This window comes from Leptolyngbya sp. BC1307, from assembly GCF_002286735.1.
Classification (GTDB): domain Bacteria; phylum Cyanobacteriota; class Cyanobacteriia; order Phormidesmidales; family Phormidesmidaceae; genus Phormidesmis.
In genome coordinates this window covers 1-56,856 of sequence record NZ_NRTA01000027.1, presented here as the reverse complement: position 1 = coordinate 56,856, position 56,856 = coordinate 1, and the positions used below count along the sequence as shown (strand labels likewise).

Here is a 56,856-nt window from a genome sequence, read left to right as displayed (position 1 = left end):
GTCATTGACCTAGACAATGGGCCTGCCGTCAAAAGCCAGCGCACCCAGTTCATCAAGCGCATGGCGCAGTTTGCGCAGCGCGAGCAGATGAAGATCCGCCTGGTTTACTATCCGCCTTATCACAGCAAGTACAATCCGATAGAGCGCTGTTGGGCGGCGCTAGAAAACTACTGGCATGGCGCTATCCTCGATACCGTTGAAACAGCCTTACGATGGGCGGCAAACATGACTTGGAATGGCTTCGAGCCCATGGTTGAGCTAGTCGAGGCGACTTATCCGAAGGGTGTCAAGGTGACCAAAGATGAGTTAGAGCCGTTTGAGCAACAGTGGCAGCGCTCTGAGACGTTGCCTAAGTGGGATGTGACGATTGTTCCGATATGAACGGTAGATTATTTGTTTGCGAGTCCCTTATACAGCAGTCAGGATGCCGCCATCTAATTCACCTCGTCTGCTAGATCGGGTTCGAAAAGCAATCAGGCTCAGGCACTTTGGTCTGTCAGATGTCAGAACGACTATGATCTATGCCTATGTGCTTAATCGGGGAGGACAGGGGGCTCGTAGTCTACTGGATAGTGCTTTTTAAAAATTCAATGCTCATATGGCTTGACGAAAGCTGGAGATCGGCTTATGCTCTGTAGCTATTGGTTGTGATGCCTATCGCAGTCTCTCTTTGTCAGAACTCAATCGACTTAGCGCCATCGACGGGTGTTACAAGCACCACGCCGACGGCTAACTCCCAAACTGAACGAGGCAGTCTGGAAGCTGAGGTCACTTTACCTTAGCCACCCTGATTTGCACTAGCTTTTGTGGGGTGGCTAAGCTTTTGAGTTCTGGTTTTCTCGCTAATCCTATTCGCGGAGACCAGATCTCATGTTTGTCCCTTCTACTGCGGGCGTTTTTGCGTCCACTGCTTCTGATGCTGGCAGCTTACCGGCTGAACCCGTGCGGCATATGCTGTTTGGTACCCCTAGTGCGGTGCAGGTAACCATTCAGCAATTGCACCATCTGAACTATGCTGAGCCGAATGACTGGAGCCAATTACTGCCGACGGGTAGGCCCAATGAAGTGATGGCGATATTAACTAAGCGAGTGAGGGCAGCTTAGGGCGGCTCATGCTCAGTGAACTTTAGTTTGTAAGGGTGTTAGCTGCGATCGCCCACCAAACCCTTCCATCCAACGGCGCGATCGCTTCTTTCACCCCCCGCTTTCTTCCATCACTCAATACATAACTCAAATTGCATAGAGTAAATGCTTGATTTTACGCTGTGAAACTTCAGTTTGAAGGCGCGATCGCTTCTTAAAATAAGAGCTAGTAAAGCTTGCTGCTCCAGGATTGCACTTATGTCTACGGCTGAACACTACGATGTAATTATTATTGGCACGGGTGCCGGAGGAGGCACGCTGGCCCATCGACTTGCGTCTAGCGGCAAAAAGATTTTGATCTTAGAGCGCGGCGCTTTTTTGCCAAAAGAGAAGCCTAACTGGAGCACAGACGCCGTCTTTCGCGATGGGCGCTACCAAACTGACGAAGTATGGAGCGACCGGAAAGGAAACGACATTCATCCGGGCATTGGCTACTGGGTAGGCGGCAGTACAAAGGTATATGGCGGCGCGCTCTTTCGCCTGCGAGAAAAAGATTTTGACGAAGTGCAGCTATACGACGGTGTTTCACCGGCCTGGCCGCTAAAGTACGAAGACTTTGAACCGTATTACGACCAGGCCGAAAATCTCTATCAGGTACATGGTAAGCAGGGGCTAGATCCGACCGAGCCGCCGCGCCATCATGACTACTATTTTCCGCCCGTCAGCCACGAGCCGCGAATTGCACAGCTAGACAAGGCGTTTCAGCGCAAAGGACTGAAGCCGTTCTACCTGCCGCTGTCCATTAAGCTGAATGAAAAGGATGCTTTTTTGAGTGAATGCATTCGCTGCAACACTTGCGATGGCTTTCCCTGCTTTATCGATGCCAAGTCAGATGCTGATGTCAACTGCATTCGCCCGACCATGCGCAATACCAACGTGCGGCTCATCACCGAAGCCAAGGTAAACAAGCTGCATACCAGCGCTTCGGGTCGCGAAGTGACCGGCGTAGAAGCCGAGATTGCCGGAGAGACTCAGATGTTCTCGGGAGACGTAGTCGTGGTAGCCTGCGGCTCGGTCAACTCGGCGGCGCTGTTGCTTAAGTCTGCCAATGAACAACATCCTCAGGGGCTAGCCAACAGTTCTGACCAGGTGGGCCGCAATTTTATGAAGCATCTGGCAGCGGCGATTGTCGGTCTGTCGCTAAAAGAGAATACAACGGTGTTTCAAAAGACGCTGGCGATCAATGACTATTACTGGGGCGAACCAGGATTTGACTATCCGATGGGTCACATTCAGCTTTTGGGCAAAGTCAATTCAAAAATGCTGGCGCTAGATGTGCCCAAGATTGCCCCGGCCTTGGCGCTGAGAGTGGCTGCGAGGCGATCAGTCGATTGGTGGCTCACGGGAGAAGATCGCCCGGATAAAAACAACCGGGTAACGGTGAAAAATGGCCAAATTAGCCTGCTCTATCAGCCCAACAATGTGAAACCTTTTAAGCGGTTGATTGATCGGTGGAAAACAACAATGCGAGAAGTTGACAATGAAGGGCGTTTGCTGCCGCTGTCCTGGTACTTTAGTAAAATTTTGCCGATTGAGGCGATCGCTCATCAGGTCGGCACCTGTCGCTTTGGCACCGACCCGGCGACTTCTGTACTTGACCTCGACTGCAAGGCTCACGATTTAGACAATCTCTATGTCGTAGACGGTAGTTTCTTTCCTTCTAGCGCGGCTGTGAATCCATCGCTGACGATTATGGCAAATGCAATGCGGGTAGGCGATCGCCTGCTAGCGCGACTAGAGGCAACGGCCTGAGCCCGATAGAAAAGTGCTCAATGTAAACATTAATGGCTGAATGTAAACAAAGCTTGGACAGCGGCAGACCGGCACAAGAGGATGTTTATACTAAGTTCGTCCGCCAAATTGTCTAAACGCAGAAAATTGGGCGGAAAACTTCCCTCTAAAGTAACGGTTGGTCAAACGATTAGACCCGGTCGCTTGCCTTAGAGCTTTAGTCCAAAAGCAGAGCAAAATATGGCGCTACAGCCTTGTACCGAAACGCCTCCCGAAACAATCACTGCCGATTTGCCCGTTCTTAAAGAGCGCGGGCAGAGAGAAGTATTTTGCGGACTGACGGGGATCGTCTGGCTACACCGAAAGATGCAGGATGCGTTCTTTTTGGTGGTGGGCTCTCGTACCTGCGCGCACCTGATTCAGTCAGCCGCTGGCGTCATGATCTTCGCCGAACCCCGATTTGGCACAGCCATTTTAGGCGAGCGCGATCTAGCTGGTCTAGCCGATGCCAATGATGAACTAGAGCGCGTCGTCGAGCAGCTTCTCAGCCGTCGGCCCGACATTGGCACGCTATTTCTAGTCGGTTCCTGCCCTTCGGAAGTGATTAAGCTAGACCTTGCTAAAGCTGCCGAAAGGCTGAATCATCGCTACTTCCCCAAGGTGCGAATTCTCAACTATTCGGGTAGCGGCATCGAAACCACCTTTACGCAGGGCGAAGATGCCTGCCTGGGTTCGATGGTGCCAGTCTTGCCGAGCAAAAGCAATGATGAGCCTGCCCTACTGGTAGTCGGCAGTCTGGCCGATGTTGTAGAAGATCAGTTCAAGCGTCTTTTTGATCAGATGGGCATTGGCCCGGTCGCTTTCTTCCCGCCGCGTCGCGCTGCCGACTTGCCCAGCGTCGGTAAAGGGACAAAGCTTTTGGTGGCTCAGCCATTCTTGAGTGAGACGGTGCGGCTATTGATGAAGCGGGGCGCGGAACTGCTGCCATCGCCCTATCCTTTTGGCGTAGAAGGGACAACGGCCTGGCTAAGAACGGCGGCAGATGTTTGGAATATTGATCAAGAGCGCTTTGAAGGGGCGATCGCACCCGCCGTCAGCCGCGCTAAAACCGGACTAGAGCGCTATCAGAAGGTACTGAATGGCCGCAAAGCGTTCCTCTTTCCAGATTCGCAGTTAGAAATTCCATTAGCTCGGTTTCTCTCTAGAGAATGCGGCATGGAGCTGATCGAAGTCGGCACGCCTTACATCGACCGGCTATTGATGGACGCAGAAATTAGTCTGCTGCCTGCCGGAACTGCGCTGTCGGAAGGACAAGACGTAGAGAAACAGCTCGACCGCTGCCGCGAAGCCCGCCCGGATATTACCGTCTGTGGGTTAGGGCTGGCCAATCCGTTAGAAGCCGAAGGGCTGTCTACGAAATGGTCAATTGAGCTGGTCTTTTCGCCGCTGCATGGCTACGACCAGGCGGCTGACCTGGCCGAACTGTTTGTCCGTTCCTCAGAAAGACGCAGGCGGCTAACCGTTTGAAGTGAGCGCCGATTGCATTGAGCCTTTTAAGACGCCCCGCTAAAAAACTTTAACTATACGCTTTAACTATGGAATTGACCCTGTGGACTTACGAAGGCCCGCCCCATGTAGGAACGATGCGTATCGCTACCGCGATGGAAGGCGTACATTACGTGCTGCACGCGCCTCAAGGGGATACCTACGCCGACTTGCTGTTTACGATGATTGAAAGGCGCGATCGCCGTCCGCCCGTCACCTACACCACTTTCCAGGCAAGAGACTTGGGCGGAGATACCGCAGAGATGGTGAAAACCTCGGTGCGCGATGCCTACAATCGGTTCAAGCCGCAGGTGATGCTGGTGGGTGAAAGCTGCACCGCTGAGCTGATTCAAGATCAGCCGGGTTCACTGGCAAAAAGCATGGGCTTGCCGATCCCGGTAGTGAGTCTAGAGCTGCCCGCCTATTCTAAAAAAGAAAATTGGGGCGCTAGCGAAACGCTGTATCATCTGGTGCGATCGCTTCTCCTTTCGGCAGTGCTCCCCCCTGGCGCAAGTCGGCCCGAACGCGATCCGGCGATTCGCCCTAAGGCAAACATCATCGGCCCTACGGCTTTAGGCTTTCGCTGCCGCGATGACATTCAAGAAGTGCTTAAGCTGCTCGCAGAGATTGGCGTCGATGCCAACGTGATCGCTCCTTTGGGCGCAACGCCTGACGACTTGATGCGCATTCCCGACGCAGACTTTAATATCTGCCTCTATCCCGAAATCGCTTTGACCACCTGCAAGTGGCTAGAACGCAGCTTTAAGCAGCCGACAGTCAAAACCGTGCCGATTGGCGTCGGAGCCACTCGCGACTTTATCGCTGAAATTGGTGAAGTTGCCAATATTGATGTCAGTGCCGCGCTGAGGCGATCGCAGGCTGATACGCTAGGCAACTGGAGCGCAGACCGGCTGTCATCAATGGCTAACCCCGGCGCGTCTCGGCTGCCCTGGTATTCGCGCTCTGTAGACTCAACTTATCTGACGGGTAAGCGGGTGTTTATCTTTGGGGATGCGACTCATGCGATCGCCGCTGCCCGCATTGCCACTGAAGAACTGGGCTTTACCCTGGTCGGCATCGGCACCTACAGCCGAGAATTTGCCCGGCAAGTGCGCGAAGTCGCCAAGCAATACGGGTTAGAAGCTGTCATCAGCGACGATTACTTAGCGGTAGAAGAAGCTGTCGCCGAAGCCTCTCCCGAGCTGGTACTAGGCACCCAAATGGAGCGCCATATCGCCAAGCGTTTGGGCATTCCCTGTGCGGTCATTTCCACGCCGATTCACGTTCAAGACGTGCCCGCTCGCTACTCACCCCAAATAGGCTGGGAAGGGGCCAATGTGATCTTTGACGACTGGGTTCACCCGCTAATGATGGGCCTAGAAGAGCACTTGATCGGCATGTTCCGCGAAGACTTCGAGTTTGCCGAGGGGCATATGAGCCACTTGCATACGGCTCCTCATCCGACAGCGGGCACGAGCGGTGGCGGCGTTGCGGTCGCGGTGGCCGAACCAATGGCCATCACCGCTGATCTGCAGCCAACTGAGGGTGAGCCCAGCGATGCTGTTAGCCTCAGTTGGAGTGCAGATGGCGAAGCTGAGCTGAAGAAGATTCCCTTCTTCGTACGCGGCAAAGTGAAGCGAAATACAGAAAAGTTTGCGAGCGATCGCGGCATCACCTCGATTACGGTAGACACGCTCTATGAGGCCAAGGCAGCGATCGGCAAGTAACAGGCGAATACCTTAGACGCTTACTCATTCATTCAGAATTTAAACAGGAGATTTAATTGTGGTAGCTACAAACACTCGTCCCCCCGCTATCAAAAAAGGTGAAGACGGCGAAGGCAGCCTTCAGGTTCATCAAGATCCTTCCATGAACATCGAGACCGGCGCGCTGGTGATCGCCGTCTACGGCAAAGGCGGCATCGGCAAGTCCACCACCTCTTCTAACCTGTCAGCCGCGTTCTCTCATCTCGGCAAGCGTGTCCTGCAAATCGGCTGCGATCCCAAGCACGACAGCACCTTCACCCTCACCAAAAGAATGGTGCCCACGGTGATCGACATTCTCGAAACCGTTGACTTTCACTCAGAAGAGTTGCAAACCGAAGACTTCATGTTTGAAGGCTACAACGGCGTCATGTGCATTGAGTCGGGCGGCCCCCCGGCAGGCACCGGCTGCGGTGGCTATGTCACTGGGCAAACTGTCAAACTGCTAAAAGAGCATCATCTGCTCGAAGATACTGATGTGGTAATCTTCGACGTGTTAGGAGATGTCGTCTGCGGTGGCTTTGCCGCTCCCCTACAGCACGCCCACTATTGCCTGGTCGTGACTGCCAACGATTTTGACTCCATCTTTGCAATGAACCGGATTGTCGCCGCCATTCGCTCAAAAGCTAAAAACTACAAGGTTCGCTTAGGCGGCATCATTGCCAACCGCAGTGAGGGCACCGATCAAATTGACAAGTACAACGAGCGCGTCGGTCTTAAAACCCTGGCCCACTTTAAGACGGTAGATGCCATTCGCCGCAGCCGCCTGAAGAAATGCACCGTCTTCGAAATGGAAGACTCTGATCCTGAAATTCAAGAAGTTCGAGACGAGTATCTAAAGCTTGCCAAAGGCATGATCGAAGACGCCACGCCGCTTGAAATAGAGCCCCTCAAAGATAGAGATATTTTCGACCTGCTTGGGTTTGAGTAGAGTATTTGTGAAATGACAAAGAAATAACAAAATAAAGGATCTGTAGGCTCAGCTCGCAGATCCTTTACTTATCAAGATTTAGCAGAAGCCAGTTGTCTCGTCTCAATCCTTTTGCAGAGATGCGCTACCTCTCCGCTGCTTTTGAGAGAGACTCCGGCGATCGCGCATACCAGTAAGCCCAGGCAATAAGAACAAACTGAAGAGGCAAGCGAATGCCGTGAACCCACCAGCTATCTGGAATGCCAGCGAGCTTAATATGGTTGAACGCCATATTCAGATTAGCCGGATAGACCGCTATAAACAGAGCGACCAATCCCCAACCAGCCAGCTGACGAGTCGCAGGGAAGAACAACCCTGCCCCTAAGATAATTTCGATCACGCCACTGATATAAACCAGTGCCGCTGGATAGGGCAAAAAGCCAGGCACAATCTTGGTAAACGGCTGGGGAATAGCAAAGTGCAAAATTCCAGCGGCAATGATGAAGACAGCCAGCATATTGCGCAGCGTGTCTTTGTTTTTCTGAATGATTCTTAGCATAGGCTTGATGATAATACGGTTTGAGTCCTGCTTGAGCGCTATTGCCGGTAGTGGCCATAACCAGATTAAGTGGCTATATTTAAGTGGCTATATTTAAGTGGCTATAACCAGGTTAAGACGACCACACCAAGACTTGGGCCTCATATTCGGGCAAGTCCATCACTACTCGCCCGCCTTCTACCTGCACGTCATAGTCTTTTGTCCATTCGTGCCAAGTGCCTTCTTCAGGCAGGTCAGTCACCTCGTAGTCGGCGATGTAGCTGTCAGAGCAGTTGATCACCACAGCGACTCGCGGCCCAATCTCATGCCAGCGAATGTAGCCCAGCACGCGCTGATCTGGGTTTTCGTGAAAAACTGCGATATTGTCGGAGCACAGCGCCGGATTTTCCTTTCTCAAGGCAATTAGCCCTTGATAGTATTTCAACAGTCCTTCGTTGTTCTCACTGTCTAGTAAAGCCCAGTCTAGGGGCGCAGAGTCTAGGGTCTTAGCTTTGTATTCGCCCATTTCCTCTCCCATCCAAATCATCGGAATGCCCATTGCCGTCATTACGAGCGCTGCGCCAAACTTTGCACGTTTGAAGGCGGCCTCATCAAAAATGTCGGCGTTTGCTAGGTTAACAATTAGCCGATCCTGGTCGTGGCTAGTTAGGTAGTTAACGACGTTAGATGTGCTCTGAAAGCCAGCAGGGGTCGGGTCTACCAGTTCTTTCGCCAGCTCGACGCCCGAGTCCTCTTTGAGGAAGAGATCGAGCAAATTATAGTGAAAGCTGACTCGCCAGCTGCTGTCTACAGGGCCTCCATAACCAGATAGGCTAGGATCTTCAGGGATATGTTCGGCAATGGTGAACAGCGGCTTGGGCTTGGCCTCAAGTCCGGCTTCGTCAACTATCCATCTCAGAAATTCTGGATTATCTAGCTGCTTAACGGCGTCAAAGCGCAGACCGTCGAAGTGGTATTCTCCGATCCAAAAGTTAATCATGTCTCGCATGAAATCGCGAGCCGGATAGCAATCATAGTTTTCGTCGTAGTCGTTGTAATCAAATTCTGGCCCCCAGCTATTGTCAGGGTCTTTGGCTTCGCGGCGATACCAGTAGTCGAAGTCGATTTGAGTGAGCGGGCTTTCAGATTCTGAGTGGTTGAGCACCACATCGAGCAGCACTAGCATGTGGCGAGCGTGGCATTCGTCAATCAGCTGCTTGAGGTCGGCAGGCTCTCCATAAGCGTTTCTCAGCGCAAAGTAGTGACGAATGTTATATCCCCAACCTATGTCCATCGGGCAGGACTGTACAGGCATCAGTTCGAGCGCATTCACACCCAAGCTTTGCAGATAGTCGAGCTTTTCTATGACCGATTTGAAAGTACCGCCTTCAGCGGTGTCGCCGCTGTTAAAGTCTTGCACCAGCAGCTCGTAGATCACGAGTTCGTTCTGGTTGGGCAGTTCTGCGTCGTCGTGCTGCCAAACGTAGTCGTCTAGCGATCGCTGGCCGTCTTTGATGTGAGCGATCGCCCACTGCGCCGTTTCATCCACGCGAGTCGCATAAGGGTCTACTACCTCAGCCCACTCATCCGACTCTAAAAAAAAGCTTTTAGAGCGAACCTTAAATTTGTAGCGATAGTCACCGTCTTCTAGCTCAACCTGGGTACGAAAGTATCCGTCTTCTCCCTTCTTCATCTCGACTGTCTGGTCGTCTGAAAAGTCTCCTAGTAAAGTAGCTTCGGCGTTATAAGGAGCCCACAGTTCAAATTCAACAGGAGTAGCCATAGTGCTTTAACGACCAACATAGTCGGCTTGAATATTAAAAATTTGTAAATGAAAACAGATATAAAATGAACCCGGTGTAAATCCTCTTTCAAAAGATATGGGCCTTCGAGTTTGACTTTGAACCTCTATAGTAAAGGCAGACCTGATTAGCGCTAGCCTCTGCCCTTAGAAATAGCGTATAAAGCTTGCTATTGGCGTGACTCATCCTTTTGGCAGATAGCCGGTGATTCGCGTCTCTCAGGTTTGCCCAACCGCATCGAAATTTCTATAGGATCTCTTCATGCAATATCTATGCAGGCTTCTGTCTGCAGCTAGAGAGATTCTTTACGTGTGCTAACTATACTGGCAGGATAGTAATGCAACTTTATATTGCCACCTGCCGCTCGTATCCCTCTTTATAGACAAGACAGTGTAGACAAGACAGTTCAGGCGCTTAATAGCCACTGTTTGATTGAGGGCCTGCGGTACCTAAAGCCCATGACAATTCTTGACCGCCCAGAAATTTTAGCCGTTGACGATACGCCAGACAATCTGTTTTTACTGGAGGCCATCCTCGGTGAAGCAGAAGAATATCGATTGCGCTGCGCTGAGAGTGGTGAAGCCGCTATCGAAATGGTGAAAGCATTGCCCCCTAGCCTGATTCTGCTGGATGTGATGATGCCGGGCATGGATGGTTACGAAGTCACTCGTCGCATTCGACAGAACCAGGATTTACCCTACATTCCGATTTTGCTGATCACAGCTCACGATAAAGCCAGTGCTGACGAAGGCTTTCAAGCCGGTGCCGATGGCTTTGTGCGCAAACCTTTTGATATTCAAGATCTTTTGGATTCGGTCGAGAGCTACTGCTATGATCGCCCGCCTTACGCAGTCGGCGAAGTCGCAATCAGGTGAGGGTTCTGCCGCTTAACTTGAGGCGCGACGCCCGCCATCTCCAAGATTTCAGGAATCAAATCTTCTCTCCTGACCGCCATCATATGCACGCCCTGACAGAGCTGACGGGCTGACTTCACTTGCTCTGCAGCAATTTTTATCCCCTCTTGTAAGGGCTGATCGGCAGCGGCCAATCGGTCAATAATGTGTTGGGGAATGTCAACACCGGGCACACAGCGGTTGATAAACGCGGCGTTTTTGGCGGACTTGAGTAAAAATATACCGGCTAGAACAGGGCGATCGCTCTGCCCGGCCACCTGATCCATAAACTTTTCAAGCTTGTCAAAATCAGAAATGAGCTGACTCTGAAAAAACTGAGCGCCCGCCGCTAGCTTACGCTCAAACCGACGCTGCAAGCCCGACCAGCTCGGTGACTGCGGATCGACAGCCGCCCCCGGAAAAATATCTAGCGGGCCATCAGGCATAGACTTTTCGTTAAAATCTATGCCCTGGTTAAGGCCGCTAATTAGCTGCAAGAGACGGACAGATTCTACCTCATGCACCGATTTTGCCTTAGGATGGTCGCCTGCTTTGATCGGGTCGCCGGTCAGGGCGAGCACGTTGCGAATGCCCAGCGCGTGGGCTCCCATTAAGTCAGCTTGTAGAGCGATGGCATTGCGATCGCGTCCCGTCATTTGGCAAATCGGCTCAATGCCCGCCTGATGCAAGAGCACTGCGCAAGATAGGGACGACATGCGCAGTACCGCCCGGCTCCCGTCAGTCACATTGACGGCATGTACCCAGTCTTTGAGGTGATTGGCCATCTCTAGCATATGGCTAGGATCACCGCCCTTCGGCGGCATCACTTCAGCGGTGACTAAAAATTCGCCTGAGCGCACAGCCGACCGCAACCGACCCTGAACAGGGGGGCCAAATGCAGGCAGACCAGACCGGCCATTCGATACAACATCCATAAATAGGCTGACTCAGTGCTATGGGCTATTTTACCTAGTTTCTCTCTCAACTCTGGCCCGCGCCATGATTGAAACCGGTCGTATTCTATGAGCCGCACCGTTTTGCAGAAGTCTGGTGCAGGCTTATTGGGCAAATCCCATAGCGGTTTTGACTTTGGCAAGCGTGGGGGCAGCGATCGCCTGGGCCTTTTCTTTGCCCTCCACTAAGATTTGCTGGAGGTAGGCGCGATCGCTCATCAGCTCATCATATTTGGTTTGGATAGGCTGTAACGCCGCCACTGTCGTCTCCGCCAAGAGTGGCTTAAACTGGCCCCAGCCCATCGCTTCACACTCTGCCGCCACCGCCGCCTGAGTTTGGTCAGAGAGCAGCTGATAAAGGCTCAGCAAATTGTTGCACTCTGGCCGTTCCGGATTGTCAAATTCCAGGCCGCGCGCTGGATCGGTCTTGGCCCGCTTAATCTTTTTGGTAATCACAGCGGGCGGGTCAGTCAGGTCAATGCGGCTCTGGTCAGACGGGTCAGACTTAGACATTTTCTTGGTGCCGTCAGTTAGGCTCATCACCCGAGCCCCGGCTTTGCGAATCAGCGGTTCGGGCACTTTTAACACGGGCTTATCCTCACTGCCAAACTGAAAGTTAAGCCGGGCAGCAATGTCACGAGTTAGCTCCAAATGCTGTTTTTGGTCTTCGCCAACAGGCACCTTATCCGGCTCATACAGCAAAATATCTGCCGCTTGCAGCACCGGATAGTCCATCAGGCCAATGCTGACGTTTTCGCCCTGCTTGACCGATTTTTCCTTAAACTGGATCATCCGCTCTAGCCAGTTGAGCGGCGTAATACAGTTAAACAGCCAGGCTAGCTCACTGTGCTCCGGTAGCTGAGACTGCACAAAGATGGTTGACCGCGCTGGGTCAATGCCGCAGGCGATGTAGGTAGCTGCCACCTTAAGCGTGTTTTCAGCTAGAGCAGCCGGGTCGTGAGGCACGGTCACCGCGTGCAGATCCGCCATGAATAAGAAGCAGTCGTACTCCTCTTGCAGCGTCACCCAGTTGCGAATTGCGCCCAGATAGTTGCCCAGATGGAGATTACCGGTAGGCTGAATGCCTGAAAGAATGCGGGAGGGCATGGGTGTAGGAAAGAGAAGGTGACAGAGAAGTTTTAATTTTAGGGGAGCGCTTCGGTGGCGTCTAGCCACTCACTGAATTTCGGCTTGGAGCACAGACTTGTCTTGAGGCCCCAGTGTAAGTGCCAAGGGGCGCTCTTTTTCAAAAGCTTTCACCGCTTCTCTATAGACATCGTAATCGGTCGGTAGCGTCTTAGTTTCACCCGCCTGATTAAACGTGAGCTGGTAGTCGATGCCTTTAATCACTGCGGGTGGGCGAGCGGTTTCACCCTGGCGCTGGCGCGATTCGATATCGTCTACCGTGGGCTCAGGCGGTAGCACCGGCCACCACACCCCCTGACTGTCAGGGCCAGATCCCGCCGCGTCGGGGCGAATGCCATTGATATTGACCAGCGTGCTAGATTCAAACTGCTCCAGGCGGCGATCATTGGGTCGATCTTGCCCGGCGATTCTGGGCACATATTCTACCTGCCAGGTATATGTGGTCGCGGCTTTAGCCTCAAAGTCAGACGTTGCTTCGACTGCGTTGGTCGTTACCTGCGTACAGCCAGCGCTCACTAAGACCAGGAGGACAGCGGGAATGGTGGGATTGATCCAGGCGTTGATGGGGCTGCGCATTTATATACACCCTCAGATTCTGCGCTATTAGCTTAGCGCTCTGGGCCGTAAAATATGATGTGTGCTGAATCTTGAATAGCCATGCCGTCTACAAAATGGCAAAGGCGCTGTACTAGACCCGCAGGAGTTGATAGCCTGCTTTTATACCGACGCTGAGCGCTTTATCTATGCGAGATTTCCATTTGCCCGGTCGCTCCCCCGCCTATGGTACTGGTGGGATGGCAGCGACCTCTCATTCGCTGGCGACGCTGACGGCTGTAGACATTTTGCGGGCGGGCGGTAATGCGGTAGATGGGGCGATCGCCGCTGCTGCCGTTCTCTGCGTAGTAGAGCCTCAGGCGACTGGCATTGGTGGTGACTGTTTTGCCCTATATGCGCCTGCTGGTAAGGGTGAAGTCATTGCGTTAAATGGATCGGGCAAGGCCCCCGCCGCCGCGCACCTAAGCTGGTATCTAGAGCAGGGGATGAAGCGGATTTCACTGCAAAGCCCCCACTCGGTGACGGTTCCTGGTGCGGTCGATGCCTGGTGTCAGCTACATGGCGACTATGGCAAACTGGCTTTTGCTGAGCTGCTGGCACCCGCGATCAGACTGGCTGAAGACGGCTACACCGTACATTCACGGGTGGCACATGACTGGGCGCAGCTCGCCAAAAAGCTCAAGGTTACCGATAACGCATCCCGGATGCTGTTGATTGATGGGCAGGCTCCTCGGGCCGGCGATCGCCACCGTCAGCCAGAGCTGGGCCGCACCCTCCAAACCATTGCCGAACAGGGTAGAGCAGGCTTTTACACTGGCCCTGTGGCCGAAGATATCATCGGCTATCTTCAGTCGCTGGGCGCTCTGCACACGCTAGAAGACTTTGCAGCGCCTCAGTCGGAATATGTGACGCCGATTTCTACTCAGTATCGGGGGTACGAGGTGGTCGAATGCCCGCCGAATGGTCAGGGACTGACGGCGCTGATCATGCTGAATATTCTCTCCGGCTTTTCGCTGACGGACTTTGCGCCGATGAGTGCGCAGCGGCTGCATTTGGAATGTGAGGCGGCGCGGCTGGCTTATGGGGTGCGCGATCGCTATATTGCCGACCCTGGTCAGGCCGATATTCCGATAGAAACGCTGCTTTCAGAAGACTATGCCGCCGAGCTGCGAGCCAAGATCAGCTTAGATAAAGTGATGCCGCCACTGGCAGATTCAGATTTTCCGACGCACCCGGACACCGTTTATCTCTGTGTCGTCGATGCGGCGGGTAACGCTGTCAGCTTTATTAATTCAGTCTTTCACGGGTTTGGTAGCGGGCTGGTCAGTCCAAAAACCGGAGTGGTGCTGCAAAATCGCGGCGCTGGGTTTCGGTTAGAAGCGGGGCATCCGAATGCGATCGCTCCCCACAAACGCCCGCTGCATACGATTATTCCAGGCATGTTAATGAAGGCCGGCAGAGCGGTTATGCCCTTTGGCGTGATGGGCGGCGATTATCAGCCCACGGGCCACGCCCACTTTTTGACGAATCTGCTGGACTATCGCATGGATGTTCAGACAGCGCTGGACTTTCCTCGCGTATTCCACGATGGCAATGCCTGCCAGGTCGAGCGCGGCGTGCCCGCCCTGGTCAAAGCAGAGCTGAGCACTATCGGCCATCAGGTGGTGCCAGTCGTTTCTCCTCACGGCGGCGGACAGGCCATCTGGATCGATGAAAACGGCGGTTTAACCGGCGGCTCTGATCCTCGCAAGGATGGTTGTGCGCTGGGATACGAGTAGCTGAAGCCCGTGGAGGACCTAGCTGACCTCACTGGTGAAGCGAGGCCAATTAGCTGAAGCGACGCAAGACGGTGCCGTTCTTAGTCTTGCTTTCCGATAGGGAGAGCGTTTTTTTCCAGACGGCCTGGTTGTCATCGCCAAGGCCATAGATTTTGATAGTCCCTACATTGTTAATGCCGTATCCTGCTAAGGCGGCTTCATCACTGAGCAGCTTTAGGATATGGGCGGTCACCTGAGAAGGCGTTCGGGTGTCTGCTGAAATGCCAAGGTTGAGCACTTGCTCACGTACGCTCGCTCTAGCGCTCAGGTTATGGCTAGCCAGCGCTGCGACTAAGTTCTCTATCGGCAAAATCGGCGTGCCTGGGTTGTCACTAATGCCAGAATCAGAGCCTGTCGCCGACTGCTTAATGGCTGTTTCTAGATAGCTTTTGATTTTTTCGCGGGCTTCTCGCAGAGGCACAATGGCCTGTCGGTCTCCGGCCTGTATTTTCTCTGCCCGCAGGCTAAAGTACGCCTGATCAACTGCCGTTAGGGAAGCATTCACTGGCAGATTCAGGCACTGGTAGTAAGCTGCTATTTCGTTAGCATCTGTCATCGTCTCGTCTTAGCTCCATCATGATCGAGGCCATGTTCATCGGTTTCAGCATTCCCGATTAGCCTCCTCAAATTTATAGGTCAAGCGCATCAATGCCGCGCTTGCTGTAGTAAGCGCGCAGCTTTAACCCCAGCGTGATTTGCTTCATCACCCAGTAGAGGACAGTCAAAATGATGAAGGTGACCAACACGACCGCCGCCGGGCGCTTACTGGCCAGCGTATTGAGGGCGATGCTAAAAACGCTGGTAGGGTCAGTGGCCAAATCCCAGCTGTTAAGCCGGACGAATCGGCCTAGATAAATCCCAATGGCGCTCAGAGCGTGAATCAGCAGCTCAGTGGGCAAGATATAGCGCCCGTTACCTCTTTGCTTGAGATAGTAGGCCTGATTGATCAGCGAGAGCACATAGGCTTCAAAGCCAATCAAAATAGCGATCGCATGAATGGGAACAAAGACCAGTGCCACTACCCACACGCGCAGTCCGCCTGAACTAGTCCCTCGAATCAAATGAATAATATCGGTAAGGACATAAGGCGCATTGGGCAAAAAGGCGATAAATGCCACTAGCCCCAACCACCACAGCACGGTGCGCGAACTCTTTTTTCGCCGAAAGAGTGAAAAGCTCAGCGTGAGTGAGATGAGAACCAGCACAGCCCACCAGATTACCTTGAGCTGAGCCGAGCGATCGCCCGAGGAAAGTGCGTCCACCAGCTGCATTTGCGCTCGCATCACGCGGGGCAGTCGGGGCCATAGCCCCACTATCCCAATCGCGATCACCACTATAGAAGCCACCCAGAGCTTTGCTTGAGAAATCTCTTTGCGCCTGAACAGCACAAAGCTGAGAAACAGCGGTAAAAAGGCCAAAAACAAATTCCATAGAATCCAGCCGCTGTAGACATTGTCAAAGGCAGCGGAGATATCGGTTAGGAGCGATCGCGCAAACGCCGTCTGATCAGGTCGAAGCATAGCGTCAACATCAAGGTCGATTTGTGTCCACCTAGCCTACCTCGAAGAACCGTGGCTGTGGTTAGACAGCATTCCACTTTAAAACCCCCACTTCAGGAAAGCGGGGATTTGTGGTTAATAATCGCTCGGTGGGACTGAACCTAGCCCACAGTCGTTGTTAGCTTGTTGGTTTTCACAGACGCTTCCACACTGTCTGCCTCAGAAGGCGGCACGACCTGCCAGAACTGCGGCAAATAGGTTTGCCAATCGGCCAAAATTTCTTTGGCTTTAGGGCTACCTGTGCGCTCAGCGTGCGCTTCGATCAGCGATTTGAGCTGCTGCTCACCCGCTTCAGACCCCACCTTTTGCACCTGTACAATTTCAGGATTGACTCGGGTTTGAAAGTCACCTGCTTCGTCTAAAAAGTAGCCCAGACCGCCCGTCATCCCGGCCCCGACGTTGCGACCGACCTTACCCAGTACGACGACCACACCGCCGGTCATATATTCGCAGCAGTGGTCTCCGGCCCCTTCTAAAACGGCCATAGCTTTAGAATTACGGACAGCAAAGCGCTCGCCCGCGATGCCATTGACATACAGGGTGCCGCCAGTGGCTCCATAGAGGCAGGTATTGCCGACGATGACGTTGTCAGTAGCAGCATAGTTGGCCTTTTCAAACGGTCTGATGACGATTTCACCGCCGTTCATGCCTTTACCCACATAGTCGTTAGCTTCGCCGATCAGAGTCAGCTTCATACCTGCCAGGTTGAAAGCGCCAAAGCTCTGACCAATGCTGCCTTTAAAGGTGAAGTTGAGCTGGCCATTAAAGTCGTCGTTGCCATATTGTTTGGCGATCGCTCCCGAAACCCGCGCTCCTACCGTCCGGTTAGTATTGATTACATCCCAAGTTTTAGTCGCCGTGCCGTGCTCAGCAATGGCGCTGGCAATGTCTTTATCAGCGAGCATTTCATCGTCTAGCACGGGCCCGTTGCTGTGGACTTCACCGTGGTCTAGCCAGGTGCGATCGCTTTTTACATCTGGCAGTCTTACCAGGGTAGAGAGGTCCATCTGCTTAGTTTTGGCAAGCTGCACGTCACTGCGAGGCGTGAGCAAGTCAGCGCGACCGATAATCTCACTGAGCGAGCGATAGCCTAGCTTGGCCAGCAAAGAGCGCACTTCTTCAGCGATGAAGTAAAAGAAGTTCACCACTTTGCCCGGCGTACCCGAAAAGCGCTTGCGCAAGACTTCTTGCTGCGTAGCGACGCCGACCGGACACTGATTGGTATGGCAAACGCGGGCCATGATACAGCCTTCGGCAATCATCGCAATGGAGCCAAAGCCGTATTCTTCAGCGCCCATCAGCGCGCCCATAATCACGTCCCAGCCAGTTTTCAGTCCGCCGTCTACTCTCAGGGTGACGCGATCGCGTAGCTGGTTTTCCATCAGCGACCGGTGGACTTCGGTTAGGCCCAGCTCCCACGGCATGCCCGCATGTTTAATCGAACTTAGCGGTGACGCGCCAGTGCCGCCGTCATGTCCTGAGATTTGGATCACATCGGCATTGGCCTTAGCCACACCCGCCGCGATTGTACCGATCCCGACTTCTGCTACCAGCTTGACTGAGACGCCTGCTTTAGGATTGATCTGGTGCAGGTCAAAAATTAGCTGCGAAAGGTCTTCAATCGAGTAAATATCGTGGTGCGGCGGTGGCGAAATTAGAGTCACTCCGGCTTTAGAGCGACGCAGCGACGCGATGTATTCGCTCACCTTTGGCCCGGGTAGCTGACCGCCTTCACCGGGCTTCGCGCCTTGGGCCATCTTAATTTCGATTTGCTTGGCACTCATCAGGTATTCCGGGGTTACCCCAAAGCGGCCCGAGGCCACTTGTTTGATGGCAGAAGAAGCCGTATCGCCATTCTCCAGTCCTTTCAGGTGCGGCAATGTCGGCGAGAGACCTTCCTCATCGACATCGTCAAGCACCTTAAAGCGCACGCCGTCTTCACCGCCTTCGCCCGAATTTGATTTGCCGTTGATGCGGTTCATCGCGATCCCCAGCGTCTCGTGAGCTTCGCGGGAGAGCGACCCGAGTGACATGCCGCCTGTGCAGAAGCGCTGCATAATCGATTCGACCGATTCGACTTCAGAGAGATCGATAGAGTCGCGATCGCCTTTAAAGTCCAACAGGTCGCGCAGGGCGGCGATCGGACGACCGCTCAACTGCGCGCGGTAAATTTCGTAGTGGTCGTACTGCTTAGTTTCAACCGCTTTGTGCAGCAGTTTGGTCATAGCCGGGTTGTTCATGTGGTACTCGCCCGACGGCCTCGACTGCACAAAGCCCATATTCTCCAGGCGCTTGCGGGTCAGCTCGGGGAACGCCTTTTCATGAAAAGACATGGTTTCCTGCGCCAGTTCTTCAATCTCTAAACCGCCCAGCCGGGACACACTGCCTTTAAACGACAGGTCTAACAGATTGCGACCAATGCCCACCGCTTCAAAAATCTGTGCGCCGCGATAGCTGCTCAACAGCGAGATGCCCATCTTTGAGAGAATTTTCAGCAGGCCGTTGTCCACCGCCTTACGGTAGTTAGTCTGCGCCCCGTTGAGCGTAGAGACCGGCAGCTTGCCCGACTCCATCTGTTTTTGAGTCTTTTTATCGGCCCACCAGTGTCGGACGCTCTCTAAGGTGAGGTATGGGCAAATGGCCGTCGCCCCGTAGCCCAGCAGGCAGGCGTAGTGGTGAGTGCTCCAGCACTGAGCCGTATCGACAATCAAAGATGCCTGCAACCGTAGGCCGTGGCGGATCAGGTGATGATGAACCGCACCGACAGCGACCAAAGGCGGAATGTAGGTTTGTTTGTCTGAGAGGGTGGTGAGGTTGCCCTGGGCGTCCAGGCGATCGCTCAAGATCAAAATTTGGTCACCGGCCTTGACCACTTCGGTAGCGCGATCGCACAGCGCACCAATAGCCGTTTCTAAGCCAGCTGGCCCATCTTCAATGGCGTATAGGGTCGAGAGTTCGCTGACCGGAAAGTCCGACTTGCGGATCATCTCCATCTCAGTGTCATTAATTACAGGCGACTCTAGCTTTAGCAGCCGTGCCTGCTCCGGATGCTCTTCGAGCAAATTGCCCTGTGCCCCTAGCTGAGTCGATAGAGACATGACTAACCGCTCGCGCAGCGGGTCAATGGGCGGATTCGTCACCTGGGCAAAGCGCTGCTTAAAGTAGTCGTAGAGCAGGTGAGGCTTGTCTGAGAGCACGGCTAGCGGCGTGTCGTTGCCCATGCAAAAGGTAGGCTCTTTGGCCTGGGCAGCCATGTCCTGAATGATCATGTCCACGTCCTCAGCGGTATAGCCAAAGGCGGTTTGCTGGGTTAGCAGGGCTTGCGTATCTAAGCGGGTCTCTTTGCTAAAGAGTTGGGGAGCAATCTCCTGACGGCGCTCAGCTAGCCATTTGCCGTAAGGCTGGGCCTGGGCAATTCGCTTTTTAATATCCCAGTTTTTGAGGATTTCGTGGCCTTCTTCAAAGTTGACCGCCAGCATCTGGCCCGGCCCTAGCCTGCCTTTTTCAATAATGTTCTCGATGGGAATATCAACAACGCCTGCTTCTGAAGAGACCACCACGTAGCCGTCTTTAGTTATCACGTAGCGAGCGGGCCGGAGCCCGTTACGGTCGAGGGTGGCACCGACTTGTTTGCCATCGCAAAAGACAATCAGCGCGGGGCCGTCCCAAGGCTCTTGAATGCTGCTGTAATACTCGTAGTAGTCAACAATTTCGGGATATTTGGCTAGCTCAGGCTGGTTGTGATACGCCTCTGGCACCATCATCGTCAGGGCGTGGGCAGGCGATCGCCCCGATCTCACCAGCAGCTCCATCACATTGTCTAGATTAGCCGAGTCGCTGTTTTCGGCATTGACAATAGGCTTCAGCAGCTCTAGCTCATCTCCCCAAACTGAGCTGGACAGATTGGCCTCTCGGGCCTTCATCCAGTTAATATTGCCGATTAGCGTATTAATTTCGCCGTTGTGACCTAGCAACCGCATCGGGTGAGCTAGCGGCCACTTGGGTAACGTATTGGTACTGAAGCGCCGATGATAGACTGCAAAGGCGCTCTCATAATCTGAATTCTGCAGGTCTTTGTAGAACTGCCCTAACACGGCTGAACGCACCATGCCCTTGTACACAATGGTGCGGGCGGAAAAAGAACAGACATAGGCTTCGGCGACAGACTTAGGATCGGCTGACTGTTCGGCTAGCCGGGCCAGCGCTTGCTTAAATCGCTGCCGGGCCAGGAAGAGCGATCGCTCCAAATCATCGCCCCTAAGGTCTGAAGACGTGACCAGCGCCTGCTCAATTTGGGGCTGAAATGCTTTGGCCATTGCCCCTAAGGTCTCAGGCGCGACCGGCACCTTACGCCAACCTAAAAAGGTCAGCTTGGTGGCTGCTACCGCTTGCTCAAACTGCTCGCGTACGGCCTGAGCCACTGCGTCCTGCTGTGGCAAAAAGACCATCCCGACACCCGTTTGCGCTGGCTGCAGCTCGCCTATGCCCGTTTCATCGGCCCAAACTTGCAGCAACTTCCAGGGAATAGCCGTCATGATGCCGGCACCATCGCCAGACTCTTGATCCGCGCAGCATCCGCCCCGGTGCTCCATGCAGTTCAGGGCGCTGAGGGTATCTGTCACCAGGCGATGACTCGCGCGCCCCTGCTGGTCAGCAATAAAGCCAACCCCACAGGCATCACGTTCTTCCACGAGCCAACTGGGCCCTAAAGGCTCTAATATATCTGTCTGAAAAGTTGTCGGGTTGAAAGTCACGCGCGGGTCACCTACTGAAAAAACTGTTACCTGTCCGGAATACAAGAATTATAGAGAAATATTAAGGGATAGTGAAGCGAGCGGTCGATCCTTTTTTGCTTTGAGACGGTGCTGATATCCGCTCATAACGTGAATTGGCCGACTGCTTGTCTCGCTTTTGTCTAGGGTGGCTGTACTGGATCTTGCAGAGATCCCAGCGGATTCGAACTGGCTAGCATACTGAGCGCTCAGCGTGTCATGATTACGTGATGTTTTTATGAAGAGTTCTCAGTGTTCTTACGGCATTGTTAAGACGCTTGATCAAAAGTATTGCCATTGGCGAAATCGCATTCTTAAATACGGTAGCGCGTGCATTAATTTGGCTCAGCTCAATAGAAATAGAGTCGCGGGAGACCCGGCAAGACTGAATCTTGGTCGGCGATCGCTATGTTGACAATAAAATCACTGGCAGAACTGGGCTGTGCCCTCTGAGCCAAATTCGTAGAATACAAAGGCGCTGTCTCAGTGATATCTATTGATATGAAAATGGGTATACCAGGTCAAAAGCGCAGCCAATTTAGAAATTAAGGAAAGCGGGGTTAAGTAAGTTGCTTAGCGGCTCTACTTAGCTATCTCCCTCAAAGAATTAATGAAATCTCTTCGTCACAGACCGATCCGGTCGCGGCGCTCGCCGGGCCAGCGTTCTTCTCAGCAAGCTCGGCGACCTAAGCGGCTGTTGTTAGGCCGGGTAATTTCTCTGAGCTTGCTCACCAGCCTTGGCTGGGCCGTGGTGAGTTCGGTGGGTCTCCGCTCAGCGCCAGCCGGTTGGTGGCTGAGCGGGCGTTCAGGCGATCGCCCCAGCCAAATGGCTTCACCCAGTGCTGGCTTAAGTGCTGGTGTGATGCCTGGCCTGGGCCGTCTGCAGCCAATAGAGTCATTTCAGCCGGTCGCCAGAGCCGACGATACCCGGGCAGAGCTGTCGGGCAATCGCATCCGCCTCAATGGTCAAGCACTCACTGGTTTTTGGCAGCAGAAGAACGGTCGTATCGGTATCTCTAGCGGCAGCCTGACCAGTCTGATGGGGGTTGAGTTACTCAGTACGACAGACCCCGCTCAGCAGCCCGTTCGCTGGTTCCCGACGCAGTCTACCCCGTTGCTTCTGCCTGCCTGGTGGGATGCGACTAATCGCTACATAGACATTACCAATCTGGTCGCCAGCGCGGGTTGGACAGCTCAGGCAGCGGGAACTACGCTAGACCTTACATTGCCTCAAAGTCGGGTTAATGGGGTCAGGCAGGGCCGGCAAACCTGGGGCGATCGCGTCGTTGTCGATCTCACAGGCCCGGCTACCTGGCAGATGGAAGCCGCCGATGTCTATACCGTGACGATTGACGGGGCAATCACCCCGCAGATGGTGTCTGCGTTTAGGGCAATGCCGGGCAACCTGCTGACTCAGCTAGACGTGGCGGCTTTGAGTGGCCGTACCGTCATTAAAATCAAAACAAAAGACGGCGCGAGTCCTCAAATTTGGTCTACGGGTAACCCCTCCCGAGTCGTCATCGACATTCGCCAGGATGCCATGGTCGAGCGAGATATCGCCTGGGCACCGGGTCTGCGCTGGCGGCAGCAATACATTACAGTGGGCCGCGATCGCTTCCCCGTATACATGTTTGTGACCCGGCCTAATCCGGCAACGCTCGCCCTTCGGCCCATCAGCGCAGCGCCCAACAGCGCGATCGGCATTGAGCCGCTGCTGTCCATGGCGCAGCGGCAGGGCGTATCCGGCGCGGTCAACGCTGGCTTTTTTAACCGCAACAATCAACTGCCGCTCGGCGCAGTTCGCAGCGGCGGACGCTGGATCTCTGGGCCCATTTTAGGGCGAGGCGCGATGGCCTGGAATGACCAAGGCGACTTAGTCATGGATCGGTTGGCGCTTTCGGAAGTGGTGACTACAGCGTCTGGTCAAGCCTTACCCGTGCTCACGCTCAATAGCGGCTACGTCCGAGCGGGTGTCGGGCGCTACACGTCTGACTGGGGAGCTACCTACACGCCGATTGTCGATAACGAAATTGTGGTGACTGTTCGCAATGACACCGTCGCTGCTCAGCAGACTCTAGGCAAGGCCGGTACCGGTAGCGTACCGATCCCTACCGACGGCTACCTGCTGACGCTGCGCAGCAACAGCAGTGCCGCTGGTAGCTTTGCGCCGGGCGCAAGACTGGCCCTAGCGAGCCAGAGCCAGCCATCGGTGTTTGACCAATATCCAAATGTGATCGGCGGCGGCCCTTTGCTGATTCGCGATCGCAATATCGTTCTTGACCCCCAGCTAGAAGGCTTTAGCACAAACTTTATCCAGGGGGCTGCGCCCCGTACCGCTGTGGGTAAAACCGCAGACGGCACCTGGATTGTCGCTACCATGCATGACCGGGTCGGCGGGCGAGGGCCGACTTTAGCCGAAACCGCACAAATCATGCAGCAGCTCGGCGCTGTGGATGCCCTTAATCTAGATGGCGGCAGCTCCTCTAGCTTTTACCTGGGTGGTCAGCTGCTCAATCGGTCGCCCCGTACTGCTGCCAGGGTCAATAACGGCATTGGGCTATTCATCTTAGGTCGATAGAGTTAGGTCGATAGAGTTTGATGTCGGTCAGGCAGGTCTCGGTAATACCTCTGGCTAACGCAGCGGTTCATCCCGGCTTTAATCTGAGTTAATGCGGATGAAGACTCGATAGAGAATGCCCTTTCGTCGCTTTCGCCACTTTACAGACAGGGGAAGGGCGCTGTTAGAATCAACCAGCATTGAAGATTTTAGAGTGAATAACTAGCAGCTTGGCGCTCTTAGCCACAAGACTGCCATGAGACCCATTACCCTTTTCTCAGCTTTCAGCGCCGTATTTATCTCAGCTATATTCCTACAGTCTTTAACCTAAGGAGAGCAAGACTATCATGGTTCAAACTCAAGAACGCACCAAGCCCGCCAAGCCCGCCGATACCAAAAGCTTTGAAGGCGTGGCCGCAACTGAACTTCGACCCTGGGGCTCATTTACCGTCTTAGAAGAGGGTCAGGGCTACAAAATCAAACGCATTGAAGTTAAGCCCGGTCACCGCCTCAGCTTGCAAATGCACCACCACCGCAGCGAGCACTGGATCGTCGTCTCCGGGACGGCTAAGGTCACCTGCGGCGAGAAAGAGATGATGCTCTGCACCAACCAGTCTACCTATGTACCTGCTTGCACCACTCACCGCCTGGAAAATTCAGGTGTGATTCCGCTCGTACTCATCGAAGTCCAAAACGGCGAATACCTTGGTGAGGACGACATCACTCGCTATCAGGATGACTACGCCCGCGATGCTAAGTAGATCGGCGCTGTAGAAGATCGGCGCTATGGACTATTGAGTTCTGTCCAAGCCAGAGTCCAAAAAGTAGAGACAAAGAGCCAATAGGCAATCGACCCTGAGGGGATGCTAAGCAGTGTCCCCTCTTTTTTGCGCATACTTTCCTCTGGCTTCATCAGCCCGTATAATAGTGTTAGTGACTCGGTTTGCTGTGCGAGCTGCTAGCGGCGACAGTGATCGCCCTCCCTTTCCTGACTGCCAACTATCTGACTGCCAGCTCTAGATGATTCAGCTTACGCCCGCCGCCCGCCAAGAAATCAACCGACTGCGTCAGCGTCAGCAGCAGCCTGACGCCCTTTTTCGGCTGGGGCTACAGCCTAGTAGCTGCGCTCAATGGGCCTATATCCTGGCGCTTGACCATGCCGTCGCGGACGATGACGATATCCATGATTTTGAAGACATTCGGCTAGTAGTGAAGCGCGATCGCTTTGACTACATTCGCGATCTCAAAATCGATTTTTCTGAAGACCTGATGGGCGGGGCTTTTCGCTTTGACAATCCCCTGGCGACTGAAAGCTGCCGCTGTGGATATGCTTTTTCTATCGGTCAAAATCTATAGCATTCAGTGAGTTAGCATTCAGTAAGTAAACGGATCGGCTTGCAGCGGATAGTAATCCGCTCCTCAAAAAAATAAAGCATTTTGAGTCCTGCCAGCTCGAATTTTTGCCGTTTTTGCCCAACAATTTCTAAATATCCGCTCAGTTAGATTGACAAGGTAAAAATCTAATTGATAGTATCAGATCTCATGTCAATTTATTTTGCGGAGTAACTTACCCCCGCCCTATATGCCTACGATTCAACAGCTCATCCGCACTGAGCGCAACAAGCTAACTAAAAAAACCAAGTCTCCAGCCCTTAAGAGCTGTCCTCAGCGTCGCGGCGTTTGCACTCGCGTGTATACAACCACGCCCAAAAAGCCTAACTCGGCTTTGAGAAAGGTCGCCCGGGTTCGTCTCACCTCTGGGTTTGAGGTCACTGCCTACATCCCCGGCATCGGCCACAACCTGCAGGAGCATTCGGTCGTCATGATTCGCGGCGGTCGGGTTAAAGATCTGCCGGGTGTTCGCTATCACATTATTCGCGGCACTTTGGACACTGCAGGCGTTAAAGACCGCCGTCAGAGTCGCTCTAAGTATGGCGCGAAGCGGCCTAAAGCCGCTTCCTAAAGGAGCTTAAGGGATCGAGTGCCGGGCGGGCCGCGATCGCCACTAATCGCCATCATGAGAGCGACGTAGAATGCGGCCGATGCTCAGGTAATCTGTTCAGTATTGAGCTATAGTCGGTATTCCTTCAAAAAGTTAAGAAGCTGATAGTTCCTGAGCCCTAAATCCCTGAGCCCTAAAGTAGAGAAAGCTGAATCTCTCAATACAGCTGGTGTACCTGATCGAAGCGAGTAATGCTGATGCTCCCCGATATCAGCGTCCACAGGTTCGTTGCGTATTTGTACAGAGTTTAGCTAGGGCGAAGGCAATGAGCTGCTTTATCCACCGAGAACCGCGCTAAATGTGCGCAAGAAAGCGCACAAAAAATCATCTTCTGGCTGTCTAAACTTTCACACTATCTACAAGGGTTAAAACCTCATGTCTCGTCGTTCTGCCGCTCAAAAGCGCACCGTCCCCCCGGACTCCGTATACAACAGTCGTCTGGTCAGCATGATGTCTCGTCGAATCATGCTCAGCGGCAAAAAATCTCTAGCTAATAAAATTATTTACGGTGCCTTCAAGGTGATTGAAGAGCGCACCGGCAGCGATCCGCTTGAGGTCTTCGAGCAAGCAGTTCGCAACGCCACCCCACTAGTCGAAGTCAAAGCCCGCCGGGTCGGGGGCGCGACTTATCAAGTGCCGATGGAAGTTCGATCAGAGCGGGGTACAGCCCTTTCTTTGCGCTGGCTGACTCAGTTCTCCCGCTCGCGAGGGGGCCGCACCATGACAATGAAGCTGGCTAATGAACTGATCGACGCGGCCAACGAAACCGGGGGGGCAGTTCGTAAACGGGAAGAAACCCATCGTATGGCTGAGGCCAACAAGGCATTTGCCCACTACCGCTACTGAGTCTGTTTGGCTCAAGCCCTTATGCTGCGGTACTCTTTGACCGCGCTTTCTTTTGGACGCTTTATTAGGCGGCGTTGTCGGTCGAGCACGCCAGCAAACTTCCTGAGTAATTTTTCTCAGTAATTTTTATAATAGTTTTACTGCAGATAATTTTTACTCTGTAGATATCTGCAAAGAGGTGATTGTGGCACGTACAACCCCATTAGAAAGCGTTAGAAACATTGGCATTGCCGCTCACATTGACGCAGGCAAGACGACGACGACAGAGCGAATTCTCTTCTATTCGGGAGTCGTCCACAAAATTGGTGAAGTTCATGACGGTAATGCGGTTACCGACTGGATGGAGCAGGAGAAGGAGCGGGGGATTACCATCACTGCTGCGGCTATCTCTACTACATGGCGCGATCACCAAATCAATATCATTGATACGCCCGGACATGTTGACTTCACAATTGAAGTAGAGCGGTCCATGCGCGTTTTAGATGGTGTGGTTGCCGTGTTCTGTTCTGTAGGCGGCGTGCAGCCTCAGTCTGAAACAGTTTGGCGACAGGCTGATCGCTATAAGGTGCCGCGCATCGCCTTTGTCAACAAAATGGATAGAACCGGGGCGAACTTCTTTAAGGTCTACGAGCAGGTCAGAGATCGGCTGCGGGCTAAAGCTGTGCCTTTACAAATTCCGATTGGCGCTGAAGATGGGTTTCGAGGTGTCGTTGACCTGGTGACCATGAGAGCCCACCTCTACACCAACGATCTGGGCACCGATATTCAGGTAACCGATATTCCGGTAGAAGTAGAGGCCAAGGCTCAGGAATATCGGACTATCCTGGTAGAAGCAGTCGCTGAAGCCGACGATGCCCTGATGGAGCGCTATCTTGAGGGCGAAGAAATCTCGCCAGAGACACTGATGGCGGGTGTTCGAAAGGCGACCATTCAAGACAATATGGTGCCAATGCTGTGCGGCTCAGCCTTTAAGAATAAAGGCGTGCAGCTACTGTTGGACGCGGTAGTAGACTATCTACCCTCTCCGCCTGAGGTGCCGGCTATTCAGGGTTTGCTGCCCAATGGTGAGACCGGCACCCGGGCAGCGAGCGATGAGGCCCCGGCAGCGGCTTTGGCCTTCAAAATCATGGCTGATCCCTACGGTCGGTTAACGTTTATTCGAGTTTATTCGGGGGTGCTTAAAAAGGGCAGCTACGTATACAACTCTACGAAGGATAAAAAGGAGAGAATCTCGCGGCTGATTATTCTCAAAGCCGATGAGCGGATCGAAGTTGACGAGATGCGAGCAGGCGACTTAGGGGCGGCCCTGGGGCTGAAGGAGACCTTCACAGGAGATACGATCTGCGATGCGGACAATCCGATTGTGCTGGAATCCCTCTATATTCCAGAGCCGGTGATTTCGGTAGCTGTAGAGCCCAGAACCAAGCAGGATATGGAGAAGCTCTCAAAGGCGCTGCAGTCTCTCTCTGAAGAAGACCCCACCTTTAGAGTTAGCATTGACCCGGAGACCAACCAGACCGTAATTGCGGGTATGGGAGAGCTTCACCTCGATATCTTGGTCAATCGCATGCTGCGAGAGTTTAAGGTGGAGGCGAATATTGGTGCTCCCCAGGTTGCCTACCGTGAGACGATTGTCAAACCGGCCAAGGCAGAAGGTAAATTCGTCAGGCAGAGCGGCGGCAAGGGCCAGTACGGTCACGTCGTGATTGAGCTGGAGCCGGCTGAGCAAGGCTCTGGGTTCGAATTTATCAGTAAAATTGTGGGGGGGACTATCCCAAAAGAATTCATTAGCCCAGCCGAGCAAGGCATGAAAGAGGCTTGTGAATCTGGTATTCTAGCCGGATATCCATTAATTGATGTAAAGGTTACATTGGTGGATGGTTCTTATCACGACGTTGACTCCTCGGAGATGGCATTCAAAATTGCTGGCTCTATGGCAGTCAAAGAAGCAGTGATGAAGGCATCTCCGGTTCTTTTGGAACCCATGATGAAGGTCGAAGTGGAAGCTCCAGAAGACTTCCTCGGAGATGTGATGGGAGATCTCAACTCCCGTCGCGGCCAGATTGAGGGGATGGGGTCTGACGACGGTATCACCAAGGTTGCCGCCCAGGTACCTTTGGCCGAGATGTTTGGTTACGCGACCGACATCCGCTCCAAAACTCAGGGAAGAGGCATCTTCTCTATGGAGTTCAGTCAGTACGAGGAAGTTCCGCGTAGTGTGGCTGAGGCGATCATCGCCAGAAACAAAGGGAACGCATAGTTAGTTTTAGGAACACAGAAAAATTCATGGCACGCGCAAAATTTGAAAGAAGCAAACCCCACGTCAATATTGGCACTATTGGCCACGTTGACCACGGTAAAACAACGCTGACTGCAGCTATCACGATGGCACTAGCAGCTGGTGGCAGCGGTAAAGCCCAACGCTACGATGAAATTGACGCGGCTCCTGAGGAGAAAGCGCGCGGTATTACGATTAACACCGCTCACGTAGAGTATGAGACCGAAGCTCGTCACTATGCCCACGTTGACTGTCCTGGCCACGCTGACTATGTAAAAAACATGATCACCGGTGCAGCTCAGATGGACGGCGCTATTTTGGTGGTATCTGCAGCAGATGGCCCGATGCCCCAAACCCGTGAGCACATTCTGCTAGCGGGTCAGGTTGGTGTACCCAACATCGTCGTTTTCTTGAACAAGCAAGATCAAGTCGATGACGAAGAGCTGCTAGAGCTTGTTGAGCTAGAAGTTCGTGAGCTGTTGAGTTCTTATGACTTCCCTGGCGACGATATCCCCATTACCGCAGGTTCTGCGCTGAAGGCGGTTGAAAAGCTGGTGGCTACCCCGACGACAGCTCGCGGTGATGACGAATGGGTTGATAAAATCCATGCGCTGATGGATGAGGTTGATGCCTACATTCCCACGCCTGAGCGCGAAGTTGACAAGCCTTTCTTGATGGCGGTAGAAGACGTGTTCTCGATTACAGGTCGGGGTACTGTTGCCACTGGCCGGATTGAGCGCGGCGTCGTTAAAGTGGGCGAAACGGTTGAGCTAGTCGGTATTCGCGACACTCGCAGCACCACTGTGACGGGCGTAGAGATGTTCCAGAAGACGTTGGATTCTGGGATGGCTGGCGACAACGTGGGCGTACTGCTGCGGGGTATTCAGAAGGAAGACATTGAGCGCGGTATGGTGCTGGCTAAGCCCAAGAGCATTACCCCTCATACCGAGTTTGAGTCTGAGGTATATGTGCTGAATAAGGAAGAGGGCGGTCGTCATACGCCGTTCTTCCCTGGCTATAAGCCTCAGTTCTATGTGCGGACAACGGACGTGACCGGTAGCATTGAGAGCTTTACCGCCGATGATGGTAGCGAAGCTGAAATGGTGATGCCGGGCGATCGCATCAAGATGAATGTAAAGCTAATCAACCCAATTGCCATTGAGCAGGGGATGCGCTTTGCCATTCGTGAAGGTGGCCGGACAGTTGGAGCTGGCGTTGTTTCTAAGATCACCAAGTAGGAGCAGCCCGTAAATCCGCTGTAGGGGCATAGCTTGGCTGTGTCCCTACAGCATTTCGGAACTATCATCGGTGGAATTCTCTGAATCCCCCACCAATCAATTGAACCTGGAAAACTAAACCTAACGCGCCCACAGGACGCTTATTCTTCGATGGCTACTACTATTCAACAGCAGAAGATCCGCATTCGCCTCAAGGCTTTTGACCGCCGCCTGCTAGATACTTCTTGCGAAAAAATTGTCGATACCGCTAACCGGACAAATGCCACCGCTGTCGGGCCGATTCCTTTGCCGACTAAGCGCAAGATTTACTGTGTGCTGCGATCGCCTCACGTTGACAAAGATTCTCGCGAGCACTTCGAGACCCGCACTCATCGTCGCATTATCGATATCTATCAGCCCTCCTCTAAAACGATTGACGCGCTGATGAAGTTGGATTTGCCGGCTGGTGTAGATATTGAAGTCAAGCTTTAGCGCGCGCTATTCTCGGCAACGGGTAGAAGCCTTGGGTTAGAATGACAGTAGCACTGTAAACCGTCTCTACAAACGGTCTCAGTGCTTTGGATTTACCCTGAATACAATGGATACCCCCTCAGTTGCCGTTCGCGAACTGCCGCTTTTCCCGCTGCCCGAGCTAGTACTTTTTCCGGGCCGACAGCTGCCGCTCCACATCTTTGAGCTGCGCTATCGGATGTTGATGAATACGATTCTTCAGGGCGATCGCCGCTTTGGCGTGCTGATGATCGACCCGAGTACTGGAGAGATAGCCAAAGTAGGTTGCTGCGCAGAAATTATTCGCTATCAGCGGACGTCAGATGATCGCATGGAAATTATGACGCTGGGTCAGCAGCGTTTTCGGGTGTTGGACTGTGTGCGAGAGACACCCTATCGCGTTGGCCTGGTGGAGTGGATTGAAGATGATCCGACCGAGGAGAGTCTAGAGCCTCTGGCCAATGAGGTCGACCAGCTGCTGAGAGACGTGGTTCGTCTTTCGGGCAAGCTGACGAGTCAAGAAATCAAGTTTCCTAAAGATACGCCAGCGCTACCTTTGGAACTTTCCTATTGGGTTGCCAGTACGCTTCATGGCGTTGCTTCCGAGCAGCAGTCCCTGCTAGAGATGCAGAATACGCTCAGCCGTTTGGAGCGCGAGGCCGAGATTTTGACCTCTACTCGCAATAACCTAGCGGCTCGTACCGCTCTAAAAGACGTTTTAAAGTAGCTCATAATACCCGTTCAATCGCTGTTAGGTTATAGCTGCCAAAAATTTTGAGCTTTGCCGTGTGTATTTTGAGCAGCTCTAGCGCTGTCTGTGTTGTCTGGGCATCCGCGCTCGCCTCGATATCTACAAAAAAAATGTAGTCGCCCAGCAGTCGCTTGGTAGGTCGAGATTCGATTCGGCTCATGTTGATATTCAGTGCCGAAAATAGCTGCAAGGGCTTGAGTAAGGCCCCAGGTTCGTTGCTTAGTAAGCTAAAGGCTAGAGACGTGTACTGCCCTTTAGTCGCTGGCGCTTGGCCAAGTACCCAGAAACGGGTGTAATTGTCTGCGTAGTCATTAATCGGATGTGCCAGTATGGGCAAGTCGTAAACTTTGGCTCCCCAGCTTGAGGCGATCGCCCCGGCTGATGCGTTTTCTTTCACATGGGGCAGTGGTTCTGCGGTAGAGCTAGACCGCACAAGATTTGCGCCCGGTAAATTAGCTTCTAACCATCCGCAGCACTGCGATAGCGCTTGAGGATGCGAGTAAACCGTTTTGATGTCACTCAGGCTGCTCGCTCTTGAAATTAGTGCGTGCTGCACCGGGAGCGTGAATGCCTGTTGAATTTGCAGGGTTTCAATTTCCCACAGCGTATCTAGCGTAAAGGTGACGCCACCACCAATTGAGTTTTCGATGGGGACGACGCAAAAATCAGTTTTCTTTTGAGCTGTCGCGTTCAGGCTTTGGGCAATAGTCGGGTACGGTTTGAGTTCAGTCGCCTGAGTGCCCAAGCTATCGGCGTAGGTCGCGGCTGCGAATTCTGCAAAGGTACCTTTAGGGCCAAGATGAGCGATAGAAACCGCCATAGGGAATGAAGCTTGCTAAGGCTGTAGAGTGTTAGGGTTATCTTATCTGCTTTTTATTGCTTTTCACTCCTGGTTATGGTTCGCTTCAGCGCTTCTCAGTCGGTGACGATTTCTGTACCCCCTCAGCCTGTCTCTATCGAAGCGTATCTGAGTCAAGCAGATCGATTGGTGTACGCTTTGATGGATAAAAAGCAGGTAGAAGTGCTGAATCCGAACTTATTTCGGGTCAGTGTGCGGCCTATCCGGTTTATCGGCCTATCGCTACAGCCTGTTTGTGACATTGAAGTCTGGCAGGAAGAAGAGACTGTGCGGCTGCGCTCTGATCGCTGCCAGTTAAAAGGGCGAGATTCGATCAACCAGCGGTTTTCTGTGAATATGCAGGGCTATCTGGTGCCTCAGACTACGTCAGCCGGTAAAAAACTGCGCGGTCAGGCGAACTTAAGGGTGAGTGTTGATCTCCCTCAGGCAATGCGCCTCACTCCTGGTCCGCTGCTAGAGCGGACAGGCAACAGTATTATCAATGGCATTTTGCTGACGCTCAAGCAGCGCCTGATGCGCCAGCTGATCAATGACTACTGCGCTTGGGCAGCGGCACATCCTTCAGGTAAAGTGTCGAGCCTTTCTTGAAGAAAAATCAGGTTATGGGAGACTATTATGAGCTTCTTTAGTCGATGGTGGTGAGGGTACAGATACCTGACAACTGCGGAAAGACTTTCGATGCTGACGGCAAATCCCGATAAGTGCTATCCCGGCGCGATGTTTGGCACTGCCGTAGCCTTTGTTTGAGGCGAGGTCGTAGCCTGGGTAGCGGCGGTCAATCCTGACAATGAGTTCGTCTCTCCACACTTTGGCAATGATGCTGGCAGCGGCGATCGCCAATACGCTCTGATCACCTTTAACAATAGTTTTCTGCAACATCGGTAAGTACGGTACTCGCTGGTTGCCATCTATCAGGCACAGGTGGGGCGCAGGAGATAGCTGCTGCACCGCCCGTCGCATCGCCAGCAGAGATGCCTGCAAAATATTGATTTGATCGATTTCGCGAGCAGAAGCCATGCCGACCGCGCAGTGAGCTATCTGCCTGATGTGGAGGGCTAACTGCTGACGCTTGGCGGCTGTGAGTTGCTTGCTATCTGTGACGCCAGCGGTCGTTAAAGGGGCGATCGCCGCCGGCGACAGCACGACTGCTGCGGCTACTACCGGCCCAAACAGAGCACCTCGGCCAACTTCGTCAACGCCAGCAGTTTGCTCTAACGGTATGGTTGGCTCACGCATAGAAGTTTTCGGTACGACCTAGTGAAATTAGCTCGCCGAAGACCGCCGCCGCCGTCGTCGCACAACCTTCGTTTCGTTTTGATCAGACTCTGTCGGATCGCTGCTTGTCTCGGAACTGTCTGCTTCCAAGCTGGCAGCAGTAGCCTCTGAACTATCGCCTGAACCATTCGATGAAGCAGAATCTGAATCAGCTATTTCAACATCCGCATCTGTGGCGGTCTGGCTGGGCGATCGCCGCCGTCTTCTCACCGGCGCAGACTTCGTAATCGGCTTGTCGGTTCCTTCATCCTCATCGGCATCTTCAGAACTATCCAGGGAGGGAGTGCTAGATTCAGTGATCGGGTCTGCCTGGTCAGCCTCAGCCTTGGCGTCAGCTTGAATAGGCGGGTCAATGACTCTTTTCGTGGAGCTAGCCGTTTCTGCTGACGATGTTGCGGACGCCATAAAATCAGCAGCCTCGCCTGGCAAGACAACTGCGACAACAGCGGTCTGCGGATTTTCAGCCGTCTGACCACTGAAGGTCAGCGGCGAAATTCCCATCATGGCGTATATCCGCTGCTCTTCTAGAGTCATCTCAACGGCGATAATCTCAGGCGGTTCCTCTGTCTTTCGGCGGCCATTGCGAGTCCGCTTGCTACGAGTAGAGGTCTCTACGCTCGATTTGCCCTCAGCCGAACTCTCTGATTTGTCCTCAGCCCAGTTATCAGTTGAGTTATCAGCTCTACCACCTCGCTGCTGGCTCCGCTCGTCTTTGTCCTTGTCTTTGTCTTTGTCTTTCTCTTTGACGGGCGCTTTGGTATCGGCGGTCGCGGTCGCAGAGGTTACTGGCGCTGGTCGAGGGCTCCGCGTAGACGAGCTGTCAGTTCCTCTCCCCCGCCGTCGCCGCCGGTTGCCCCGGCCATTTTTATCTTGATAGTTAGGGTGGTTGACCAAGTCTAGCTCTTGCAGCTCGGCCTGAGGATCTAAGCTGACAGCGCGATCTTCCCGGGCTGAAGGCCGACTAGAAAAGCTTTGAGATGGTGAACTATAGGCTGTCGGCCTGGAAGACACTGGGGATACTTGAGCAGCGGTATCCGGTTCTTCGCCAGGCAGATGTACCAAGTGTCCTAACCCACCACAGGTGGTGCAGGGTCTGCCAAACAGCTCGTAAATATTCTGTCCTTGGCGCTTGCGCGTGAGTTCTACTAGCCCAAGCTCAGAGAGCTGTGAGATCTGCGGTCTGGATTTGTCTACGCGCAGGGCGGTGCCGAACTGCTCTAACACCTGCATCTTGTCTCGACGCGAATCCATGTCGATAAAGTCAACGACGATCACGCCAGCTATATTGCGCAGTCTCAGCTGCCTGGCGATTTCGACAGCAGCTTCACAGTTAGTCCAAAGCACTGTTTCGCGGGCGGTCGCAGAGCGGGTAAAGGAGCCCGAGTTAACGTCAATAACCGTCAGTGCCTCAGTCGGCTCAATAATAATGTATCCGCCGGAGGGCAGGTCGACTCTGGGCTTGAGCGCTTCGCGAATGGCTGCATTGACGCGAAAGTACTCCAGAATAGGAGTAGACTCCTGGTGACAGTCCGTTAAGATGCCAGCCGGTACGCGGCCATCGCTCCAGCTAGCTAAGTGCTGCTTAGTTCTATCAAGCCCGCTTTCTGTGTCGGTGACAATGCGATTGACATCGTCGCTATAAACGTCGCGCAGCACCCGCTGAATAAAGTCGTCATCCCGGTTGAGTAGCGAAGGTGGGCGCGTAGATAGAGCTTCGGCTTGAATCGCTTCCCAGCGCCGCTGCAACGTCTCTAAGTCTTCGATGATGGCATCTTCAGAGACTCCTTCTGCTTCGGTTCTAATCAGTAACCCCATCCCGGCTGGCTTGACTAAAATTCCGAGAGCCCGCAGGCGGTTCCGCTCAGTTTCGCTCTTAATTCGCCGGGATAGGTTGACACCTCTGCCGTAAGGCATCAGCACCAGGTAACGGCCCGGCATCGTCACTTTTCCCGTGAGCCTGGGCCCTTTATTACCTGTGGGCTCCTTCATGATCTGAACCAGCACCTTTTGCTGCGGTGCCAGCAGTTCGGTAATGGAGCCCGCCATGCGTTTGAGCTTGAGTGGGCCGAGGTCGGAGACGTGCATAAAGCCGTTTTTGTCGCCGTCGCCAATATTGATAAAGGCGGCGTCAATCCCGGGCAATATATTTTCTACCGTGCCGAGATAAATATCTCCAACCTGATGGCTACCGGTAGCAACAATGATCTCTTGAATCTGATCTTCTGAAAAAACAGCGGAAATTCGCTGCTGCTCTGCAATAACAATCTGCTTAGGCATTCAATATTCCTCTGAAGCCTGCCAGCGGCTGCCCGTCTTCGGCTGCACCGCTAGCGGATCCTGGGGTCGTAAAAAACTTAAATCTTGCTTGAAAAATTAATCTGTCAGAAAAGTCGGTAAATGGGCTGAGCGATAGGTATCTTCCTAGAACTCACCGCTTTGAAAGCGGCTGCTCACACTGTCAGACAATATGTCAGGCACTTCTTCGCACAGCTATGTAGCTCGATAGGTGCCAACTGGGGGTCTGCTCAGAATAGCGATCGCTCGTCAGCGACCACTTTCTCAGGCTTCGCTTTTAAGGGCTTTGGCGTCAGGCTTTATGAAAAATACTGCTCAAGACAGCTAAAGCGATAGCTTGCCTTCTATTTTTCCTACAGCTTTGTACTCTGCGCTTTTCTCTTTTTATGGGCACCGCCTGTTACTGCCTCGATACACAAGGCAAAACGACTACAGCTCCCATAGAAAGGTCACTCAAACCTGGCACTGACTGCGCACTGACCGCTGGTCAACGCCTGATGCAGAGGGTTGACTCAACCCCTCGCAGCAGCTTCCGTGGCTGTATTATAGCGCCAGTGGTGATTTTATGAACTTTAGACACATAAAAAATAATGTAGCTATCGATTGCCCTGTTTATGAATGGCTGCTAGCTGCAGCCAAAACTAACTCCAAAACTCACTTAAGCCCTAACGCGCAAGGTTGCTAGGGCTTGAGGCTATCGATGCTTCAGTGCGTTGGCGGCGGCGATCAAGAAGCCGAAGCTGTCGAAAGGGAGCGTCGCCGTCTTGGACCGCTGTGATTTGATTCGTTGCTAGGCTGGCTAGCGCTCGTCTGCTGGCCATCGATGTGCTGCAGCATCAGCACGGCAACCGGATATTGCTTGGGCAGTTCACGTCGGACAAACCGGCGCAGGTCTTCTTCTACGCGCGATCGCAACCCGTCCCAGTTCACAGTTGGTTGGGCACTATCGGCATCTTCGACGACTTCTTTCCAGCGGTTATTCACAGAGCTTTTTACTACCTGAATAATGCCGCGCTCCCACTGCTCTTGAGTTTTGACAGTGACTACCCCACGCAAATTAACCGCTGGCTCACCCAGTAGTTGACCTTTGCTGTCAACGGTAGCTGAGACAGTGATAATGCCATCTTCAGCTAGCTGTTGCCGCTCTTTAAGCACTGCGTGTTCAACAATACCTGTCCGCGAAGAATCGACTAGCTCAATGCCTGAGGTAACTTTGCCGTCTACCTTCATACTGTCAGCAGTCAGCTTAATTACATCACCATTGTTCACAATGGCTATATTTTCAGGCAAAACCCCTGACTGCTGCGCCATTTCTGCATGTTTGACCAGCATTCTATGCTCACCATGTACAGGGATGAAGAACTGAGGCCGGGTCAGTGCCAGCATCAGTTTGTGGTCTTCCTGGTAGCCATGGCCAGAGACGTGCAGCCCCTTATCTTTGCCGTAAATGACTCGTGCGCCCTGCTGCATCAGTTTGTCAATGGTATTAACCACGCTGATGGTATTGCCTGGAATCGGGTTAGAGGAGAAAATGACGGTGTCGCCCGCTTCAATTCTGAGCTGGCGGTGAGAGCGATTGGCGATTCGCGTAAGCGCCGCCATCGGTTCGCCTTGAGACCCGGTGGTAAGGATCATGGCCTTTTCATCGGGGCACTGCTTCAGCATGTTGAGCGGCTTAAACAGGTCGTCGGGGCATTTTATATACCCCAGGTCACGGGCGTGAGAAATCACATTCAGCATAGAGCGGCCGACGACGAATACATCGCGCTTGTGCTTTTGTGCCAGCTCTAGCAGCATGCTCACCCGGTGCACAGAGGAGGCGAAAGTCGTGACAAAGAGTCTGCCCTGAGCATTGTTAAATTCTCGGTCTAGATTGGGGAAGACGGCCCGCTCAGAGGGCGTATTGCCCGGAATCTCGGCGTTGGTAGAGTCGCTAATTAAGCAGAGCACGCCTGCTTCGCCGTATTCGGCAATCTTTTGGAAGTCAAAAAATTCGCCGTCTACAGGGGTATGGTCTACCTTAAAGTCGCCACTGTGGATTACGGTTCCTACCGGCGTCTTGATAGCCATCGTGAAGCTATCAGCCATCGAATGCGTATTGCGGATGTACTGAGCGCTGAAGTGCTTGCCAAACTGCACGGTGTCTCTAGGGCCGACGGTATGCAGCTCAGTGCGATCAGAGACGCCAGCTTCTTCGAGCTTGCCCTGCAGAAGAGCCATCGCCAGGCGCGGCCCGTGAATGACTGGAATATTGAACTGCTTCAGATGAAAGGCGATGCCCCCAATATGGTCTTCGTGACCGTGGGTGACGATCATGCCTTTAATTTTGTGCTGATTTTCCTTTAGGTAGGTAATGTCCGGCAGCACAATATTCACGCCGTGCATACCTTCTGTCGGAAAGGAAAGGCCCGCATCTAGCAGGACAATCTCATCGTCGTATTCAAATACGCAGGTATTTTTGCCGATCTCGTGCAGTCCGCCTAGTGGAATGATTTTGAGGATTTTTGACTGGGTTTTTTCTGGCTTGCTTTTACTTATGCTTCTACTCATGTAGTTTCCTTAGGTTGAATGATGAATGAAATGATCGAAAAACTTGTGGGCGATTATTTGAGGTCAGCTTGCCGGGGCTGATTTGACGGACCGATTGAGATATAGACCCTGCGAAAAGACGGACAGAGGCTTTTGCTGAAAGAATTTGCTCTGAGCAGCCTTCTGGTCTGTAGCTTGTCTATAGGTTGGGCGGCGGCGCTGCGGGCAAATATCCGCTTCAACGGACAGTAGCGAGCGAGCGACAACCCAGGTGACTGCGACCTTGATCGCACCCCAATCTACAGGTGCAGATGATTCGAGAGATGTGAGTTGTGAGATAGGGACGATGTTTACCTTAACGCTTAAATGGGATAGTTAGTGGTTCGGTCGCGACGGGGCGGCTCAGATTCTATACCTTAGGTTCTATGCCTTTAGTTGGAGCTTTATGCCCCTAGCTGCCGCCTTAGCTGAATTTTGCCTTTATTATGCCTTTAACTGTTAGCTCTTAGGCTGTGAAGGAAAGCTGCGTCTGTCGATTTTCCTTGAACGATGACCATGCCATTGAGAATGGATTGGTCAAATGCTAACTTGAAGCGCCAATGCCTCTTGCCGATTAGTCTTCAGATCTGGCTGATGACAGGGCTGGTGTTGAGTGCTGGTTGACCGGGGGCAAATCCAGCTGTGCAAGCATGGCTTTAAGCTGCTCTTGCAACTCTAGGGAGCCTTCGCAAAGGGGTAGTCGGCAGTTGCCAACTGGCCAGCCCTGTAGGGTCATGGCCACCTTTAGCGGAATCGGACTGGTAACGGTAAATAAAGCCTTAAACAGAGGAAAAAGCTTGAGATGCAGCGCTGTTGCCTCGCTGACCTGGCCGGCTTCGAAATCTTGAACCATCTGCTGGAGCCAGTCTCCGACTAGATGGCTAGCGACGCTCACGACGCCCACAGCCCCAACGGACAGCATGGGCAGTGTCAAAGAGTCGTCTCCAGAATAAATCTCAAAGTCAGCGGATGTCATCCTACTGATTTCGCTGACCTGATCAAGGTTCCCACTAGCCTCTTTGATAGCGACGACGTTGGGGATTTTTGACAGCTGAATGACTGTCTCAGGCAGGAGGTTGCAGCTTGTGCGTCCAGGTATATTGTAAAGCATAATCGGCAGATCTGGCACGGCTTGGGCGATCGCCTCAAAGTGTCCATACAGTCCCTGCTGAGGGGGCTTGTTGTAGTAGGGCACAACTTGCAAAGATCCGTCTAGCCCGAGCTTTTGGGCTTTTTGGGTGGCGGCGATCGCCTCCTGAGTGCTGTTTGAGCCTGTGCCTGCAAGGACCTTTACGCTCGGCCCGACCGCCTGCTTGACCGCCTTGTACAAAGCATATTCTTCCTCCCAGGTGAGCGATGGCGACTCGCCTGTGGTGCCGCACACGACTACAGCATCGGTCCCGTGAGCCACCAGGTGACTGGCTAGTTTTTCTGCCAGCGCGTAGTTGACTTCTCCGGACGGGAGAAAAGGCGTCACCATTGCTGTGAGCACTCGCCCAAATTCAGGCGCACGCTTAGCGTTACTGGTGCTATTGGTCATACTCATTGCCTGCCTCTAGTGATTTGGCTTATTTGGCCTCTGGTTATTTGGGTTTTGATCATCGGGCGATCGCTGCGGGTGATTTGAGCCATTGCTTGGCCACGACTAATTCTGCAATTTGAACGGCGTTGAGGGCTGCGCCTTTGCGGATCTGATCGCCGCTAAGCCACAGCTCCAGGCCATTGGGATGAGACAGATCCTGACGGATGCGACCGACTAGCACATCGTCTTGGCCAGTGGCATCAATAGGCATCGGAAAATAGTTAGCCTGCCAGTCTTCTACTAGCTTGACCCCTGCAGCTTGCTGAATCGCGGTTCTGGCCTCAGCGGCTGGAAATGGCTGCTCAAACTCTAGATTAATGGCCTCTGAATGGGCGCGTAAAACCGGCACCCGAATGCAGGTCGCCGATATGCTTAAGCCAGGCTCATCAAAGATCTTGCGCGTTTCGTTAATCATTTTCATCTCTTCCTCGCAGTAGCCTTGCTCATTGATCGGCGTATTGTGCGGAAACAGATTAAAAGCCAAAGGGTAAGGGAAGCTTTCTGTCGGCGGTGTTTCGCCGGCTAAGATAGCCCGGGCCTGCTGCTCGACTTCGGCCATCGCCCGCGCGCCTGCCCCGCTTGCCGACTGGTAGGTGGCAACGACGACCCGGCGAATTGGCCGGATTTGATGCAGCGGCCACAGCGCTACGCTCATCAAAATGGTCGTGCAGTTGGGATTAGCAATAATTCCCCGGTGGGCAGCGGCGGCGTCAGGGTTGACCTCAGGCACAACCAGCGGAACGGATGGCTGCATTCTAAAGGCGCTGGAGTTGTCTATCATCAGCGCCCCCGCCTCGACGATGGCCTGGGCCCACTGCTTAGAAGTAGACCCTCCGGCAGAAGCCAGCACGATATCTACACCCTTAAAGGCATCGGCGCTGACGGCTTCGACGGCGATCGCCTCTCCTTTAAATTCGAGCTGAGTACCCGCCGAGCGCGGCGAAGCCAGCAGCTTCAAAGACTTAATCGGAAAGTCACGCGCTTCGAGTAGCTGAACTAATTCGGTGCCCACTGCGCCAGTGGCACCCATGATGGCAACGTTATAAGAGTCGGGCAAGCAGATATCCTCCTGGAAAACTATGGTCTCTAGAGCTGAGCTGAAAGCTTTGAAATGCTGATGTGAAATCGAAAATCTGAAGTGAACAAAAAAATGGAGACGGCTAGATCACGTCTTGCGACCTACTCTATATCAATATGTCTAGCTGCCTTTGAATGCTAAGCGTCTTAAACTCCCTGTAGCTCACCAGAGTTGGCTCAGTGCTAAGCAGAGGCGATCGCTGCTGCATAACCACTATACCCTAAGTGAAACAGCGTTTTGAGCCGTCCGTACTATTGTCGTTTGCTGCATCCGTAGGTTTGATTAGGCGTAGGAACAATGCCCAATCAATGCCTATGAGGGCTGTCAGTCACGGCCGAATATGATTGAAGTTTGGCTGCAACCCATATAATCGGGTGTATGATGTCTAACTGCGATGAATGACCCGCCTGTTCTTTGGATGGGCAGCATGATTCTCAAGGTGGTTCCGTCTAGCAGCGCATAGACCAAAAGCTTGCAACTAAAGGCTTATTGATGTTAGAGCGATCGCGCTAGGCCCACCAGTCTTAATTAATATCCAACCCCAGTATTTGTCAATGAAAGTTACCCAGGAAAAATTGCCCGATAGCCAGGTCGGACTTGAGATAGAGGTTCCCTCAGAGCTGTCAAAGCAGAGCTACGAAAAAGTACTGCGGGACTACATGAAGTCGGCAAATATTCCTGGGTTCCGCAAAGGCAAAGTGCCTCGCCAGATTCTAATCCAGCGTATCGGCACGGTTCAGCTAAAAGCCGCCGCTTTAGAAGACATGCTGCAAAAAGTCATTGAGCAGGCTATCAAGCAAGAGGAAATCGACGCTCTCGGCAACTATCAGCTGCGCTCGGACTTTGAAAAGCTGCTCGGAGACTATACACCCGGCGAACCCCTGACCATCTCTGCCTCGGTAGACGTGCCGCCCCGAGTCACGCTCGAAGCATATAAAGGACTGGCCGTCACCGCTGAAGAAATCAAGGCTGAGGCTGGCCGCGTAGATGAAACCCTCGAAGGCTATCGCGAGAACCTGGCGACGCTGGTTCCTGTAGAAGATAGACCTGCTCAGGCCGGCGATGTGGCCGTCGTTGACTTTGTCGGTAAGGCCGAAAATGAAGCAGGCGAGCTAGAAGAATTTGAAGGCGGCAGCGCCGAAGACTTTCAAGTGGAAATCAAAGAAGGCCGCTTTATCCCTGGATTTGTCGAAGGGATAGTGGGGATGGAACTAGAAGCGGTCAAAGATGTTGAGGTCAGCTTCCCTGAAGATTACCCTCAAGCCGAGCTAGCGGGCAAACCCTCCACGTTTACAATCACGCTCAAAGAACTCAAAGAAAAGGAGCTGCCCGAGGTAGACGATGACTTTGCAGAAGAAGTCAGCGAGTTTGAGACCCTCGAAGCGCTGCGTCAGTCGCTAGAAGAGCGCTATCAGCAGGAGGCGACCGATGCGACCGATGCCAATATCGAAAAGGCCCTCTTGGATGAACTGGTGCAGCACGTAGAGGCCGAAATCCCAGATACTTTGGTGAAGCGCGAGGTCGATTTTATTGTGACTCAGACGGCAATGCAGCTGAGCCGTCAGGGCATTGACTTGAGTAAGTTTTTGACTAAAGATCTCGTTGAAAATATGCGCAATAATGCCCGCCCCGAAGCGATTGAGCGGCTGCGCCGGACGCTGGCCCTTGGAGAAATTGCCAAGCTGGAAGAAATTACCATTGAAGAAGCGGAAGTCGTCGCCCGAACTGAGGAGATGATGGCCGAAGTGAAAGATCCCAGTCAGGTTGATCCTGACCGGCTCAATGAGGTCGTCAATGAGGACTTGCTCAAAGAAAAGATTCTGGCCTGGCTGAAGGAAAATTCGACGATTGAGCTGGTGCCTGAGGGTACGCTGAAACCGGATGAGGAAGCAGCTGTAGATGACGCAGAGATAGATGATATGGCTGCTACAGCGGTTGACGCTGAAGGTGCCGGGGCTCAAACAATTGAAGCTGAGGCCGTTGAAGTCGAAGACGAGGCGTAAGCTTTGCCCAGCCTTCACTGGCTACGAGCAAGCTTCTCTGGGGATCGGCAGATCTATAGACTGAGTAGAAAGGCTTGGAGAAATGTCGAAAGCGGGGTGACTTCGCTACATTGGTATCGCGTCTTTTACTTTACTTGGGTTGAGATGCGGTACATTAAGCACGTATATAGGCAGCTGCTTCAGTTTTATGGATACACCGAATCGCAAACATGAGCCATTGAGCCCTGTTATGCCCTCTTGGGGATACGGTCAGCAGGCGCACCTTCAGGGGAGCGATCGCCCGATCAACATCCCGACGAACACAGCACCCGCGAATGTAGTGCCCATGGTGCTTGAGCAGTCCGGGCGAGGCGAACGGGCTTTTGACATCTATTCGCGGCTGTTGCGGGAGCGCATTGTCTTTTTGGGGACGCCCGTTATGGACGAGGTGGCAGATTCTATCGTGGCTCAGCTACTCTACCTAGACGCTGAAGACCCCGAAAAAGACGTACAGCTTTATATCAACTCCCCGGGCGGCTCGATTACAGCAGGGATGGCTATCTATGACACCATGCAGCAGATTCGTCCGGATGTGGTCACTATCTGCTTTGGGCTAGCCGCTAGTATGGGCGCATTTCTGCTTTCGGGCGGGGCCAAGGGTAAGCGGATGTCTTTGCCCAGCTCCCGGATTATGATTCACCAGCCATCTGGTGGCGCGCAGGGCCAGTCTGCCGATATCGAAATTCAGGCGCGGGAAATTCTTTACCTGAAGAAGCGCTTGAACGAAATGCTCGCTAACCACACCGGTCAAGATATTGCTCGGATTGAAGCGGATACTGAACGAGATTTCTTCATGTCTGCAGAAGAAGCAAAGACCTATGGTCTGATTGATCAGGTCGTCACCAGACAGATGCTCTCTGACACTAAGCTGACTGCGGTAGGTTAACGGTTATGTCTAAGTACGACTCCCATTTAAAGTGCTCCTTTTGCGGTAAGTCGCAGGAGCAGGTGCGCAAGCTAATTGCCGGACCAGGCGTTTACGTCTGCGATGAATGCGTTGACTTGTGCAATGAAATCTTAGATGAGGAGCTGTTCGACTCTAATTCATCTGTGGCTGCGCCAGCTCCTCGTCGCGAGCAGATGCCGGAGCGACGGCGCAAGTCACCCTCGCCCATTGCCCTTAACCAAATTCCTAAGCCGCGCGAGATTAAAGAGTATCTAGATGAGCACGTGATTGGTCAGGATGAAGCCAAGAAAGTGCTCTCAGTAGCGGTCTATAACCACTACAAGCGCCTGAGCTTTGTGCAGTCGGACATCGAAGGCGATGAAGATAATATTGAGCTGCAAAAGTCAAATATTTTGCTGATCGGCCCGACCGGCTGCGGTAAAACGCTGCTGGCTCAGACGCTGGCGGCAATTTTGGAAGTGCCGTTTGCGGTGGCCGACGCCACGACGCTGACAGAGGCGGGCTACGTCGGGGAAGATGTAGAAAATATTTTGCTAAGACTGCTGCAAGTAGCCGACTTGGATGTGGATGAGGCCCAGCGCGGCATTATCTACATTGATGAAATTGACAAAATTGCTCGCAAGAGTGAGAACCCTTCGATTACTCGCGATGTTTCGGGAGAGGGCGTACAGCAGGCGCTTTTAAAGATGCTAGAGGGGACGGTCGCCAATGTGCCGCCTCAGGGCGGACGCAAGCATCCCTATCAGGACTGTATTCAGATTGATACGCGCAATATTTTGTTTGTCTGCGGCGGGGCCTTTGTTGGGCTCGACAAAATTGTAGAGCAGCGGATCGGCAAAAAGTCGATGGGTTTTGTACAGCCAGGGCAGACCGCGAGCAACGAAAAGAAGTCGTCTCTGACGCTTAAGGATTTGGCTCCGGACGACATTGTTAAATTTGGCATGATTCCTGAATTTATCGGCAGGATTCCGGCGATTTCGATTGTAGAGCCGCTGGATGAAGAGACGCTGGTGACGATTCTCACAGAGCCGAAGAATGCTCTGGTGAAGCAGTTTAAGAAGCTGATGCGGATGGATAATGTCGATCTGGAGTTTAAGCCGGATGCGATTCGGGCGATCGCCAAAGAAGCCTTCAAACGCAAAACTGGCGCAAGGGCGCTGCGTAGCATCATCGAAGAAATCATGCTGGATGTGATGTATGAACTGCCCTCCCGAGAGGATGTCACTCACTGTATGATCACTCGCGAGATGGTCGAAAATCGCTCGACCGCTGATCTGCTGCTGCACCCCTCTTCGCTACCTAAGCCTGAATCTGCCTGATTTTTTAAAAGTCCGCTGGATAATTTACGATGCCCTACGTTAGCGTCAACGGCGTTGATCATTATTACGAATGGATCTCTAGTCAGGAGGATCCGGGTGATCAAGGAAAGGCCGATGCCAAGCCAGTAATGGTTTTTGTACATGGCTGGGCGGGCTCGGCGCGCTATTGGGAATCAACGGCTGAAGCAATTAAAGCTGAGTATGACTGCTTGCTTTATGACATGCGGGGGTTTGGGCGATCGCACCCCGCCCCACCCGAAAAAATGGCTAGCGACCCATCATTGGGCTCCCTAGAAAGCTTCGCTGACGACTTGCTGGGTTTGCTAGACGCGCTCAACCTCAAGCAGCCGGTGTATATTAACGCCCATTCTCTAGGCGGTACGGCAGCGCTGTATTTTTTAGACCGCTACCCAGAGCGGGTGAAAAAGGCGATCTTGACCTGTAACGGCAGCTTCCCTTACCAAAAGTGGGCCTTCGAAGCCTTTTATTTCTTCGGTGGATACGTCGTCGCCGTTCGCCCTAAATGGCTCGGCCAGGTGCCGCTTGCTCCTCAGATGTTTATGTCGCGATTCCTGAAGGGATCAATCCCACTCTCTGAGAAAAAAGCTTTTCTCAACGACTTTTTGATGGCCGATGCGCTAACCTCTATCGGCACGCTAAAGGCCGCTGTGAGCAAACATGCGACTGAAGTGATGCCAGCTGCGTTCGCGTCGCTAAAAGTGCCGACCCTGATGGTCTCTGGCGAATATGACAAAATTACACCGGCCAAGCTAGGCCGCGCTGCCGCTGATATGAGTGAGCAAATGCAGTACGCCCTAATGCCTGACACCGCGCACTTTCCCATGCTGGAAGATGCCGAAAGCTATTTGCAGATTATTCGCTCATTTCTTAACTCTGAGCAATTCCCTGCGGTCTGACGGTTAGAGTCCTCAGTCGTTCAACCTGAGATCTCTGGTGATTTTGGGCTGCACCGTTTTTTCTTTCAGGTAATCTCTGCGGGTGAGCTGCTGTTGGATTTCGTCTAACTTGTCTCGAATAGCGTCTATCTCCCTGAACGCATTTTGCTCGCTTAGCAGCGTCACAATGTACTGATTTAAGCTAACGCCTTCGCGTCTGGCGCTATCGGCTAGCCTGCGGTGTAGCGACGGCGGCATGTTGATTAGCGCTTTACCGCTGTGGGCCGCTTTGGTAGAGGGTAGGGGAATGAGATCACCGTGCTCGTAGGCAGTTTCGAGCCAGCAATCTTGGGCGACTTTAATTTCTTTGAAGGCTTCCTCTATGGTTTTACCCTGACTGACACATCCAGGTAGATCCATGACCGCAACCGTAAAATCGCCGTCGGCTTCTGGATAGAGCGTCACGGGGTAGTTCAAACTTAAGTAAAAGCCGAGCGGTTTCCCCTCGTTTTGCTCGCTATCCATAACGTTCCTTAAAATTGAGCGGCTTGATAGCTCTGGGCTTTTAGTTTACTTTTAGCCAATCAAAAAATAGCAATATCCGGCACGATAGAGCGCCCACCGAATGTACAGCGAAGTTCGGGAAATGCCCAGGCAACTTTCGAGGGCTGTGTAACAGCGTTTATCTGGGTCGTCAATGCGCCCTGAATCGTGCTGTGCTGGCCTTGAGGCATAGATTTGGTGTGATTCGCCCATGCCTGAATTCACTAGCAGGTTTAGTCTCTGGCAGAACCAGAAACTCTGTCAGCGTTAAGGACTGAGTGGGCGCTTGAACCATAAAGACACTAAAAGCTTTAGCTTAATCCAATCCTAATTCGCGTTTGAGACGACCAATCGATTTTTCGCCGATGTAGTTTTCACAGCGAATGATTTCGGGGGGACGGATGATGTCGTTGCGAGCGGCAAGCAGGGCTTCTTTGATGGCCGGATAGCTGGCAGTGTCCAGTGCCACGATGGTCTGAGCGCTGCGGACAACGGCAGACAGCTTTTGCGTGTCTTCCGTTTGGGCGGTCATCACCAGAATGTCATCACCGCGCAGGCTATAGGAGAGCACTTCGGCAATGCGGATAATGCCGCTGCTGAGGCTGACTAGGCCCAGGCAGGTATCTTTGGGCAGTTCTTTGAGCAGCTCGCGCTCTTTGGCGTAGTCGTAAATGTCGATGGGGATAACGCGGACGGATTTGGGGGCGGCGATCGCCTCCGCTTCATTAATGTAGTACCGGCTCGTCACCACCGTGCCTGAGCGCGTCTGAGAAAGCACCTGCTCCAGTTCTTCAAGCGGAACTAGCTGCACGGGAATCTTCAGCGCCTGCTCCAGTTCACGCACCATTAATTCGCCTGCACCGTCTTCCTTTTTAATAGTGACCAGCACCCGGGCACTACAGCGCAGTCGCCAATCGACCTCAGCCATGAATAGCTCGCGCGACTGATGCAGAGAGCAGCCCTGACGCAACAGCTCGTCTAGACTGTTTTCGACTAGCTCCTGAGCTTTAGGAAACTTATCGAGCAGCGGTGAACCGGGCTTAATAATCTCTGTAGTACCTTCAGCTCGAACGTAAATGCCAGAGCCGGGCATCGCTGCGACCACGCCCGCATCTTCTAGCTGGCGGTATACCTTACTGATGGTGTTGCGGTGAAGGCCCGTTTGCATGGCGAGCTGCCGGGTGCTGGGCAGGCGGTATCCGGGCGGATATTGACGAGAGGCGATCGCAAACCAAATCTGGTCATATAGCTGAGTCGATGCCGGTATCTCGCTGTCGGTTTGAATATGGAACTGAACCACTGTAACGCGCTCCCCGTGCGGCAAATAGTATAGACTGACCCCGGCGCTCAGCATGAGCCCGACGGAACTTTAATATATAGCGTTGGTCACTTTGCTGGAATATAGCTTATCGATTACGAGCCCAATAGTGCAGCAGGCAAAGTGACTCGCAAAGTACGAATGCATCCGCACTTTGCTACAAGCTGTCTCTACCTAGAGATTAGTCGGGATTTAGCCCTTCGTGGGCAGCGATTTTATTTTTTAGCGGTCTGCTCAATAATTCTTGACGATATTGATAAAGCCTAAGGCTCGTTTCTCCAAAATTAGCTCAGTCGAGTTTTCTGCCGGTCAGAGAGGCGTGTCTCCGCTGTGAAGGTAAACGCTCAAATGGTTCAAACCCGCCAATAACCCGTATATTTGAAAAGCTACCTATATTCCGAACTTTGGAGATTTCTCCGTTGACCTTTTCAGCCGAAGATTTTGCAAAAGCCTTAGATCAGCAAAGCTACCAGTTTGATCGTGGCAGCGTGGTCACAGGTACTGTCGAAACCCACGATGTGGATGGAGCTTATGTCGATATTGGCGGTAAGTCGGCAGCCTTTTTGCCGCTAAAAGAAGCTTCTCTAGAGTCAGATGTCACCTTAGAAGAAGCGGTGCCCATCGGCACAGAGCGCAAATTTCTAATCGTGCGCGATCAAGATGCCAATGGTCAGATGGTGATTTCTATCCGCCAGATGGAAATCAAGGCCCTGTGGGAGCGGCTGCAAGAGCGGCAGGAGAATGGCGATGTGATCGAGGTGACTATATCGGGCAGTAACAAAGGCGGAGTGACCGGCGATGTCAGCGGTCTGCGAGCGTTTATTCCCCGATCGCACATGGCTAAGCGGGTAGAGGATCTCGATTCGCTGATGGGCCAAACTTTGAATGTGGCTTTCTTAGAAGTCAACCCGGAAGATAATAAGCTGGTACTTTCTGAGCGAATTGCGGCGCGCGCTTCGGCCATGAGCCATCTGACCAAGGGCGAACTGATTGAAGGAACGATTGCCTCATTGAAACCCTTTGGCGCGTTTGTAGATTTTGGTGGGGCTTCAGGGCTGCTGCACATTAAGCAGATCAGCAAAAGCTATGTGTCTTCTCTAGGCGATGTGTTCAAGGTAGGCGATCCGATTAAGGCCGTTGTGCTAAATATCGACGATGCGCGGGGCCGGATTGCGCTTTCGACCCAGGTGCTAGAAAAATATCCGGGTGAAATCTTAAAAGAGATGCCAACAATGATGGCTGAGGCCGAAGAGCGGGCTAAGAACGTGGCCAAGGTGCTGTCTGAGGCGGACGCTACCTAGAGCGCTAGGCAACAGGCGACAATACACGCATACCAAAAACTATGGGCACTGTTTGGGAGCTGGATTTTTACTCCAGACCGATATTAGACGAGCGGCAGAAGAAGCGCTGGGAGATTTTAATCTGCGAAGGCTTGCAGTCTGTCGATGACGATCCAGAGGCGCTGTTTCGCTATAGCAAATATGTCTCTAATAGTGAGGTCAATTCAGAAGAACTGAAGGCGGCTCTGGAGGAAGCGATGGCTCAAACCGATAGCTCCCCCACGCGCGTTCGCTTTTTTCGCTACCAGATGCAAAACATGATCCAGCGAGCCTGCGAAGAATCGGGGCTGCTTCCCTTTCCTAGCCGCCGCACGCTGGCTTTACAGCAATGGCTAGAAGATCGGCAGAAAAATGTCTATCCCGCTGAACCGGGCTATCAGGCGGGGGCTTCTCCTTCAATTGCCAAACCGCTAGAAGTAGTCAATCCGCTGCCCGATGCGCTGGTCGGGCAAAAATGGGCGCTGGTCACTTTGCCCGCCAAAGACTTTGCCGATATGGAAGATTGGGACATCGGCTTTGGTGAGTCGTTTCCGCTGGAGATGACTGGGGTGAGCGCCGATACGCCAATTCCAGGCTTTATTGTCTACTCTTCTCGGGCAGCGGCGCTCGCTGCCTGGATGTCTGGGTTGGAGATGTCTTGCGTAAAAGCTGGGCGTGAGGAGGCGAGTAACTATGTCTCTGGCAATAGTGATGCGGCGCGGCTGCTGCTAGAGACGGGCACGAGTGAAACTTGGCTGCTAGCGGATCTGGTCGGGGCTGATATTCAGGCGGAAGGTCAGCGGTTTGAAGCGGCTAAGCAAGCGGCAAACAATGTCCATTTCATTGCGGTGCAAAAGAGCCCAGAAGCTGAAAATTTTGATGGGTTTTGGCTGATGCAGGCGCGGGAGTTTGGCTAATGGTGGCGATCAAGCGATCGGGTGAGTGGGTGGATCGACAGTGGGTGAAGTCGCTGTTAATGTATGGGCTGTTGGGAGCGATCGCGCTAATCATGCTCCTTCCTCTCCTCTGGCTCGTCAGCACCGCCTTTAAAGGCCCTACAGAAAACCTATTCCAATTCCCCCCCCAGTTTTTGCCCGAGTCCCCTACCTTTGGTAACTTCGTCAAGGTCTGGCAGACTAACCCCTTTGGCCGTTACTTCTTCAACAGCACCCTGATTGCCGTTGTCACCGTCATCCTCAATCTAGTTCTGTGCTCGCTAGCTGCCTATCCCTTAGCTCGGCTGAATTTTAAGGGGCGAGAAATTCTTTTTTCACTGATTGTCTCTACAATCTTAATTCCCTTCCAAATCGTGATGATTCCGCTGTACATCCTTACCGTGCAGCTTGGGCTCACCAATTCCTACATCGGCGCAATCTTTCCTTCTATTGCTTCGGCCTTTGGCATTTTCCTCATGCGCCAGGCGTTTCAAACCGTACCCAAGGAACTCGAAGAAGCGGCTCGGATGGATGGCTGCACCGAGCTAGGCATTTGGTGGCACATCATGATTCCGTCTGTGCGTCCGGCGCTGGTGACTCTAGCGATTTTTGTCTTCATCGGCTCGTGGAGCGATTTCCTCTGGCCGCTGCTGATTTTGGATCGACCGGAATACTACACGTTGCCGCTGGGTGTTGCTCGCTTAGCCGGTAGCTTTTCTTTAGACTGGCGGCTGATTGCGGCGGGCTCGGTAATCTCAATTGTGCCAGTCATTTTGTTTTTCGTAGCGGCCCAGCAATACATTGTGCCTTCGGAAACTGGCAGCGGCGTGAAAGGCTAGTGCCCATGCTGATTACAGAATTGGCATGGGCTTAATTTGATCTCGAAACTCATCGTTTTCTGACGCTTCTGCCAGAAAGACGAGTTCTTGGATCATGTCGCCGATGCCCATTGTTTTGCTGAGCGTGATAATTCCGGGGATATGACGACCTTCAGCGAGGTGATCGCGGAGATGAAGTGGCATAGATTTTCTATTGTTGGTGACCAGTAGAAAGTTTTTATGTTCGCACCACTTTAGAATTTCTGGATCTAAAGCGCCTTTTATAGGCGCATCCAGTCTTCCAACTGCCCTAATGGCTATTTCATAATTCAATCGTTTGATCTGACGCACATAGAGCGGATCGACGTGTTCGTCCATCAGATACTTAAGCATTCTTTTCGGCTATTTGCTTCTTCCTTAGCTCACGCAGCCTCAGAATGCCGGGAGATGGGTTTGCCTCCTGCTCTCTTCGCATCCTTTCGCCATATTCAATCCAGTCAGTCATGTACTGGTCAACGGCTTCTTTATTCTGCAAGTAGTAAAGGATGGTTGCGTACACTTGGTCTAAGGTAATCGTTGAAAAGGATTTCTCAATTTCTTCTGGTGTTCGAGCGCGAAATATGTAGTCATATAGAATGTTTTCGATCCCAACACGAGTTCCCTGCAAACGAATGTCGTAGGGTTCTAGAAAGTTGAAGTAGTCTTCTAATTGCATAAGATTTTTAGGTGGCGATGTGAGTAACTGCTCGGAAAAACGAAGATTGGTGATGTTTTTATCTTAGATCAGTGATATGCCAATGATTATGGAGAGCCGGCTGAGCTTGATATGCTTGGGCGATCGCAGTATTTACCCCAACGATTGCTCGATCCACAGGGGCGATCGCTCGGATCGTTGAAGCAGATCGAGCATTTACGCTGATGATTGCTTGATGAGAGAGGGCGATCGCTCATTGCCCTAATGCCTAACCGTTCTACGCTATCTTGGCTAAAAGAATGGAAGAATGGCGGCGCGATGCAGAGTCTGCGTAAGTTTGGCGATTGGTTAAAGGAAGGGGCCAAGCTGCCTTGGGGCGCAGTTGCTGAGCAGGGGATTGAGGCGATCGCGGCCACATCAGACCTGAGCGAGACCTGGCAGGAGGCCGCGCCTAAGATCGCAAAGCTAGAGAATCTGGATCGGCTAGATTCATTTTTTAAGCTGTTTGAGTCGCCGGTTACTCAGCTAGCAGTATCAGGTTTGCCGTTCGTTTCGGTAGGCATTGGCCTGCTGCGACTGTATTGGGACGTGACGAAGACAAAGCCGACGTTTGAGAGTTCGGTGGCGTTGGCGGCGCAGATGGCGTATTTGGAAAGTTTGGGCGGGGTACTGGCGCGGGCGGATGAAGGCACGAAGGAAACGCTGAAAGCGGTGCGGCTGTCAGCGGTGTTTGAGCGGCAGCTAAAAAAGAGTGATGAAAAGAGCGATCAGATTACGCTGACGAAGACGCGGGCGAAGAAGATGCTGACTCAGCTCAGGCGATCTGAACTGGTTGAGGTGTTTGATGAGGCGTTGGGTGAGCTGCTGAAAGCTGCTGGATTGAAGGACTGGCAGGTGAATATGTTGGTGGATCAGGTGGCTTGGGGAACGCCCAAGTATTTTCATGGTGTGGTGGCGGAGCTGAAGGATGAGGTAGAGCCGCTGGCTGAGTTTTTGCGGTCAAATGGGCTGCCCGTTCAAGAAAAGTTTGACAGTATCGAAGACTACCTGGCGGAGAAGATTGAGCCGCTGCCAACGCAGACGGTATTTGATGAGGTAAACGTTACCTTCGGTAAGCTGTATGTGCCGCTGATGGTACAGCCGTTGGATATCAGCGGTAAGAAAACCTACGAAAGTCCTATAGATATTCATGCTTGGGCTGAAAAGCTATTAGAGCAGTCGGAGCCTCGGAAGGTTGGCTTTATAGAAGGGGAAGCAGGGCGAGGGAAGTCGGTATTTTGTCGGATGTTTGCAGCGATGGTGCGGCTAGAGCTGTATCCGGCCTTTATCCCAATTTTGATTCGCTTGCGAGAAGTGGGATGCCTGGAAAGTAACCTGACACAAACGCTGGAAACGCACTTGCAAGCGCTGGACTTTGTGCAGAGCGACAGCGGTTGGCTGACGGATAAGAATACTCGGTTTTTGCTGATCTTTGATGGGTTTGATGAGCTGCTATTGCAGGGGCGTGAGGGCGGCGGGCTGAAGGAACTGGTGCAGCAGCTTGGCGATTTTCAAAAGAACAGTCATCATCAGTGCTTGGTGACGGGACGGCCTTTGGCTTTGCAGGGCGTTGACCGGATGCTGAGCCAAACAAAGAACCTGGTGCGGGTGCGGCTAAAGCCGATGGCGAATGCACAACGAGATGAGTGGTTGGGTAACTGGGCCAAGCTATTTGGTGAAGTGGAAGCGCAGGACTTCAAAGCATTTTTGACGGCTTGCCCAAAGGATATTAGTGAACAGTTGGCCCGTGAGCCCTTGCTGCTGTATTTGCTGGGGCGGCTGCACCGTGAGCGGCACTTGAATGCTGACATGTTTGCTGGTGCTGAAGGGATGCAGGCCAAGGTGCGCGTGTACGACGAATCGGTGAAGTGGGTGCTAGAGCGACAGCGGCAGGAGGTGAGCGAGCAAATTCCTGGGCTGGTTGCTGAAGATTTGCGGCAGGTGCTTCAGGCGGCGGCGCTGTGCGTGGTGCAGTCGGGGAATGAGACGGCAAAGTTAGCAATGCTCAAAAGTCGCTTTACAGATGGTGCCAATCCGGTGGCTGAGCTGCTGAAGCAGGCGCGGGCAGAGACTGAAAAAACGGAAGATAAAGCGCTTAATAACTTGCTCACTGCTTTTTATCTCAAGCCGGGAGAGGGCGATCGCTCTGGCTCAGTAGAATTTGCTCATAAGAGCTTTGGTGAGTTTCTGTTTGCTGAGCGGCTAAAGGTAGCTTTTGATGGCTGGGTGGATCTGGATGAACGGGGTCGCCCACGCCTAAGTGCGACAGAAGTTGGTTGGCAAATCTACGATCTTCTGGGCTACGGGTTATTGTCGTCCGAGTCGTTTATATATATCCGATGGATATCGTTCTCTATAGAAAGCTTCGACACTGAGAATTTGTTTCAGCGCCTACATCGTTTTTACGGTAAGTGGTGTGATGGCGGCTATATAGACGAAACACCCAGTGAAAACTTGCCTCAAAGAAAAATGATGCAGTTGAAAAATGCAGACATTGTGAAAGGGCTGAGACAGGTAGACATCTACGCAGGGCTTAATGTGCTTGCTTTATTAGTTGGCCTACATCGTGATAGCAAGCAGAAGACAAGAAACAGTGTGCAGGCTCAGCTCACGTTCCATCCGTGTTCTAAGCCAAATGAACGTGATTCTGATCCACGCAAACTGTCACGCATCATTAAGTACAGCCAAGGAGCTGGTGTGAACCCGTTCACCACAAAATTTCTTTTAGCCGGGGCAAACCTGAGCGATGCCGACCTATCAGGCATAGATTTTTCTAATACATACTTAAATAAGACTAATTTCTACCGTACCCAGCTTCAGCATTCCAGTTTCGCAGGTGCTAACTTAGCTGACGCTACTTTAAAGCAGGCCAACTTGAGCGAGAGCTACATGAGTAGTGCTTTTCTACAGAGAGCGAATCTATCGCGTACTAAGATCTTTTGTGCGGATTTCACTGGTGCCGACCTTAGCCACGCTAATCTTAGCTGGGTTAACCTCTCACCACCTGATGGCGAAGTTGATGACTTTGCCTATGTCTGCTTTGACTACGCTATTTTCACCGAAGCGAACTGTAAAGGGTCTAACTTTATCAGGTCTAGCTTTATTGGAGCTGAGTTTACCTCTGCCAATCTTGATAAGGCCATACTTTCTGGCTCTGATCTTACGCTGGCCGACATTAGCAACTCTGATTGCGTAGGAGCTGACTTTGGGAAAGCCAATCTCAGAGGTGCCAATTTAAGTGGCAGTAAGTTTGATGACGCCAACTTCGACAACATTATCTTCGACGAAGAAACAAATTGGGAAGGCGTAAAAGGATTGGAGACGGCCAAAAACATACCTGAGGCGCTGAAGCAGCAGCTGGGTCTGACCTGACCATTATTCACACTAAAGCTAAAGCTGTGCTTAATATTGACTGGCCAGCAACGGTTCACGACTGCCCTATGGCTCACTAAACTCTCTATCACCTAATTGCTGAAGGCTACGCGCTAAAATGCGCACCATACAACTCCGCTGGAGAACGCATCGGTTGCAGCTTCCCAATAGCGCTCAAGCCTACGTTCAACCCCGTAAATTGACAGAGTATCTGCTCTCAAAAACTCATGCGGTTGGCAAAGCGAAGGCTAAGTTTTTTCGAGGATTGGGCTTTAACGAAACTAATCTAATAGACCTGGAGCAGGCACTGCTCAACCTCGCTAGAACTCAAGCCATCTATGAAACTATCGAAACCGTTCACGGCTTAAAGTACGTTATCATCGGCTCTATTGACACGCCTTCAGGTATATCAGTCACCATCTTGAGCGTATGGATCGTTGATACTGGAGAAAACTCGCCCCGGTTTATCACAGCTCGTCCCTACAAAATCAGCTAAAGACTCAGGATTGGCCGATTCATGATTAAGGAACTCGACATCATCACCCTCACTCGCGACATCCAAGAGCACGGACTCACTAAAGGGCGTCAAGGCGCAGTTGTGCATTGCTATCACGACACAAAAGGTTTTGAAGTAGAGTTTGTAGACGATGCGGGTGAAAATTCTAACGTGCTGACCTTAGAGCAGTCTGACATCCGACTAGATCGGATAACCCTGCAAACACAGGTCGTCGAACTACTGAACTATCTACCTGAAGACTTGCTGTCAGAAGTGCGAGATTTTGCAGAATTTTTACAGCAAAAACAATCCAGGAAAGCAGGCTAAACCTTCGGCTATCTAGATACGTCCAGAGGCTTGGCCTCATGATAGGGATGTATTCTGTTGAGGATACGTTGAGGCGCTAGCATATAAGATGGCTATTGACCTAAGGCAATCCCAAAATGGTTCAAGCACTCACCAAACCGCTCACACTGGAAGCATTCTTGGCGTTACCTGAAACTAAGCCCGCCAGCGAGTACATTGATGGCCAAATAAGTCAAAAGCCAATGCCGAAAGGAAAACATAGTGCGCTTCAGTCAGACTTAATGGCACTGATCAATTCATCAGTAAGAACTTCAAAAATCGCCCGTGCCTTTCCAGAACTGAGCTGCACATTTGGAAGCAGCTCAGTCGTGCCAGATATTGCAGTGTTTGAATGGAGCCGCATTCAACGTGACGCGAGTGGAGAAATTGCCAATATTTTCCCGCTTGCGCCTGATTGGGCAATCGAAATCCTATCGCCAGGGCAAAGCATTGCCAAAGTGACTAAAAAGATACTGCGTTGCCTGAAACATGGCTCGCAGATGGGATGGCTAATAGCGCCAGCAGATAAAGCAGTGCTAATCTATCAGCCTCAGCAAGAAACATCCGTTTTCGATGAACCTGACGCAGTGCTTCCTGTGCCCGGTTTTACGAAAAATCTAGCAATCACCGTAGAGGATCTTTTCGCGCTATTACTGCTTTAGCAGCGCGATCGCTCGATCTGTAATTGTGGTAGGTATCCTTCTGACTCAACAGCGCTAACCAAAACCCTGTGTCAACGATCACCATACTTCTCTGCCAAACCTTCAGCTAAGGGGCTGGCAATAAAATACATTACCGGTCATTATAAGGCGGAGTTAAGTCAGTTGAGAGAGGCTAGGGGATGCTAGATGAGCAGATGAAGGAAACC

At 52.6% G+C, this 56,856-nt stretch carries 47 protein-coding genes and 1 pseudogene; 29 read left to right on the top strand and 19 right to left on the bottom strand.

Annotation, left to right across the window (positions count from 1 at the left end):
* The 6 genes from CKL79_RS14650 to bchL all read left to right on the top strand — a co-directional run.
* The coding region (locus CKL79_RS14650) for a transposase (RefSeq protein ID WP_170944071.1) at window positions 1-381 on the top strand (381 nt) is incomplete at its 5' end.
* Window positions 382-870: 489 nt separating this feature from the next.
* Window positions 871-1,104, top strand: a complete 234-nt coding sequence (locus CKL79_RS14645) for a hypothetical protein (RefSeq protein WP_121970324.1) — start codon at window positions 871-873, stop codon at window positions 1,102-1,104.
* A gap of 237 nt (window positions 1,105-1,341) precedes the next feature.
* Window positions 1,342-2,895, top strand: a complete 1,554-nt coding sequence (locus CKL79_RS14640; protein ID WP_121970323.1) for a GMC family oxidoreductase — start codon at window positions 1,342-1,344, stop codon at window positions 2,893-2,895.
* 219 nt (window positions 2,896-3,114) lie between these two features.
* Window positions 3,115-4,401, top strand: a complete 1,287-nt coding sequence (locus tag CKL79_RS14635; protein ID WP_121970322.1) for a ferredoxin:protochlorophyllide reductase (ATP-dependent) subunit N — start codon at window positions 3,115-3,117, stop codon at window positions 4,399-4,401.
* A 68-nt stretch (window positions 4,402-4,469) separates the two neighbouring features.
* Window positions 4,470-6,146, top strand: coding sequence for a ferredoxin:protochlorophyllide reductase (ATP-dependent) subunit B (bchB, locus tag CKL79_RS14630; protein ID WP_121970321.1), 1,677 nt, complete (start codon window positions 4,470-4,472; stop codon window positions 6,144-6,146).
* A gap of 88 nt (window positions 6,147-6,234) precedes the next feature.
* Window positions 6,235-7,113 (top strand): ferredoxin:protochlorophyllide reductase (ATP-dependent) iron-sulfur ATP-binding protein, encoded by an 879-nt coding sequence (bchL, locus tag CKL79_RS14625; RefSeq protein WP_121970330.1) that lies wholly within the window; start codon window positions 6,235-6,237, stop codon window positions 7,111-7,113.
* Between the two features lie 124 nt (window positions 7,114-7,237).
* Here bchL and CKL79_RS14620 read toward each other — a convergent pair whose 3' ends face one another.
* Together CKL79_RS14620 and CKL79_RS14615 are read right to left on the bottom strand one after the other, a co-directional pair.
* Entirely contained in the window at window positions 7,238-7,651 is a 414-nt protein-coding gene (locus CKL79_RS14620; protein ID WP_170944070.1) for a hypothetical protein, read from the bottom strand.
* Between the two features lie 112 nt (window positions 7,652-7,763).
* Window positions 7,764-9,413 carry an alpha-amylase family glycosyl hydrolase gene (locus CKL79_RS14615; protein ID WP_121970319.1) on the bottom strand — a complete coding sequence of 550 codons (1,650 nt, stop codon included), beginning with the start codon at window positions 9,411-9,413 and terminating at the stop codon, window positions 7,764-7,766.
* A 477-nt stretch (window positions 9,414-9,890) separates the two neighbouring features.
* On the opposite strand from CKL79_RS14615, the gene CKL79_RS14610 reads away from it, so the two are divergent.
* Window positions 9,891-10,307 (top strand): response regulator, encoded by a 417-nt coding sequence (locus tag CKL79_RS14610; RefSeq protein ID WP_121970329.1) that lies wholly within the window; start codon window positions 9,891-9,893, stop codon window positions 10,305-10,307.
* Here CKL79_RS14610 and CKL79_RS14605 read toward each other — a convergent pair.
* The 3 genes from CKL79_RS14605 to CKL79_RS14595 all read right to left on the bottom strand — a co-directional run bounded on the left by CKL79_RS14605 (window position 10,277) and on the right by CKL79_RS14595 (window position 13,000).
* Window positions 10,277-11,260 (bottom strand): methylenetetrahydrofolate reductase, encoded by a 984-nt coding sequence (locus CKL79_RS14605; RefSeq protein WP_121970318.1) that lies wholly within the window; start codon window positions 11,258-11,260, stop codon window positions 10,277-10,279. The genes CKL79_RS14610 and CKL79_RS14605 overlap by 31 nt on opposite strands.
* Before the next feature lie 123 nt (window positions 11,261-11,383).
* Window positions 11,384-12,385: a tryptophan--tRNA ligase gene (gene trpS / locus CKL79_RS14600; protein WP_121970317.1), complete on the bottom strand. Its 1,002-nt coding sequence runs from the start codon at window positions 12,383-12,385 to the stop codon at window positions 11,384-11,386.
* A gap of 69 nt (window positions 12,386-12,454) precedes the next feature.
* Window positions 12,455-13,000, bottom strand: a complete 546-nt coding sequence (locus CKL79_RS14595) for a hypothetical protein (RefSeq protein ID WP_121970316.1) — start codon at window positions 12,998-13,000, stop codon at window positions 12,455-12,457.
* 167 nt (window positions 13,001-13,167) lie between these two features.
* Between CKL79_RS14595 and ggt the strand changes: the two genes are divergently transcribed.
* Complete coding sequence (gene ggt, locus CKL79_RS14590) at window positions 13,168-14,757, top strand: gamma-glutamyltransferase (protein WP_121970315.1); 1,590 nt, start codon at window positions 13,168-13,170, stop codon at window positions 14,755-14,757.
* A gap of 49 nt (window positions 14,758-14,806) precedes the next feature.
* On the opposite strand, the gene CKL79_RS14585 is transcribed toward ggt, so the two are convergent.
* The 3 genes from CKL79_RS14585 to gltB form a co-directional block, all read right to left on the bottom strand.
* Entirely contained in the window at window positions 14,807-15,352 is a 546-nt protein-coding gene (locus CKL79_RS14585) for a hypothetical protein (RefSeq protein WP_121970314.1), read from the bottom strand.
* Between the two features lie 73 nt (window positions 15,353-15,425).
* Window positions 15,426-16,316, bottom strand: a complete 891-nt coding sequence (locus CKL79_RS14580) for a DUF1361 domain-containing protein (RefSeq protein ID WP_121970313.1) — start codon at window positions 16,314-16,316, stop codon at window positions 15,426-15,428.
* A gap of 140 nt (window positions 16,317-16,456) precedes the next feature.
* Window positions 16,457-21,109, bottom strand: coding sequence for a glutamate synthase large subunit (gene gltB / locus CKL79_RS14575; RefSeq protein WP_121970312.1), 4,653 nt, complete (start codon window positions 21,107-21,109; stop codon window positions 16,457-16,459).
* A 628-nt stretch (window positions 21,110-21,737) separates the two neighbouring features.
* Between gltB and CKL79_RS14570 the strand changes: the two genes are divergently transcribed.
* The 9 genes from CKL79_RS14570 to CKL79_RS14530 all read left to right on the top strand — a co-directional run bounded on the left by CKL79_RS14570 (window position 21,738) and on the right by CKL79_RS14530 (window position 31,264).
* Entirely contained in the window at window positions 21,738-23,705 is a 1,968-nt protein-coding gene (locus CKL79_RS14570; protein WP_121970311.1) for a phosphodiester glycosidase family protein, read from the top strand.
* 326 nt (window positions 23,706-24,031) lie between these two features.
* The gene (locus tag CKL79_RS14565) at window positions 24,032-24,445 is read left to right on the top strand and encodes a phosphomannose isomerase type II C-terminal cupin domain (RefSeq protein ID WP_121970310.1); all 414 of its coding nucleotides are present in this window, start codon (window positions 24,032-24,034) and stop codon (window positions 24,443-24,445) included.
* A 259-nt stretch (window positions 24,446-24,704) separates the two neighbouring features.
* Window positions 24,705-25,040: an iron-sulfur cluster assembly accessory protein gene (locus CKL79_RS14560; RefSeq protein ID WP_121970309.1), complete on the top strand. Its 336-nt coding sequence runs from the start codon at window positions 24,705-24,707 to the stop codon at window positions 25,038-25,040.
* Between the two features lie 226 nt (window positions 25,041-25,266).
* Window positions 25,267-25,647, top strand: a complete 381-nt coding sequence (rpsL, locus tag CKL79_RS14555; protein WP_121970308.1) for a 30S ribosomal protein S12 — start codon at window positions 25,267-25,269, stop codon at window positions 25,645-25,647.
* Between the two features lie 414 nt (window positions 25,648-26,061).
* Window positions 26,062-26,532 (top strand): 30S ribosomal protein S7, encoded by a 471-nt coding sequence (gene rpsG, locus CKL79_RS14550; protein WP_121970307.1) that lies wholly within the window; start codon window positions 26,062-26,064, stop codon window positions 26,530-26,532.
* A 184-nt stretch (window positions 26,533-26,716) separates the two neighbouring features.
* Entirely contained in the window at window positions 26,717-28,792 is a 2,076-nt protein-coding gene (gene fusA, locus CKL79_RS14545; RefSeq protein WP_121970328.1) for an elongation factor G, read from the top strand.
* A 26-nt stretch (window positions 28,793-28,818) separates the two neighbouring features.
* Window positions 28,819-30,048 carry an elongation factor Tu gene (gene tuf / locus CKL79_RS14540; protein WP_121970306.1) on the top strand — a complete coding sequence of 410 codons (1,230 nt, stop codon included), beginning with the start codon at window positions 28,819-28,821 and terminating at the stop codon, window positions 30,046-30,048.
* Window positions 30,049-30,198: 150 nt separating this feature from the next.
* A complete protein-coding gene (rpsJ, locus tag CKL79_RS14535; protein ID WP_121970305.1) occupies window positions 30,199-30,519 on the top strand; it encodes a 30S ribosomal protein S10 in 321 nt (106 codons plus the stop codon).
* A gap of 106 nt (window positions 30,520-30,625) precedes the next feature.
* On the top strand, window positions 30,626-31,264 hold the full coding sequence (locus CKL79_RS14530; RefSeq protein WP_121970304.1) for an LON peptidase substrate-binding domain-containing protein: 639 nt from the start codon (window positions 30,626-30,628) through the stop codon (window positions 31,262-31,264).
* A 1-nt stretch (window position 31,265) separates the two neighbouring features.
* On the opposite strand, the gene pheA is transcribed toward CKL79_RS14530, so the two are convergent.
* Window positions 31,266-32,108, bottom strand: coding sequence for a prephenate dehydratase (gene pheA / locus CKL79_RS14525; protein WP_121970303.1), 843 nt, complete (start codon window positions 32,106-32,108; stop codon window positions 31,266-31,268).
* A 75-nt stretch (window positions 32,109-32,183) separates the two neighbouring features.
* Between pheA and CKL79_RS14520 the strand changes: the two genes are divergently transcribed.
* Complete coding sequence (locus tag CKL79_RS14520; protein ID WP_121970302.1) at window positions 32,184-32,735, top strand: DUF1997 domain-containing protein; 552 nt, start codon at window positions 32,184-32,186, stop codon at window positions 32,733-32,735.
* Between the two features lie 12 nt (window positions 32,736-32,747).
* Here CKL79_RS14520 and CKL79_RS14515 read toward each other — a convergent pair whose 3' ends face one another.
* The 5 genes from CKL79_RS14515 to CKL79_RS14495 all read right to left on the bottom strand — a co-directional run bounded on the left by CKL79_RS14515 (window position 32,748) and on the right by CKL79_RS14495 (window position 40,924).
* Entirely contained in the window at window positions 32,748-33,383 is a 636-nt protein-coding gene (locus CKL79_RS14515) for a ribonuclease HII (RefSeq protein ID WP_121970301.1), read from the bottom strand.
* A gap of 27 nt (window positions 33,384-33,410) precedes the next feature.
* Window positions 33,411-35,699 carry an Rne/Rng family ribonuclease gene (locus CKL79_RS14510; RefSeq protein WP_121970300.1) on the bottom strand — a complete coding sequence of 763 codons (2,289 nt, stop codon included), beginning with the start codon at window positions 35,697-35,699 and terminating at the stop codon, window positions 33,411-33,413.
* Window positions 35,700-36,443: 744 nt separating this feature from the next.
* On the bottom strand, window positions 36,444-38,267 hold the full coding sequence (locus CKL79_RS14505; RefSeq protein ID WP_121970299.1) for a ribonuclease J: 1,824 nt from the start codon (window positions 38,265-38,267) through the stop codon (window positions 36,444-36,446).
* Window positions 38,268-38,859: 592 nt separating this feature from the next.
* Window positions 38,860-39,825 (bottom strand): 4-hydroxy-tetrahydrodipicolinate synthase, encoded by a 966-nt coding sequence (gene dapA / locus CKL79_RS14500; protein WP_121970298.1) that lies wholly within the window; start codon window positions 39,823-39,825, stop codon window positions 38,860-38,862.
* A 58-nt stretch (window positions 39,826-39,883) separates the two neighbouring features.
* The gene (locus tag CKL79_RS14495; RefSeq protein ID WP_170944069.1) at window positions 39,884-40,924 is read right to left on the bottom strand and encodes an aspartate-semialdehyde dehydrogenase; all 1,041 of its coding nucleotides are present in this window, start codon (window positions 40,922-40,924) and stop codon (window positions 39,884-39,886) included.
* A gap of 575 nt (window positions 40,925-41,499) precedes the next feature.
* Between CKL79_RS14495 and tig the strand changes: the two genes are divergently transcribed.
* From tig to CKL79_RS14475, 4 genes are all read left to right on the top strand, one after another.
* On the top strand, window positions 41,500-42,948 hold the full coding sequence (gene tig / locus CKL79_RS14490) for a trigger factor (protein ID WP_121970296.1): 1,449 nt from the start codon (window positions 41,500-41,502) through the stop codon (window positions 42,946-42,948).
* A 229-nt stretch (window positions 42,949-43,177) separates the two neighbouring features.
* Window positions 43,178-43,873, top strand: a complete 696-nt coding sequence (gene clpP, locus CKL79_RS14485; RefSeq protein WP_205879102.1) for an ATP-dependent Clp endopeptidase proteolytic subunit ClpP — start codon at window positions 43,178-43,180, stop codon at window positions 43,871-43,873.
* Between the two features lie 5 nt (window positions 43,874-43,878).
* A complete protein-coding gene (gene clpX / locus CKL79_RS14480) occupies window positions 43,879-45,213 on the top strand; it encodes an ATP-dependent protease ATP-binding subunit ClpX (RefSeq protein ID WP_121970295.1) in 1,335 nt (444 codons plus the stop codon).
* Between the two features lie 29 nt (window positions 45,214-45,242).
* Window positions 45,243-46,130 carry an alpha/beta hydrolase gene (locus tag CKL79_RS14475; protein WP_121970294.1) on the top strand — a complete coding sequence of 296 codons (888 nt, stop codon included), beginning with the start codon at window positions 45,243-45,245 and terminating at the stop codon, window positions 46,128-46,130.
* A 12-nt stretch (window positions 46,131-46,142) separates the two neighbouring features.
* Here the strand turns inward: CKL79_RS14475 and CKL79_RS14470 are convergent, their stop codons facing one another.
* The 3 genes and pseudogenes from CKL79_RS14470 to CKL79_RS14460 all read right to left on the bottom strand — a co-directional run bounded on the left by CKL79_RS14470 (window position 46,143) and on the right by CKL79_RS14460 (window position 47,952).
* Complete coding sequence (locus CKL79_RS14470; protein ID WP_121970293.1) at window positions 46,143-46,634, bottom strand: type II toxin-antitoxin system HicB family antitoxin; 492 nt, start codon at window positions 46,632-46,634, stop codon at window positions 46,143-46,145.
* 62 nt (window positions 46,635-46,696) lie between these two features.
* Window positions 46,697-46,947 (bottom strand): annotated as a pseudogene (locus CKL79_RS14465) (Uma2 family endonuclease); the annotation flags it as partial.
* 21 nt (window positions 46,948-46,968) lie between these two features.
* Entirely contained in the window at window positions 46,969-47,952 is a 984-nt protein-coding gene (locus CKL79_RS14460; protein WP_121970326.1) for a GntR family transcriptional regulator, read from the bottom strand.
* Between the two features lie 437 nt (window positions 47,953-48,389).
* Between CKL79_RS14460 and CKL79_RS14455 the strand changes: the two genes are divergently transcribed.
* Genes CKL79_RS14455 through CKL79_RS14445 form a run of 3 tightly spaced genes read left to right on the top strand, consistent with a single transcriptional unit; the run spans window position 48,390 to window position 51,063 of the window.
* Window positions 48,390-49,271 carry a S1 RNA-binding domain-containing protein gene (locus tag CKL79_RS14455; protein WP_121970325.1) on the top strand — a complete coding sequence of 294 codons (882 nt, stop codon included), beginning with the start codon at window positions 48,390-48,392 and terminating at the stop codon, window positions 49,269-49,271.
* A 41-nt stretch (window positions 49,272-49,312) separates the two neighbouring features.
* Window positions 49,313-50,206 (top strand): Tab2/Atab2 family RNA-binding protein, encoded by an 894-nt coding sequence (locus CKL79_RS14450; protein ID WP_121970292.1) that lies wholly within the window; start codon window positions 49,313-49,315, stop codon window positions 50,204-50,206.
* A complete protein-coding gene (locus CKL79_RS14445) occupies window positions 50,206-51,063 on the top strand; it encodes a carbohydrate ABC transporter permease (protein WP_121970291.1) in 858 nt (285 codons plus the stop codon). Before CKL79_RS14450 ends, CKL79_RS14445 begins: the two co-directional genes overlap by 1 nt.
* A 12-nt stretch (window positions 51,064-51,075) precedes the next feature.
* On the opposite strand, the gene CKL79_RS14440 is transcribed toward CKL79_RS14445, so the two are convergent.
* Both CKL79_RS14440 and CKL79_RS14435 read right to left on the bottom strand, forming a co-directional pair.
* Complete coding sequence (locus CKL79_RS14440) at window positions 51,076-51,420, bottom strand: DUF5615 family PIN-like protein (RefSeq protein ID WP_205879101.1); 345 nt, start codon at window positions 51,418-51,420, stop codon at window positions 51,076-51,078.
* A 7-nt stretch (window positions 51,421-51,427) separates the two neighbouring features.
* Window positions 51,428-51,757: a DUF433 domain-containing protein gene (locus CKL79_RS14435; RefSeq protein WP_121970289.1), complete on the bottom strand. Its 330-nt coding sequence runs from the start codon at window positions 51,755-51,757 to the stop codon at window positions 51,428-51,430.
* A gap of 243 nt (window positions 51,758-52,000) precedes the next feature.
* Here CKL79_RS14435 and CKL79_RS14430 point away from each other — a divergent pair, with 243 nt between their 5' ends.
* The 4 genes from CKL79_RS14430 (at window position 52,001) to CKL79_RS14415 (ending at window position 56,650) form a co-directional block, all read left to right on the top strand.
* Complete coding sequence (locus tag CKL79_RS14430) at window positions 52,001-55,147, top strand: pentapeptide repeat-containing protein (protein ID WP_121970288.1); 3,147 nt, start codon at window positions 52,001-52,003, stop codon at window positions 55,145-55,147.
* Window positions 55,148-55,301: 154 nt separating this feature from the next.
* Window positions 55,302-55,643, top strand: a complete 342-nt coding sequence (locus tag CKL79_RS14425; protein ID WP_205879100.1) for a DUF6883 domain-containing protein — start codon at window positions 55,302-55,304, stop codon at window positions 55,641-55,643.
* A gap of 21 nt (window positions 55,644-55,664) precedes the next feature.
* On the top strand, window positions 55,665-55,970 hold the full coding sequence (locus CKL79_RS14420) for a DUF4926 domain-containing protein (protein WP_121970286.1): 306 nt from the start codon (window positions 55,665-55,667) through the stop codon (window positions 55,968-55,970).
* 116 nt (window positions 55,971-56,086) lie between these two features.
* Window positions 56,087-56,650 (top strand): Uma2 family endonuclease, encoded by a 564-nt coding sequence (locus CKL79_RS14415; RefSeq protein ID WP_121970285.1) that lies wholly within the window; start codon window positions 56,087-56,089, stop codon window positions 56,648-56,650.
* Window positions 56,651-56,856: the final 206 nt, after the last annotated feature.

What these genes read in the sequence shown, in the direction of transcription:
- trpS (WP_121970317.1), bottom strand. Translation starts at nt 12,385, where the DNA reads ATGCCCTCCCGCATTCTTTCAGGCATTCAGCCTACCGGTAATCTCCAT.
- CKL79_RS14645 (WP_121970324.1), top strand. Translation starts at nt 871, where the DNA reads ATGTTTGTCCCTTCTACTGCGGGCGTTTTTGCGTCCACTGCTTCTGAT.
- rpsJ (WP_121970305.1), top strand. Translation starts at nt 30,199, where the DNA reads ATGGCTACTACTATTCAACAGCAGAAGATCCGCATTCGCCTCAAGGCT.
- CKL79_RS14640 (WP_121970323.1), top strand. Translation starts at nt 1,342, where the DNA reads ATGTCTACGGCTGAACACTACGATGTAATTATTATTGGCACGGGTGCC.
- pheA (WP_121970303.1), bottom strand. Translation starts at nt 32,108, where the DNA reads ATGGCGGTTTCTATCGCTCATCTTGGCCCTAAAGGTACCTTTGCAGAA.
- tig (WP_121970296.1), top strand. Translation starts at nt 41,500, where the DNA reads ATGAAAGTTACCCAGGAAAAATTGCCCGATAGCCAGGTCGGACTTGAG.
- CKL79_RS14610 (WP_121970329.1), top strand. Translation starts at nt 9,891, where the DNA reads ATGACAATTCTTGACCGCCCAGAAATTTTAGCCGTTGACGATACGCCA.
- CKL79_RS14520 (WP_121970302.1), top strand. Translation starts at nt 32,184, where the DNA reads ATGGTTCGCTTCAGCGCTTCTCAGTCGGTGACGATTTCTGTACCCCCT.
- CKL79_RS14510 (WP_121970300.1), bottom strand. Translation starts at nt 35,699, where the DNA reads ATGCCTAAGCAGATTGTTATTGCAGAGCAGCAGCGAATTTCCGCTGTT.
- CKL79_RS14515 (WP_121970301.1), bottom strand. Translation starts at nt 33,383, where the DNA reads ATGCGTGAGCCAACCATACCGTTAGAGCAAACTGCTGGCGTTGACGAA.
- rpsL (WP_121970308.1), top strand. Translation starts at nt 25,267, where the DNA reads ATGCCTACGATTCAACAGCTCATCCGCACTGAGCGCAACAAGCTAACT.
- CKL79_RS14560 (WP_121970309.1), top strand. Translation starts at nt 24,705, where the DNA reads ATGATTCAGCTTACGCCCGCCGCCCGCCAAGAAATCAACCGACTGCGT.
- CKL79_RS14620 (WP_170944070.1), bottom strand. Translation starts at nt 7,651, where the DNA reads ATGCTAAGAATCATTCAGAAAAACAAAGACACGCTGCGCAATATGCTG.
- CKL79_RS14450 (WP_121970292.1), top strand. Translation starts at nt 49,313, where the DNA reads ATGGGCACTGTTTGGGAGCTGGATTTTTACTCCAGACCGATATTAGAC.
- CKL79_RS14420 (WP_121970286.1), top strand. Translation starts at nt 55,665, where the DNA reads ATGATTAAGGAACTCGACATCATCACCCTCACTCGCGACATCCAAGAG.
- CKL79_RS14415 (WP_121970285.1), top strand. Translation starts at nt 56,087, where the DNA reads ATGGTTCAAGCACTCACCAAACCGCTCACACTGGAAGCATTCTTGGCG.
- CKL79_RS14435 (WP_121970289.1), bottom strand. Translation starts at nt 51,757, where the DNA reads ATGCAATTAGAAGACTACTTCAACTTTCTAGAACCCTACGACATTCGT.
- clpP (WP_205879102.1), top strand. Translation starts at nt 43,178, where the DNA reads ATGCCCTCTTGGGGATACGGTCAGCAGGCGCACCTTCAGGGGAGCGAT.
- CKL79_RS14605 (WP_121970318.1), bottom strand. Translation starts at nt 11,260, where the DNA reads ATGGATGTTGTATCGAATGGCCGGTCTGGTCTGCCTGCATTTGGCCCC.
- dapA (WP_121970298.1), bottom strand. Translation starts at nt 39,825, where the DNA reads ATGACCAATAGCACCAGTAACGCTAAGCGTGCGCCTGAATTTGGGCGA.
- tuf (WP_121970306.1), top strand. Translation starts at nt 28,819, where the DNA reads ATGGCACGCGCAAAATTTGAAAGAAGCAAACCCCACGTCAATATTGGC.
- CKL79_RS14440 (WP_205879101.1), bottom strand. Translation starts at nt 51,420, where the DNA reads ATGGACGAACACGTCGATCCGCTCTATGTGCGTCAGATCAAACGATTG.
- rpsG (WP_121970307.1), top strand. Translation starts at nt 26,062, where the DNA reads ATGTCTCGTCGTTCTGCCGCTCAAAAGCGCACCGTCCCCCCGGACTCC.
- CKL79_RS14635 (WP_121970322.1), top strand. Translation starts at nt 3,115, where the DNA reads ATGGCGCTACAGCCTTGTACCGAAACGCCTCCCGAAACAATCACTGCC.
- ggt (WP_121970315.1), top strand. Translation starts at nt 13,168, where the DNA reads ATGCGAGATTTCCATTTGCCCGGTCGCTCCCCCGCCTATGGTACTGGT.
- clpX (WP_121970295.1), top strand. Translation starts at nt 43,879, where the DNA reads ATGTCTAAGTACGACTCCCATTTAAAGTGCTCCTTTTGCGGTAAGTCG.
- CKL79_RS14580 (WP_121970313.1), bottom strand. Translation starts at nt 16,316, where the DNA reads ATGCTTCGACCTGATCAGACGGCGTTTGCGCGATCGCTCCTAACCGAT.
- CKL79_RS14530 (WP_121970304.1), top strand. Translation starts at nt 30,626, where the DNA reads ATGGATACCCCCTCAGTTGCCGTTCGCGAACTGCCGCTTTTCCCGCTG.
- CKL79_RS14445 (WP_121970291.1), top strand. Translation starts at nt 50,206, where the DNA reads ATGGTGGCGATCAAGCGATCGGGTGAGTGGGTGGATCGACAGTGGGTG.
- CKL79_RS14615 (WP_121970319.1), bottom strand. Translation starts at nt 9,413, where the DNA reads ATGGCTACTCCTGTTGAATTTGAACTGTGGGCTCCTTATAACGCCGAA.
- CKL79_RS14595 (WP_121970316.1), bottom strand. Translation starts at nt 13,000, where the DNA reads ATGCGCAGCCCCATCAACGCCTGGATCAATCCCACCATTCCCGCTGTC.
- CKL79_RS14565 (WP_121970310.1), top strand. Translation starts at nt 24,032, where the DNA reads ATGGTTCAAACTCAAGAACGCACCAAGCCCGCCAAGCCCGCCGATACC.
- CKL79_RS14430 (WP_121970288.1), top strand. Translation starts at nt 52,001, where the DNA reads ATGCCTAACCGTTCTACGCTATCTTGGCTAAAAGAATGGAAGAATGGC.
- CKL79_RS14505 (WP_121970299.1), bottom strand. Translation starts at nt 38,267, where the DNA reads ATGAGTAGAAGCATAAGTAAAAGCAAGCCAGAAAAAACCCAGTCAAAA.
- CKL79_RS14475 (WP_121970294.1), top strand. Translation starts at nt 45,243, where the DNA reads ATGCCCTACGTTAGCGTCAACGGCGTTGATCATTATTACGAATGGATC.
- bchB (WP_121970321.1), top strand. Translation starts at nt 4,470, where the DNA reads ATGGAATTGACCCTGTGGACTTACGAAGGCCCGCCCCATGTAGGAACG.
- CKL79_RS14570 (WP_121970311.1), top strand. Translation starts at nt 21,738, where the DNA reads ATGAAATCTCTTCGTCACAGACCGATCCGGTCGCGGCGCTCGCCGGGC.
- CKL79_RS14585 (WP_121970314.1), bottom strand. Translation starts at nt 15,352, where the DNA reads ATGACAGATGCTAACGAAATAGCAGCTTACTACCAGTGCCTGAATCTG.
- CKL79_RS14470 (WP_121970293.1), bottom strand. Translation starts at nt 46,634, where the DNA reads ATGGATAGCGAGCAAAACGAGGGGAAACCGCTCGGCTTTTACTTAAGT.